Source organism: Aeromonas sp. ASNIH4 (genome assembly GCF_002934425.1).
Classification (GTDB): Bacteria; Pseudomonadota; Gammaproteobacteria; order Enterobacterales; family Aeromonadaceae; genus Aeromonas; species Aeromonas hydrophila.
Genome location: NZ_CP026217.1, coordinates 3,124,441 through 3,181,056 on the forward strand (window position 1 = coordinate 3,124,441; position 56,616 = coordinate 3,181,056).

The window sequence follows — 56,616 nt, forward strand, 5'->3', positions numbered from 1 at the left end:
GTGTGGGATCAGCAAGATGGCACCCCTGCTCACCATCCCACACATCAGACGGCCAGACAGCTGGACACCCTGAATTGCCGACAATCCCCCCAAGCTGGTTATTTTGTGATACGATAGTGGCCGTTTTTTGACATCTGCACCCACGTTGGCGCCCTGATCCGGCGAGATCGCGACCCAATCCGTCGATCACAACCATCACGGGCATGCAGAAAAACCGTGGCCTGATGGCCCCGTCTGGCACAAAGCCTGGCGGCGGTCAGCAAGACACACGAGATAAGGAGATCGGGCAATGAAACAATATCAAAGCTGGCTGGGACAATATCTGATGAGTCGCCGCGATGGGGATCACGCCATGGCATCCGAACTCGCCAGCTCCATCTGCGAGTTCTGGCAGGCCCAGGGAGACGAGGCCGAGTTCAGCAAGTGGCAGCAGATCTACCAGCAGCACGTGGAAAAGACCACCTGACCCATTGGGTGCCCCCATCGGCACCCGCCCATCACCCATAAAAAAAGGTTCTTCGCGGGATCTTGGGGAAGTGGAAGTTGACAGACAGGGTGCTGGTAAACTGGCTGTCTCCAAACACACCACCACCATCACCCTGCTGTCGCCGTGCATCATATTGATATTGCCTCCTTCTGGCCAGGTTATACCGTCATCGCCCAAGCGCTTTCTGCCAACCATCACACCCTGTTTACCCTTGAGCCTCGCGCCGACTTCTTGCCCCGTTGTCGCCGATGCCTGCAACCCACGCCATTGATCCACGACCAACGTATCCGCCGGGTGCGTGAGCGAGACCTATTTGACCGACAAGTCTGGTTACAACTGCCTGTTCGCCGCGTCGACTGTCTGCGCTGTGGTCGCGTCAGTGAACATATCGACTGGCTCCCCTCTGGCTCCCGCCTCACCCGGCGCATGCAGTGCTGGATTGAAGCGCTCGTTCAGTACCTCCCCATCCGCCATGTCAGCCAGCTCACCGGGGTCGGTTGGCACACCATCAAGGAGATCGACAAGCGCCGTTTGCAGACCAGTGTGGGCACCATCGAACTTGGGGAGGTGCGGCGGCTGGTGATGGATGAGTTTGCCCTGCACAAGGGACACCGCTATGCCACCGTGATCATGGATGCCGAGCGAACCCGCGTCCTGTGGGTGGGGCACGGCAACAGCCGGGCCGCTATCCGTCCCTTCTTCGAGCAGCTCGGCGAGCGATGCCAGCAGATTGAAGCGGTGGCGATGGACATGAACACGGCGTTCGACCTGGAGGTGAAGCAACACTGCCCGCAGGCGGAGGTGGTCTACGACCTGTTCCACGTGGTGGCTCGCTATGGCCGAGAGGTGGTGGACCGGGTGCGAGTGGAGCAGGCGAATGCACTGAAAAGCGATAAACCGGCGCGAAAAGTGGTCAAAAGTGCGCGTTGGTTGCTGCTACGTAATCGGGCGAAGTTGAGTGAAAAACAGGATGTGAAGTTGCAGGAGCTGTTGGCGGCGAATCAACCGCTGGCGATGGTGTACGTGCTGAAAGAGGGGTTGAAGGGCATCTGGTATGCGCCGAGCGTGTGGGAAGGATGGCGACGATGGCGGAGCTGGATGCGGCAGGTGAAGGAAAGCGGGCTAGCGCCGCTGCAACGATTTGGTCGAAATTTATCGAAATATATGCGGGGGATCCTGGCGAGTGCAAACTACCCGATGCACACGAGTGTGCTGGAAGGGGTGAACAACAAGATCAAAGTGATAAAGCGTATGGCATATGGATTTAGGGACTCAGAATACTTTTTTCTGAAAATCAAGGCGGCCTTCCCCGGAAAGCCGCGATGAACCTAAAAAAACCGGCGCTCATGGCGCCGGTTTTGCATTTCAGGGACCAAATTACATCTGGTCGACCATGTCCTGGGCGAACTGGGAGCAGGAGCGCAGGGTGGCGCCTTCCATCAGACGCTCGAAGTCATAGGTGACGGTCTTGTTGCGGATCGCCGCTTCCATCCCCTTGATGATGAGGTCGGCCGCTTCGGTCCAGCCCATGTGGCGCAACATCATCTCGGCAGAGAGGATGAGGGAGCCCGGGTTGACCTTGTCCTGACCGGCGTATTTCGGTGCGGTGCCGTGGGTTGCTTCGAACAGTGCCACACCGTCGCCGATGTTGGCACCCGGTGCGATGCCGATGCCGCCCACCTGGGCCGCCAGCGCGTCGGAGATGTAGTCGCCGTTCAAGTTCATGCAGGCGATGACGTCATACTCGGCCGGGCGCAGCAGGATCTGTTGCAGGAAGGCATCGGCGATGACGTCCTTGACCACGATGGTCTTGCCGGTTTTCGGGTTCTTGAAGGAGCACCAGGGGCCGCCGTCGATGAGCTGGGCATCGTACTCTTTCTGGGCCAGGGCGTAGCCCCAATCCTTGAAGGCACCTTCGGTGAACTTCATGATGTTGCCCTTGTGCACCAGGGTCACGGAGTCGCGATCGTTGTCGATGGCATACTCGATGGCGGCACGGACCAGACGCTCGGTACCGGCCTTGGACATGGGCTTGATGCCAATGCCGCAGGTCTCGGGGAAGCGAATTTTCTTCACGCCCATCTCGTTTTGCAGGAAGGCGATCACCTTCTTGGCTTCGTCGCTGTCGGCTTTCCACTCGATGCCGGCATAGATGTCTTCGGCGTTCTCGCGGAAGATCACCATGTCGGTCAGATCAGGACGCTTGACCGGGCTCGGGGTACCCTCGTAATAACGGACCGGACGCAGGCAGATGTAGAGATCCAGCTCCTGGCGCAGGGCCACGTTGAGGGAGCGAATACCGCCGCCGACCGGGGTGGTCAGCGGGCCCTTGATGGCCACACAGTATTCACGGATGAAATCCAGGGTTTCGGCCGGCAGCCAGGCACCTTCGCCATAGACATGAGTCGACTTCTCGCCGGTGTAGATCTCCATCCAGGCGATCTTGCGCTCGCCTTTGTAGGCTTTCTCGACCGCGGCATTGACCACATTCAACATGGCTGGAGTCACGTCCACACCGATGCCATCCCCTTCAATAAACGGAATGATCGGATGGTTGGGAACCTGCAGCTTGCCGTTGGCATCGACTGTGATTTTCTGGCCCTGGGTCGGGATAACTACTTTGCTTTCCATCGGCATCTCCTAACTTCCGTTTGTTATCAATCTGTAAGTTGCGCGCGGCCATCTTAAGCCCATCCATTTGCAGAATCAAATGGCGAGCACGCATGTCAGACCATAGTCGCGCACTGGATCACAATGCGTCCCTTCTGCCTGCTCCGGATCCGAAGCAGCCCCGCCGGCGCCTGACTCGGACAGGCTCCAGCAGCATCCCTGCTTATCCCGTCAGCCCCTCGGCCTGCCCCTGCGGCTGGCTGAGTGCCCGGTACTGGGAGGGGGTCAGCCCGGTCTTCTGCTTGAACACCCGGCAAAAATAGTTCACATCGCTGTAACCACAGCGGCTGGCCACCTCTTCGAGGCGAAAGCGGTATTTCTTGAGCATGAACTTGGCCCGATCGATGCGCACCCAGCTGATGTAATCGGCCAGGCGCATGTGCCCCTGCTCGCGAAACAGATGCGACAGGTGGCTGACCGAGACGTTGAAGCGATGGGCGATCGAATCCCGGCTGATGGGGCGGTGAAAGTTCTCCTGGATATAGATGCAGATCCCGTGAAACAGCTCAGCCCCCCGCGGCCGCTCGAAGGTGGACTCGGCCAGCAGCTGGCGCACGCTGGTGAGCAGCGCCTGCAGCAGGTGATTGTCGGTGGGGGAGCGAGCGGGATCCTCGGTCAGTACGTTGAGCGCCGCCAGTATGTGTTCATTCACATGGCCGGCGCGGGCCATGATGCTGTGCTTTTGCACGTCGAAAAAATCGGGGTCTTCCCGCCGCTTGCTCACCAGGCTGAAACCCAGCTGGCGCTTGCCAAACAGCAGGCTCAGCACCGAGCAGTCGGTAGTCCAGAGCGGCTTGTTCCAGCCGTTGGGGGGGATGTAGAGCGCCTGCCCCGGGGCGATGCAGATCTCCTGGCAGCCCTGCTCCCTGTCCCAGATCTGGTTGCGATACTCGCCGCTGAACACCAGCTCGAGGCGGGGAAAGTTGACCTGATAACTGAAACCGGGCGGCACCCCCTGATCCTGGGCAAACCAGATCTGGTCGAAGGGGGCCTGCTCGTGGAGGGCGCCATCGAGCAATTGGCTGAAGACAAGAGACATGCTGATCCTGATCAAGAGAGAGGCAAGCGGTTGCGGTGCCCGCGACCGCCCATGTTATAGTCCGGTCCACGGCAGCAATGCCACCCTTTTCTGCACCCGATTTTCTGCACACCAAATGAGGCATCCCTTATGAGCAGTCGCGATCTGCCCTCTTTTTTGTCAATGCAAAATCCGATTCAAGGCTACGACTGGGGCAGCCATGACGCCCTCACCACCCTGTTCAGCATCCCCAATCCGGCAGGCAAGCCCCAAGCCGAACTGTGGATGGGTGCCCACCCCAATGGCTGCTCCGAGGTAGTGCTGGCCGGGCAGGCACAAAAGCTCTCGACACTGATAGAGCACGCCCCCGTCGCCGTGCTGGGAGAGGCCACCCAGGCCCGCTTCGGCAGCCTGCCGTTCCTGTTCAAGGTGCTGTGCGCCGAGAAGGCCCTCTCCATTCAGGTGCACCCGAGCAAGGCGCAGGCCGAAGCCGGCTTTGCCAAGGAAGAGGCCGCCGGCATCTCGCCCAAGGCCGCCAATCGCAACTACAAAGATCCCAACCACAAGCCAGAGCTGGTGTTTGCCCTCACCCCCTATCAGGCGATGAACGGCTTTCGCGCCATCCCGGCCATCCTGGCGCTGTTCGAGCGGGTCAAGCTGTCCGCCCTTGCCGAGCTGGTTGCCGCCCTCGCCGCCAGCCAGAATGAAGCGGGTCTGCAGCACTTCTTCCACCAGCTGCTGGTGCTGGAAGGGGCGCGCAAGGAGGAGGCACTGGCGGGCTTGCTGGCCTTTGCCGCCGCCCATCAGGATGAAGAGACCTTCGCTCTCGTCACCAGCCTGGCCGCCCAGTACCCGGGAGATGTGGGGCTGTTCTCGCCGCTCTTGCTCAACGTGGTGACCCTGCAGCCCGGTCAGGCGATGTATCTGGACGCCTGCACCCCGCACGCCTATGTACGCGGCACTGGCCTCGAGATCATGGCCAACTCCGACAACGTGCTGCGCGCCGGACTCACTCCCAAGTACATAGACGTGGCCGAGCTGTTGGCCTGCACCCGCTGCTTGCCTAAGCCGGACGATCAGATCCTGCTTGCCCCCCGCGTGGAAGGGGCGGTGCAGCACTTCGAGGTGCCGGTGCCGGACTTCACCTTCAGCGTCTACCCGGCGGGCGAGCACCAGCTCACCACCACCAGCGCCGAGATCCTGTTTGCCATCGACGAGGCCGTGATCCTCAAGCGCGGTGACGACACCCTGCGCCTCGAGAAGGGTCAGTCCACCTTCATCCCGGCCGCCACCGGCCGCTACCAGCTGCTGGCCGAGGGCCGGGTCGCCCGCGCCGGCAACCGCTGATAAACCGGTCTGCATCGACCCATGACCACAAGGGCCATCTAGGATGGCCCTTGTTTTTTGGCGGTCTCAGCCACCGCGCGCCCTCCCCTTTACCGACAAATTTCTTGATGTGCGGCATAAATTCATCAGATCCTGCTGTCGTCCTCTGCCGGGTTGGCTATCATGCCCGTCTGGCTATCACTGTGCCTTGACCCTCGCCGAGGCCACCACAGTCACCCGGCACCCGTTCAGGAAGAACATCATGAAAGGCTACTGCGGACTATCCGTTTTATTGCTGGCGCTGCTGGGCAGCCCGATACATGCCGCCTGTAACAAGGGGGTGGCGCTCAGGCTGGCCAAGGCGTTCTGGAACGAGCACAAGGATTTCTATTACGCCGACCCGGCGCCGCTCAAGGCACTGCTCACCCCCGACTTTTTCGCCGTGCTGAGCAGCGAGGCCGCCTGCAACGCCGACGGCGAGGTGTGCGCCATCGATGCCGATCCCTGGATCAACTCCCAGGATGGCGAGGTGAGCGAACCCGTCAGCTTCACCCTGGCCAACCAGCAAGAGCAAGGGGTAACGGTCAGGATGCAGTATCTGTTCGCCCTCTCCGACACCCAGAAAGAGCCGCAGACGGTCAACCTCCACTTTCAAAAGAGCGGCGACAACCGCTGCTACCTGATGGATGACTTCATCCCGCCCGGCGACGGCTCGCTCAAGCAGCGCCTGCGCCAGTGGCAGAGTCACAACGCCATCGAACCGCAATAAAAAACCCCCGCCGTGCTGGCGGGGGTTTTGCATTCTGCCGGGCCGCGTGCGCCTCAGCGCCGGGCTGGCCACGGGGTCACTCCTCCACGGCCTCCGGCTGAGGCTCTTCAGCGCGGATCTGCTGCAGCTCTTCGACCCTGGCCTGCCATTTGTCGTGGGCCTGTTTGCGCTCCTGTTGCTTGAACTCTTCGCGCATGGTGTCGATCTCTTGGACCAGTTTTTCCATCGGGATGTCTCCTTACATCTGGGTGAACATGACAAGTAAAACGGGTTGACGGCACACTCCGCATCAAGGGCGTTGGCCTGTCGGTTCATCAGGTTTGACTTCCGGTTTGCCAAAACTGTCCAACTAAATAAACGATTGGATATGCAAAAAGCAATCTAAAAAATGATTAAACGTCTCCATCCAGGCCATCAAAAGGATGGTCAAAACCACCTCTTTCTGCTCCGACCAAGAAAATACAATATATTAATTATCAAATAGTTAAATCCACACCACTACAAATCCGCATACCCTTTTCAATCGGCTAATTATGCACTGATTTTTCACACCCCCTTCTTGCGTTTCCTGCCACCCCGCCACAGTGAGCATCCCCCAAAGCCAGGCCACCGCTTTTGCCGACCGGCTCACAATTTTCCCGCCAGCTCGAGCGCACAAATCTCCATACCGCCGCCTGCCGACAGCATTCAGGCTCACCACTTATTGGTCATCAGCTGTACGAAGATTAAAAATAACCATCTGTTTTAAAATACATTTTTATAAAAACCAGTTCACCCACATAGGCAGGACAAAATGCGAGCAGGGTCACAGGCAGGCGCCATCAACACAAAAATCCAGTAAAGGGCACATATCTCCGATTTCGGCCGAGGCACTAGGGAGAAACAATAGGCAGGTCAACCCGTTGCACCACCGTTTTCAACAGGACCACTTCCATTCGGACGGCACCAGCCAGGAGAGAACCATGCTCACCACCCTGATAGATGAAGGATTGATCTGCCTCGACCTTGCAGCCCGCGACAAACAGGCGCTGTTTGTCGAACTGGCCGCCAGGCTTAAGGCCAGCGGCAAGATAGCCAGTCAGGAGCAGTTTGTCCGCGACCTCTGGGCGCGAGAGGAGCTCGACAACACCGGCTTCGAGCAGGGGGTCGCCCTGCCCCACGCCAAGAGCGAGGCGGTGCGAGAGCCGGCCATCGTGGTCGGTATCAGCCGCCAGGGCATCGACTACGGCGCCGAAGATGGCGAACCCTCCAAGCTGTTCTTCATGATTGCCTCCCCGGCGGGCGGCGCCAACCACCATATCGAAGTGCTGGCCGAGCTCTCCACCAAGCTGCTGGAACCCGGTTTCATCGCCAGCATGCAGGCTGCCAACAGCCGCGCCGAGGTACTCGCCTTGCTGGCCGCACCAGGGCCGTCCGCTGCCCCTGTCGCCCCCGCCCGGGCGCAACCCGCCCAGCCGGCGGAGCCGCAGGAGCGCGGCATCAAGGCCCAGCTCAACACCCTCAAGCAGCATTTGCTGTTCGGTACCTCCCACATGATCCCCTTCATCGTCGCGGGGGGCGTGCTGCTCTCGCTGTCGGTGATGATCAGCGGCAAGGGCGCCGTACCCGAGGCGGGCGTGCTCAAGGACATGGCCGACATGGGGATTGCCGGGCTCACCCTGTTTACCGCCGTGCTGGGCGGCTACATCGCCTACTCCATGGCGGACAAACCGGGCCTGGCCCCTGGCATGATCGGCTCCTGGATTGCAGTGCAGCAGTTTCACACCGGTTTTCTCGGCGCCATCCTGGTGGGCTTTATCGCCGGCCTTATCGTCAACCAGCTCAAACGCATAAAACTACCGGACTCCATGAGTTCGCTCGGCTCCATCTTCATCTATCCGCTCATCGGCACCTTCCTGGTGTGCGGCATCGTCATGTGGGTCATCGGGGCGCCCATTGCCGCCATGATGGAAGGGATGAACCACTGGCTCTCCGGCATGGCGGGCTCGGGCAAGGTGATGCTGGGGGCCATCCTCGGTGGCATGACCGCCTTTGACATGGGCGGCCCCATCAACAAGGTGGCTACCCTGTTCGCCCAGACCCAGGTCAACACCCAGCCCTGGCTGATGGGCGGGGTCGGCATCGCCATCTGCGTGCCGCCGCTCGGCATGGCGCTGGCCACCCTGCTCTCGCCCAAGCGTTATAAGAAAGAGGAGCGTGAAGCGGGCAAGGCAGCCGCCATCATGGGCATGATCGGCATCAGCGAGGGGGCCATTCCGTTTGCCGCCGCCGACCCGGTGCGCGTCATCCCGGCCATCGTCGCAGGCGGCATCGTCGGCAACATCACCGGTTTCATGATGCACAGCATCAACCACGCCCCCTGGGGCGGCTGGATCGTGTTGCCGGTGGTGGAGGGCAAGATGGGCTATATCCTCGGCACCCTGCTCGGCGCCCTCACCACGGCCCTTATCGTCAACCTGCTGAAAAAGCCGGTCAGCGACATCGAGGAGAGCAACGAGCACCAGGAGGAGTACCAGATCATCGAGGCGGAAGGAGAAGCCGAAGTGCTGGCCATCACCGCCTGCCCCTCCGGCGTGGCCCACACCTTCCTGGCCGCCAAGAGCCTGCAAAAAGCGGCCACCAAGGCTGGCATCAAGCTGAAAGTGGAAACCCAGGGCGCCAACGGCATCATCAACCGTATCAGCGCCAAGGACGTGGCCAACGCCCGCTGCGTGATCTTTGCCCACGATGTGGCCATCAAGAACAAGGAGCGCTTCGCTAATATCGAGGTCATCGACGTCAAGACCCGGGAGGCCATCCATAACCCGGAAGGGCTGCTGGCCCGCACCCAGCCGGGGCGCCAGGTGGCCTGATAACGGAATTGAGAGTACCTACGACAGAGGGGGCCAAGGGCCCCTTCTTTTATCCCGGTATCAGGCAACAGCAAACCCTGCTCGTCAGCCGCCCGAACGGGGATAGCGCCCTCCCCCTCAGGATCGATAAGATAGGAGCCATATTGTGCCTTCGCCTGCCAGCCGGCCTGGCGACCGCACCTGGACGGAGCCTTGCAAAACATGGAATTGACGGACGTACTGCTCACCCTGGCGGGTCTGGTGACCGCCGGCATCATTCTCAAGAACCGCGCGGTGACCCAACCCGACTGGGACAAACTACCCACCCTGCCCGAGTACCTCGCCCGCCATCCCGAATGCGCCACCGACGATAGTGAAAACGCCAGTTGCTGTGCCTGCGGTTCGCACAAGGTGCTGTTCAGCCCGCTGACCGGCGCCGGCGATTACCGCCTACGCCACACCTGCCTGGCCTGCGGCAAGGTGCTGTTTCGCAGCCGCGCCATTCTCTGACAGATTCATATATCAACTAGATGAGTGAAGGGACGCCCAGTGAGTGACCGAACAGCCGCCGCCCGTTGGCGCTGGCTTCGCCAACATATAAAAACATTGCGCAATTCTGAGCTGGAACCCGAAGAAAAGGGGACGACTTGGCAATTTGCTGGATTGGTCGTGGCGGCCATTCCAGCCCTGACAGCAGCGACCTACCTCCTGGGGATGGCCTATCACTATGGCTATACCCTGGCGTTTAACCTCGACTATGCCGAATTTTCTCCACCGGCGGATTATCTGCTGGCCCTTGGCCTTCTCACGACTCTCAATATGCTCAAACCCTGGATGTGGCCTGTATTGGGTAGCATATTCACGATTTTTTCAGTGGCGTTCACCCTAATCATCTGCGCTCGCTGGCGAATTCATCTCACATGGCTGTGGCAAAGCTCAATGTTCTATCGTTGGCTGATCAAAAGAGCGAAAAAGATTGGACGCTACCCCGCCCCCTCTCTTTTCAGAGCATTTGTTTGGATGGGGAATAACTATTACAAATTTGCCTTCTTGTCGTTATCCGTATTGATCCCCGTCATGGGTGCGCTCTGGTTCTTTGTGAAAGGTGTTGAAGAGGCACAAACACAGATCACCCGCCTCGAGCAAGACAAGTGGCCGCAGAGAGAGGCCCATAGTCAGTCGCTCCTGCTGGGGGATGAGCCCCATATTCGCATCGCCTGCAACGCTTCCCACTGCGCCTATCGCCTCAAGGGGGGTGATACCCTGATCCTGCGCTTCGATCAGATAGAAGAGACCCGCTATAGGCCTGACAAGGCCGCCTCAAAATAGCAACCGCCGCCCTCAGGCGGCGGTGCGCTATCTGGCCAGCAGCTCTTGCAGCGCACTGATCAAGGCATCGAGGCCTTTATCTACTTTCGAGCGAGGGCAGCCGACGTTGAGGCGAAGATAGCCTGTGCCTTCGGGGCCATAGGTGTCGCCGCGCATGATGGCGACCCGGTATTTTTCCACCAGCAAGGTTTGCAGCGCATCCATCCGTTCGGTGTTGTCGATGCCAAGGCCGCTCAAGTCAATCCAGGCGAGATAGGTCCCCTCGGGCACCTGATAGTCGATGGCGGGAAAGGCGGCGTTGAGCCGCACCGCCACCTGGGTGAGGTTGCCGTGCAGATAGCTTTTCAGGGCATCGAGCCAGGCACCGCCGTCCCGATAGGCGCTGATATGGGCCAGCACCCCGAGAATGGGGGGCGATGAGAGGCCGTGGGCCGCCTTGAGCCGCTGCAGATAGCCGGCCCGCGCCTCGGCGTTGGCAATAAAGGCGTAGGCGCCGCCAAGGGCCGGAATATTGAAGGATTTGGAGCCAGAGCTCACCAGCGCCCAGCTCTCGTCCTCTGCCACCTCGCTCCACGGCAGGTAGCGGGCAAAGCTCACATCCATATGGATGTCGTCCGAGATGACCTTGACCCCGTAGCGCTGGCAGATGGCGGCCATCCGGCCCAGTTCATCCCGCGTCCAGACCCGGCCGGTGGGGTTGTGGGGGCTGCACAGCAGCAAAATCCGGCAATCGGGGCGGGCCGCCTGTTGCTCGAAGCAGGCCCAGTCGATGTGATAGCTCCCCTCCCCCTTTATCAGCGGGCAAGGCAGCAGCACCCTGTCGTTGGCGGCCAGCATATTGCCGAAGGCGTCGTAGGCGGGGGTATGCACCAGCACGCCTTCGCCCGGCGCTGACCAGAGGCTCACCAGCTGGGCGATGATGTAGATGACCGAAGGGCCATAGACCAGGGTGTCAGGGTCAAGTTGCGCCCCGTAACGGCAGGCAAACCAGTCGCTCACCGCCCCCTTGAAGTCGTCGTGATTCCAGCGGCTGTAGCCAAAGACCCCGTGCTCAAGGCGCTTGGCCAGGGCCGCGCGAATGCAGGGGGCTGTCTCGACATCCATGTCGGAGATGGTAAAGGGGAGCAGGTCGGCGTGGCCGAAGCGGTCGGCCACATAGTCCCACTGGGTGCAGTAGGTGCCTTGGCGATCGACCAGGCGATCAAAATCAAAGGATTCGGTATTGGGCATCTCTTTCTCACCAGTAAAACAGCAATGAACAAGGGGGCATGGCGCCCCCCGAGGTAGGGTAACAGAGGGCCGACTCAGGCCCCCATCAGGCTCTGCAGCTGGTTTTTCACCAGATGCACCTGGGGCCCGATCACCACCTGCAGGTTGTGTTCGTCGAGCTTGATCACCCCGATGGCGCCGTTCGCCTTCAATACCTTGTCATCGACCCGGCTCATGTCCTGCACCGACATCCGCAGGCGAGTGATGCAGTTATCGAGCGCCAGGATATTGTCGGCGCCGCCCAAGGCGTTCAGGATCACCTCGCCGTTGTAACCGCTGTTGCCTGCCTTCTTGCCCGCGGGCTGGGCAGCCTCGCTGGCCTCAATCTCGCGGCTCTCTTTTTCACGGCCAGGGGTTTTGAGGTTGAAGCGCACGATGGCGAAGCGAAACACCCCGTAGTAGATGGCAAACCAGATGGCCGCCGCCACCGGCACCAGATACCACTTGGTGGCGGTGCCCTGCAGCACGCCAAACACCAGAAAATCGATGAGGTTGCCGTCGGTGTTGCCGATGGTGACGCCGAGCAGCCCCATGGTCATAAAGCCGAGCCCGGTCAGGATGGCGTGAATGACGTAGAGCACCGGCGCCACGAACAGGAACAGGAACTCCAGCGGCTCTGTGATGCCACCGATGACGCAGGCGACCACACCGGAGACCAGCAGCGCCTTGATCTTGCCGCGATTTTCCGGGCGAGCGCAGTGATACATGGCGAGCGCCGCTCCCGGCAGGCCACCGAGGAAGGCCGGCATCTTGCCCTGAGAGAGGAAGGAGGTGGCCGACACCGAGAACTGGGTGGTGTCGGCGCAGGAGAGCTCGGCGTAGAAGATGTTGAGCGCGCCGCTCACCTCGTTGCCGCACACCAGCGATGTGCCGCCCGCCTCGGTAAAGCGGATCAGCGCCACCAGAATGTGGTGCAGGCCGAGCGGCAGCAGCAGCCGCTCGCCGGTACCGAACAGGAAGGGACCGAAGGGACCGGCGTGGGAGATCAGCGTCCCGATGCCGTTGATGCCGGCGGCAAACCAGGGCCAGACCAGAGGCACCACCAGACCGACCACCCCCAGCACGATGGCGGTAATGATGGGCACGAAGCGGGCGCCGCCGAAGAAGGCGAGTGCATCGGGCATCTGGCAGGTGTAGAAACGGGCATGCAGCTTGGCGACGATCACCCCGACGATGATGGCCCCCAGAATGCCGGTGTCGATGGAGCTGATGCCGAGGATGGATTTCACCCCGTAGGCCTTCTCCGCTGTCGCGTCACCAATGACGTTGACCACCGTGAGGTAGAAGTTGATGGAGAGGTTGAGCGCCGCATAGCCGACGAAACCGGCAAAGGCCGCCACCCCCTTCTCTTCGCGCGCCAGCCCCAGCGGAATGGCCACCGCGAACATCACCGGCAGGTAGATAAAGGCCACCAGCCCCACCTTGGTCATCCAGAGGAACAACAGTTGCAGCACGGTATTGTCGAGAAAGGGCATGCTCTGCTTGACCGCATCGCTGGTGAGCGAGCTGCCGACACCGAGCAGGATGCCCGAGAAGGCCAGCAGGGCGACCGGCAACATAAAGGTCTTGCCGAGGCTCTGCAGGAACTCCCATACGGTGGATTTGGCGGGGGACTTGGCCATGTGTCAGATCCTTGTGAGGTGAGGGTCATTCGATACGCCTGCCCGGTACCGTTCCTGACGGATGGCGACGGTGAGCCGTATCTGGTTTTGCTGGATGATAAAACGTTTTATCAACTCACAAGTGCCGACAGGATCACAGTTCAACCGCCCTGCTGGCCGCTGTTCCTCAAATTTGTGAGGCAGATCCATGGGTGCGGGATGTAACGTTTCACTCGGCAACCCAAGCGGGTATGCTGTGCACCTCCTCTCTTCGCCTTGATCGCCACCGCCTGCCTATGTCGCCCAAACCGCTGCTCGCCAACAACCCCAAGATCACCGACGTGGCCCGGCTGGCCGGGGTCTCGGTCACCACCGTCTCCATGGTGCTGCGCGGCAAGGGGCGCATCTCGCCGGCCACCGCCGAGCGGGTGCAGCAGGCGATAAAAGAGCTCGACTACGTGCCCAACAGCGCCGCCGCCAACCTGCGCAGCCAACAGTCCAACCTGGTGGGGCTGATCCTGCGCGACATCACCGACCCCTTCTATACCGAGGTGACCGCCGGGGTGAGCGAGGTGCTGGAGCAGCAGGGCTATCTGCTGTTTCTGACCCAGTGCGGCCACAGCCCGGAGCGGTTGCAGCAGAGCATCCAGTCCCTGTCGCGCCAGGGGGTGGCGGGCATCATCTTCAACCCGGTGCGCGGCGCCGCCGCCAAGCCGCTGGAGAATCTGCTTGGCTCGGCGCTGCCGCTGGTGTGCGCCGCCCGCTCCTACTATCGGGACGACATGGACTTTATCGGCCCGGACAACACCCACGCAGCCCAGCAGGCCACCACCTATCTCATCGAGCAGGGCCACCGCCATATCGCCTACGTCGGCGGGCGGGCCGATTCCCTCACCCGCGCCGAGCGCATCGGCGGCTACTGTGCCAGCCTGCTGCAATACGGGCTGCCCTTCAAACCGGAGTGGGTACTGGAGTGCGAGCGCACCCAGCGCAGCGCCGCCGACACCATCGCCCAACTGCTGCACCGACACCCCAAGGTGACCGCCGTGCTTTGCCACTACCCGGAGGTAGCCCTCGGCGCCATCTACGGCGTCGAGGCGAGCGGGCGCAGCGTGGGCAAGGACAACTACGTCGGCCAGCAGGTGGCCCTGCTCGGCTTTGACGACGTGGCGGAGGCCGAACTCACCTTCCCCGCCCTCACTTTCGTCAGCTCGCCGGCCCGCGACATCGGCCGCCAGGCCGCCCTGCGCCTGCTGACCCGATTGCAGCAACCCGAGCTCGCCCCCACCCGCCATCTCATCATCCCCAGCCTACAAAAGCGGGCATCGGCCTGAGTTGGCAAGGCTGGCCCGTCTGCAGCAGACCGAATTTGCCCCACCCGCCACCACATCACCGCTCACCAGCAAACCGTAAAAGCGGGTATCAGTCTGAGACGCTCGGTTGCGGCGCTAGGCAAGGGGTTGTTGTGCTCAAGCAGAAAAGCGCGAGCGCAAAAATGTGAGCCTGCTCACTGCGTTGGCAAGGAGAGATTGAGAGCCAAGTGGAGAGGAATATGATGGGCGCCCACTCTCTTCACGAGCCCCTTGATGAGCAACCCGCACGACCAGAATCCACCGAGTGAAATCCATCGCTGTGACAAATGCAGGGAGCGCACCCGCCATATCGTGGTGCTGGTCGCCCGCGATCACACTCAGGACATCATGCCCAAGGATCCGCGCAAAGCCTTCTGGCAAGCCTTTACTTCCAGCAGCATCACCAACTGGGCGTTTGGTGAAACATTGGCTTACCAGACCACCCATGTAAAGCACCTGATCTGCGAGCGCTGCGGGGAGAAGTTTCTGGAATATTGAGGCCCAGAGGGCGGCACGCCCCGGGCAGTGACAGTGAGATAAAAGAGAAATAAAGATGAAATTTGTCGATATGGATCCCGGTCAACTGCCGCTGGCGCTGCTGCTGGAGGCAGATCCCGCAGAGCAGCGCATTGCCGCCTATCTGACCGGCGCCTGGGGCTTTGCCGCCCTGGCGGGCAACGAGGTAGTGGGCGCCTGTGTGGCCGGTCTGGTGGGGGAGCAAACGGCCGAGATCTTCAATATCGCCGTTGCCCCCAACCGCCAGCAGCAAGGCATCGGCTCCGGCCTGCTGCGCTTCGTACTGACCAGCCTGGCCGGGAAAGGGGTACACCGCGTCGAACTCGGTACCGGCAGCTTCGGCCACCAGCTCACCTACTACCTGCGCCACGGCTTTCGCGTGGATGACGTCATCAAGGATCACTTCCTTATCCACTACCCGGAGCCCCTGATGGAGCACGGCATCCAGCACAAGGACATGCTGCGACTCTACCTTGAGCTGGGCTAGGCTATCCCTACCCTCAGCAGCCTGTAGCGCCCTGGGGATAAATGGTGGGGGGATCAATTCAGCGTCGCCACATCTCATCGAAAGCAACGAGAGCCATATCGATCGCCATGACACTGGTAAAGGGATGAATGCAGGATGCAGACAAGAAAAGCCAGCCCAGATGAACTGAATGCCATCTTCTGGATGGGCTTTGATGCTTGGGGCGAAGGACTGTCACCGACTGAATATCTGGCGAGCTGCCACGCCAGTCAAAAATACCACTCCGGTGTGTGGTATGTCCTTATTGTGGACAATCAGCCTGTCTCTTCCCTCATCGTCTATCGGGACCGATTTGGCCTTGGCCAGGGCTGTTTTGGCATAGGTTCACTGGCAACGATACCTGCGATGAGGGGGCAAGGATTTGGCACTCATCTGCTGCGTGGGGTGACAGGCATGCTGCTGGATAGTCCCGATGCCGTCGCCACCTTCCTCCATGCAGATATCGACCATCACTTCTACGAGAGGCTGGGGTCTAGGCGCATTCCGGGGGGTGATTGCATGCATTTTTCTCATAGGCGGCCACGCTATGTCGGCGAACCGCCAACCTACTTTTAATCCACTCTCAGCGTCATCACCTCTACTTGTCAGCCTCCAGATATATGTTCCAGAAAAGAGCACTCATAGATGAAACGTATTCTGATTATTGGCAACTCGGGATCGGGCAAGAGCTGGTTGGCGGCTCGATTGGCTGAACAGTTAACTATCCGCGAGGTCAATCTGGACCCCATTGTCTGGCAGCCGGGCTGCTTTAACCAAAAACGGCCCCAGCATAAGATTGACCAGGCCATTCAAACACTTGCTCAAGAGCCCTCATGGGTGGTCGAAGGGGTATTTGGTGCCCTAGCCGAGCAACTGCTTGATGCCGCCGATACCCTGCTCTTTCTGGATCTCGACTGGTCTGTATGCCGTGATTCACTGCTATCGTGTGGATCACAAAGCGCCAGACAACGGGATGCCGTGGCAGCCGAAGAGAGCTTTCAACAACTGCTGGTGTGGGCATCGGAATATGGGCAGCGAGCCAGCAAAAGCTCCCGCCAATACCATCGCGAGCTGTTTGATCGACTCCCAAACGCCAAGCACCGTTTCACGACTCGGGCAGAGGTAAATCTCTATCTTAACCAACTAGTAACTAACCATTAGAGTGTGAGCGCTAGTCACAACTACAGTGATTAGTCTCTGTCGGGGGAAAATATGGGACACAGAACAGAGTTAATATGTGTAGCATCAGGAATTATCAATTCTTTTGCCAGTAGAAACAATGATATAGATGGATACTGGGGATTAGGGAAGCTGTACAAATCCCTTGAATCTGAAGAGTCAAAAATCGTTACTATAGAGTTGACCACCAAGGTCGTAACTCCAGATATATATGAATTGAAGATCATGTCTCTATCATATTCAGAAATGCTTACTAAATTAGTATACAATAAGAAAATACCTATCAACTGGATAATGTCTGCCACAATAACATCTGAATTTGAGGCAAAATATCAACACCACCATTTCTGGCGTCGTGACCTTGGTAAGCCTTGTAATTTGACTTGCACTATTGTTGATGATATGGGTAATATTCATACGGCTAAGGCATATGTTAATTGCTTGCCACACAATCCACATAAAGAGCTGAGAAGTACAAGAGCTGAATGAATTTTAAAAACTTAGTGTAAATAAAAATTTAAAAACAAAGACAAATTATTATGAAAATATGTGTTATTTACTTCTTATCCTTCCTCGGACTATCCAGCCAAAGCACATTTGGTAGCGAAGCTGGATCTCAAGTGTCACCTCGGGCAGAGGACTATCCGGCACCACCTGTATATAAAGGTAAACCAGCCAAACTTTCACTAGACTCTGAATTGGCCAGAACATTCCGTACCCGACTTACCGCAGCATTGTCGCAAAAGCCAGTATATGCTGGTGAATATGTACTAACAGGTTGGGGATGCGGTTCATCAGGTTGTTATAATCAGGTCCTTGTCAACAAGCGCACGGGTCAGGTACTGGATACGGTATTTAATGCGTATAGCTCATATGATGTAAGTGATGATGCTGATACCCGTGTGGGAGAATGGATAGAGTCTCCCAAATTTGATAGCAACCTTCTTACTACAACCAAAGTGGAAAGTAGCCAAGATGGAGAGTCATTTATTTATTACACCAATTACTATATCGTTGAGAAAAACAAGCTTACGCTTATAAAAACTGTCCAAGACAGTAAATAAGCTACAAAGCAACACCTTACAAAAACTCACGCAGAAAAATACATCATCATGAAATATATTGTCATCATTACATCTTTATTGTTGTGTTTCTCCATCTCTGCAGAGACAAACTCATCTTATGTTATTGACGGATTAAAAATTGAAATACAAAAAGAGAATGCCTGTTATTATCTGTTGGCGATAGGGAAAGAGAAAGAAAAGCTGATATGTGTAGATGATGAACTGCAATCTGACATTATCATAAAGGATTTCAACTTTGATGGTTATAAGGACATTGCCATTACCAATTATCTTGGAATGGTAAACAATGCTTTTTATGTATTCTTATATGACCATGTAAACACAGCATTTAAAGAGCTAAAAATTGCAGACTCGAAGACGCCAACATCTGCCTGTGGCGATCTCTACAACCTTGCAGTTAAATTAGATTCTCTTTCTTTAGTTAGCTCTTGCCGTTCTGGCCCCGTCTGGTATTACGACTCTTACCGATATAACGCCCAAGGTGAACTCTGGCTATATAAAACAACAGAGTATCAGATCCAAAACTCCGAAATTGATACCTTCCCTCTTTACGAGCACACATTTAATCAGAAGGGAGAGAAACTGGACACCGTTGCGATTGATTTTGATGGCAAGAAAATTCTCTGGTCAGTCACATCCGAGAAAGCCTTTCTCTACTCATCACCTGAAAAAAAATCAAAGACCAAAGCCTATCTTATTCATAACGACAAAGTAGAAATTCTCGAGCAGAAAGATGACTGGATTAAGATCCGATTTGCCTCCAGAAAAGGCCCCCTTGTCCGTTGGCTCTATCTTCCAGAAGCAATAGCCAAAAGTTAACCTAGAACTTTTAATACCCAAGCGTACTTAGACATTCACGTCATCAATTCGGTAGGGTGCAATAAGAGCAGCGCATTGCACCTCTACCTTTTCTGCCTCCAAACAAACGGTGCAATTCACTTCGTTCATTGCACCCTACGGGGCCAATGCCTGTGCTTTCACTCGCGCGTTGTGGTGGGCTGTCTGGCTCCCATGGCTCAACCCATTTCTCCACCTTTCCCCTCGCCGGCCTCCCCTTACCAAGCGCCCCGTCACCGCCATTTATGTGCACCAGCTCACACCCCGCCCGCTCTTTTCACCTCACAAATTTACAGTTCCTCACCGATTCTAGGCCGGATAATATCACTCTCCATCATAAAAATATGTTGAAAGAATCAACATCAAGATGCTGATTTTTAAAAATAAAAAATAACTTATCGATTCAATCCAGACCCATTTTGTCAGCTGGTCTGCTATGCGATAAGGATCACACTCAAGGTCATATCGCACAAAAATCCAGTATTTCGCAGTTTTGTCCGATAGGTGCGCGGCCCTGCGGGCGGGATAATAGTGGGGTCACTTTTGTCTGTATCTCCTGGGCGGTAGCCCAGGAAAAGATGCCAACAGGCTCCGGCCAGGAGCAGGGAGAACGCCATGATCACCACCCTTATCAACGAGCAGCTGATCGCGCTCGATTTAAAGGCCACGCGCAAGGAGGAGGTCTTCACCGAGATGACCCGTCTGCTCGCGGCGCAAGGCAAGGTCAGCGACGAGCAGCAGTTCATCAAGGACTTGTGGGCTCGGGAAGAGCTGGACAACACCGGCTTTGAAGAAGGCGTCGCCCTGCCCCACGCCAAGAGTGCGGCAGTGAGCATCCCGGCGGTGGCCATCGGCATCAGCCGCGCCGGTATCGAGTACGGCGCCGAGGATGGCAAGCCGTCCCGGCTGTTTTTCATGATTGCCTCCCCGGCCGGTGGCGCCAACCACCATATCGAGGTGCTGGCCGAGCTCTCCGCCAAGCTGATTGAAGAGGGCTTTATCGATGCCCTGCTGGCAGCCAAGACGCCTACCGATGCGCTGGCGCTGCTGCTCGAAAAGAAAGAGCTGCAAGTGGCTACCCCGGCCGCCGACAAGGGGCTGATCATCGGCGTCACCGGCTGCCCGGCCGGCATCGCCCACACCTATCTGGCGGCGGAATCCCTGGAGCGCGCCGCCAAGGAGCTGGGCTTTGAGGTGAAGGTGGAGACCAACGGCTCCATCGGCGTCAAGAACAGCCCGACTGCGGCCGAGATCGCCCGCGCCAGCGCCATCGTGGTGGCCTGCGACAAGCAGGTGGACATGGCCCGCTTCAACGGCAAGCCGCTCATCAAGACCGGCGTGAAGGCCCCCATCAAGGATGGCAAGGGTCTGATCGAGCAGGCGCTGAAGGCCCCCGCCTACGTGGCGGACAAGGATGATCGCAAAAGCGAGGAGAAGAGCTCAGGCGGCAGCTCGGATCTCTACCGTTATCTGATGAACGGCGTCTCCCACATGATCCCGTTTGTGGTCACGGGGGGTCTGCTGATCGCCCTGGCACTGGCCATCGGCGGTGATCCGACCCCAAGCGGCATGCAGATCCCGGCAGGGAGCATGTGGAACCAGATCCTCAATGTGGGCGTGGCCGCCTTCACCCTGATGATCCCCATACTGGCAGGCTACATCGCCTACGCCATCGGTGACAGACCGGCCCTGGCGCCGGGCTTTATCGGCGGCTGGATTGCCAACAACGGCAGCTTCTACGGCGCCGACGCCGGTACCGGCTTTATCGGTGCCATCATCGCAGGCCTCTTGGTCGGTTATCTGGTGCGCTGGATAGCGACCCGCCAGTACCACAAGATGGTGCAACCGCTGGTGCCGATCCTGATCGCCCCCATCGTCGGGTCGCTCTTTATCGCTGCGGTCTTCATCTTCATCATCGGCGCCCCGATTGCCGACATGATGACGGGTCTAAACGCCATGCTGCTCTCCATGAGCGGCGGCAGTCTGGTACTGCTGGGTATCGTCCTGGGCGGCATGGCCGGCTTTGACATGGGCGGCCCGGTCAACAAGGTGGCCTTCCTGTTCTCGGTGGGCATGATCGCCTCCGGCCAGACCCAGTTCATGGGTGCCATGGCCTGCGCCATCCCGGCCGCCCCCCTTGGCATGTCGCTGGCCACCGTGCTCGGTCGCAAGCTCGGCATCTTCGACGCCACCGAAATTGAAGCGGGCAAGGCTGCCGGTGCCATGGGTCTGGTGGGGATCTCCGAGGGCGCCATCCCGTTCGCCGCCCGTGACCCGCTCGCCGTCATCCCGGCCAACGTGCTGGGCAGCATGACTGCCGCGGTGATGGCCTTCCTGTTTGGCATCACCAACAGCGTCGCCCACGGTGGTCCCATCGTGGCCCTGCTCGGCGCCGTCAACAAGCCGCTGCTGGCCCTGCTCTGCATGATCTGCGGCGCCATCGTCACCGGCGTGGTAGCGGTTGCCCTGAAAAAGCTGCGGGTCAAGAAGAGTGACGAGGTGACCCTGGCCAAGGCCGCCTGAACGACCCAACCGCATTGATACGGCAAAGGAACAAGAGAGGCCCCATGGCCTCTCTTGTTGTTTCTCGACTTATTGTCTGCAATCAGCACCGCTTTGAACAACAACCATTTTCTACAAATTGAACACCGTTTAGTGACGGAGCACCTGCCGTCATCTTCATAGAATCCCCTCCATACACTCGCTCGGAGGTCCAATGCAGATCCACGCTCTACAATCACTCGTCAATCAGCAGATCAATCAGCTCGGCCATGCCGATCAGGCAGGCCGCCTCGGCAACCAGGGCCATACCAATACAGGGGCGGGCATCTCCTCCCAGGAACGGACATTTGCCCAGACGGTCCTCGAACAGGTGCGCAACATCTCCCTCAATCAGCAGGAGGTGGCGGGCTTGCTGCCCCATATCGCCAACTTCAAGCTGCAACAAGAGACGGGCGGCAATGCCGTTCTCGCCGGGCTGCGTTCAGACCAGCTCTCCCTCGCCGATGCCAAACTGCTGCTGGATGCCGCCGCTCGTCAGCTGCCGCCACCAGTGCCGGATCGGGCCGCCAAGCCTGCTCCGGCTATCCCGGCACGCACCCAGAACAACACAGTGGATCTGTGTCACCACTTCGCGGGACAGGATGTGCAGGTATTGGCCAACAAACCCGCTCCAGGCACCAATACAGTCGCCATCTGGCCCAGTGCCAGCAAACCTGGGCAATTTGGCATCTTTCTTCCCGGCGAGGGGATGAAACATGCACCGACCCTGGCCGATGCCAAGAGTCAGCTGAGTGCCTACAACGCCAGCCAGCTCACCAAACAGCTGGAAGCGCGTTGGGGCGGTGCCGTCAGCGTGCTCGCTGAAAAGCCGGCGGCCAGCTTTGACCGTCCGGCGATCTGGCCAAGTGCCAGCAAACCAGGCAGTTACGGTATCCACCTGCCGGGCAAGAGTGCCATGCGGGCAGAAGATCTTGCCAAGGCCGACAGCCTGTTTGCCAAAAATGGTGTTGCCGTTCGCCTGAGCGATGGCCAACACATCAAGGTCAATGGTACCAATCTGCCTGAAGCAGCACGTGTTTCCCTTGAGCGGCAACATCAGATCGCCATCACCCCCATCACCATCAATGGCAAGGAGATCGCCTATCTGTTCAGCGGTCAACAGCAGCTCAACCGGAATGTGCTGTTCTCCTCCCACGGCAGTGGCGTCAATGAGGGCACCTTTACCAAGCCGGAGGGGATCGAATTTGACTTTGCCTCGACCCGCAACAATGTGCTGGTCTCCAACACCATGGCCTTCGCCGAGAAGCTCAAAGACGGGCTGGTAGCATTCAAGGAAGAGAGCCAGATCTACGACACCCTTAGCCGGGAGGCAACCAACTACCGGCTGGATGGCGGCATTCGCACCCAGCCGGAGCAGGCGGCCGAGCTGATCGGCAGAATGAATCGCAACGGCGCCGATCAGCCTTTTGACTTCGTGCTGCTCAACCGTGAGGCCAAGGGCGTTCACTTTGCCGACCTGCTACAAGGGTTCAAGGACACGCTGGGGTGGCTGCCCGATCAGCTGGTCTGCCACTTCTGCCGCCCGCAGGATGAGAACAAGGGCCGCTTCAACGTCAGCAACAACTATCTGGGATGAGTCACGCCATGAACCTTTATACCACTCGACTCGGCGAACTGGCGGCACACCTCGACATCGGGGCCATAGAGCAGGATGAAACGGGCCATGCCTGTCTGACACAGGACAAGCTCTGGGCCATCCATCTGGCCCCGCTCGGTGAGGAGAGCATGGTCATGTTCCTGCGCGCTGGCACCCTTGCTGGCGAGGTGCAGGCCCGGGCGCTGCTGCGAGGCAACCTCTTCAGTGCCGAGCACGCCATCATACGGGTGGCTCTGGGGCAGGACGATCACCTGATCCTCTGGTCTCAACAACGCCTCGAGTCGACCAATGCCGAGCAGCTCCATCAGGCCTTGGGGCAACTGGTGGCACGTGCGGTGGCGCTAACCGGAGAAATGGATGCCCCCTCGTCTACCAGCATCCCGCCAAGTCTGAGGGTATGACCAGTCGCCAAGGTGGCACGGGTGCCTTGCCCTGTGACTAGCAAGCCCGGTGATGGTGTCCGCTTGCCAGCACCAAAAGCTGCCACCCGCCATCCCCCGTGGGGCGGCGACCTAACCGGACGAGGCCACCTGCGGGTGGCCTCGTCTTTTGTCGGGTTCGAGAGAGCCCGTTCACCTCTGCTGTACGACGCCGGCTTGTGATCCTCTTCACGCTTCGCGGCCGGATCCCGCCAAACTAGGAAATTTTCCTACCCCCCCTAGGGATGGCTCTCACGCCATTTGCAGCGCGCCTCATTAAAGTCACGCTACCTGATGTCGTTACCCGACCCGCGCCATGGCGCAAGGGACGGGCATGGGTTCAATCGACAGGGGCTCGCCGCGCACCGCGCCCGCTTCCTGTTGTTCTTTCCGTGGCGTGACCTCCAACTCCAATCAAAAAGGGAGGAACGCGGCGGAAACAGCGTCTATCTCGCAGAGGATGAACGAAGATGTTTAAACTGCTCGAACAGGTCCGGGTCCCCACCCTGAACCTGCCGGTCGAAGCCCGGCGCAAGCTCTGGTTCAAACCGTTTATGCAATCCTATCTGGTTGTGTTCATCGGTTACCTGACCATGTATCTGATCCGCAAGAACTTCAACATTGCGCAGAACGACATGATCCAGGAGTACGGTCTCTCCATGACCGAGCTCGGCATGATCGGCCTTGGCTTCTCCATCACCTACGGGGTGGGCAAGACCATCGTCTCCTACTATGCCGATGGCAAGAACACCAAGCAGTTCCTGCCGCTGATGCTGATCCTCTCCTCCCTCTGCATGCTGGGCTTCAGTGCCAGCATGGGCGGCACGGGTTTCAGCCTCTACCTGATGATCTTCTTCTACGCGGCCAGCGGTTTCTTCCAGAGCTGTGGCGGCTCCTGCAGCTACTCCACCATCACCAAGTGGACGCCCCGCAACAAGCGCGGCACCTACCTCGGCATGTGGAACCTCTCCCACAACGTGGGCGGGGCCGGTGCGGCCGGGGTGGCGCTGTTCGGTGCCAACTACCTGTTCGATGGCAACGTGCTCGGCATGTTCATCTTCCCCTCCATCATCGCGCTGATCGTCGGCTTCATCGGCCTGCGCTTTGGTAGCGATTCGCCGGAAGCCTATGGTCTGGGCAAGGTGGAAGAGCTGTTTGACGAAGTGGCCAGCGAAGAGGATATCGCCACCGAAGAGCAGCAGCTGACCAAGTGGCAGATCTTCGTCAAGTACGTGCTGATGAACAAGGTGATCTGGCTGCTCTGCTTTGCCAACATCTTCCTCTACGTGGTGCGCATCGGTATCGACCAGTGGTCCACCGTCTATGCCCACCAGGAGCTCGGTTTCTCCAAGGAAGTAGCCATCCAGGGCTTTACCTTCTTCGAAGTGGGCGCCCTGGTCGGTACCCTGATGTGGGGTTACCTCTCTGACCTGGCCAACGGTCGCCGTGGTCTGGTGGCCTGCGTGGCACTGGCACTGATCATCGCCACCCTGGGGCTCTATCAGCACGCCACCACCCAGTTCATGTTCCTGGGCTCCCTGTTCCTGCTGGGCTTCCTGGTGTTCGGTCCGCAGCTGCTGATCGGCGTGGCTGCCGTGGGCTTCGTGCCCAAGCAGGGCATCAGCGTGGCCGATGGCGTCAAGGGCACCTTCGCCTACCTCATCGGTGACAGCTTCGCCAAACTGGGTCTGGGCATGATTGCCGACGGCACCCCCATCTTCGGCCTGACCGGCTGGACCGGTACCTTCGCGGCGCTGGACATGGCCGCCGCCGCCTGTCTGGTGCTGATGGCCTGCGTCGCGGTTGCCGAAGAGCGCAAGATCCGCCGAATCAAGCGGGAGCTGAAAGCTGCCACACTGGCCACCCAGTCCGCCTGATCCAGCGCAAACTGAAAGCCGCCACCCTGGCGACCCAGTCCGCCTGAGCCCCGGCATCCGCCCGGTCGCACGGTTTCACTCCGTAGTGTGCATTCGGCCCGCCCTCTGGCGGGCCGTTTTTTATCCCCTCTTTTCCCCACTTGTCCCTTTTGGGGCCGTGAAAATGCTCACCCCTTGCCCATCCCTTCAGCAGAGCGCAGTCGGGATCCCATTTTTGCCTCCGCCCCTTTGGCAAGGCCGCCCCTTGGCGCTATCTTGTTGCCCCACCCGAACTTGCCGTGAGAGCCCATGAAGATCCTCGCCGTCACCGCCTGCCCCACCGGCATCGCCCATACCTACATGGCCGCCGAGGCGCTGCAAAAAGCCGCCGACAAGCTGGGGCTCAAGATCAAGGTCGAAACCCAGGGGGCCATGGGGCTGGAGAACATCCTCACCGCCCGCGACATCGCCGGCGCCGATCTGGTGCTGATCGCCTCCGATATCGAGATTGAGCAGAAAGATCGCTTCCTCGGCTGCCCCATCCACCAGGTCAAGCTGGAGGCGGTGCTGCTCGATGCGGTGGCCGTGCTCAAAGCCGCCGCCCCCGGCGTCTGAATGCTGATCCGCGAGATCTCCTTTCACTGCCGGCTGGGGCTCACCATCACCCAGGCCAAGCAGTTGAGTCGGCTGGCCGGGCTGTTCAAGTCCCATATCCAGTTCATCAACGTCACCCGCCGTCAGGCGGTAGAGGCGACCAACCAGCTCTCCCTGCTCACCCTGGCCACCCAGCCCGGCGATCTCTGTCTGCTGCTGATCGAGGGGCTGGATGCCGAGCTCGCCCACATGGCCTTCACCTGCTGGTGCGTGGAGCTGGGCCAGCCGCTGGGGCGCCCCGGCAGCGCCGCCCTGGCCGAGCAGCGCCTGGGCCAGGCCCTGCCCGACTATTGCTTCACCCTGGCCCAGCTTGGCCATGCCACGGCGCCCCTCGACAAGGCCCAGGCACTGGCGGTGCTGGTGGATCTGCTGCCCGCCGCGCTGATAAGCGACAGGCCAGCGCTGGAGCAGGCCATCGCCGCCCGCGAGCAGCTGGCCGCCACCATCATCTGGCCCGGACTCGCCATGCCCCATGTCATCTGCCCCGCCATCCGCCGCCCCGCGCTCTCGCTGCTCAGCAGCAGCGAGCCCATCGAGTGGGGCTCCGCACTCGGGCCGGTGCAAACCCTGATTTTGCTGGCGGTGCCCACCGGTCTGGCTCCCGAACAGTTGCGCCCCCTCACCCGGCTGGCCCGCGCACTGATGGACGAGCAGGTGGGCACCGCATTGCTGCACGCGAGCTCCCCCCCCGCCCGTCAGGCCATCGTCATCGACGGCCTGCTCGGCTGAGCGGCTGGCCTCCCGTCCCCGTCGTTCATGCCCGCGACAGCCCCCTGTGGTACACTCGCCCTTCCTCTGTTTTTGGTATGCATGCGATGAAATCAGCCCGCCCCCGTCTCTCCCTCTCCGCCCGTCCCGACGCAGGCCGCACGGCCAAAGGGCCCGCCACTGCACGCCCATCCCAACGCCGGAAAGCGCAACACGTCATGAGAGACAAGGAGGGCGAGCGCAAACCGGCCCCCACCCCGGCCGATCGCAAGCTGCTGCTGTTGAACAAGCCCTACATGGTGCTCTGTCAGTTCACCGACGAGGCAGGCCGCGAGACCCTCAAGGATTACATCACCGAGCCCGACATCTATGCCGCGGGCCGGCTCGACCGCGACAGCGAGGGGCTGTTGCTGCTCACCAACGACGGCAAGCTGCAGGCGCGCCTCACCCAGCCCGGAGAGAAGACCCCCAAGACCTACTGGGTGCAGGTGGAAGGAGTGCCGAGCGAGGAGAAACTGGCGGCCCTGCGTGCCGGCGTGGAGCTCAACGACGGCATGACCCTGCCCGCCGGGGCGCGCATCATGGAGGAACCGGCCGTGTGGCCGCGCAACCCGCCCATACGGATGCGCAAGGAGATCCCCGCCTGCTGGCTGGAGATCAAGATAGTGGAGGGGCGCAACCGCCAGGTGCGGCGGATGACCGCCCACATCGGTCACCCCACCTTACGCCTTATCCGCTACGCCATCGGCGAGTGGACCCTCGATGGGCTGGCACCGGGGGAGAGCCGCGCCCTGCCCGCCCCCGAACTGGCCCCGGCGCCACGGCCAACTGCCACACAAGGGAAAGCGCGGACATCCGCCAAGCCGCAAGGGACAGGCAGCCACAGCGCACCGCGAGCGGCTCGCCGCCCCCAGCATCAGGGCCAAGAGCAGGCACCCGGCCAAGGGCGGGGCAACCGTGAGGCCGAGCCGCGCCCCGGCCATCGCAGCGGCGGGCGCACCACCGCCCGTCGCCCGGCCCGCAGCAAGCCGTCGGAATAACACGAGTAAGCCATTTGGCCAGCATGCCGTCACCTGAACAGCACACTTGAATACAGCGCCCCGCCGGGGCACAGCCAACCAGACAAGGAGTCCCTATGAGCGATCACCCGCCGCTGCCCACCCGCCTCACCGTGGCCGCCCTGGTCCACTGGCAGGGCCGCTTCCTGCTGGTGGAAGAGGAGATCAAGGGCCAGCGCCGCTTCAACCAGCCCGCCGGCCATGTGGAGCCGGGGGAAGATCTCATCCAGGCGGCCTGCCGCGAGCTGAAGGAGGAGACCGGGCTCACCGCCGCTCCCACCGCCTGGCTCGGGGTCTATCTCTACAAGCCGGCGGACAGCGAGGCCACCTTTGTGCGCACCGCCGTCATCTTCGACCTTGAAAAGGCGCCGGGTCAGCACCATCCAGAGGATCCTGACGGCGACGTGCTGGCCTGCCACTGGCTCACCCTGGCGGAGATCGCCGAGTGCAAACCAGCCCTGCGCAGCCCCCTGGTGTGGCAGTGCATTCAGGACTATCTGGCCGGCACCCGCTTGCCGCTGTCGGCCCTCAAGGCCTTTATATAAGAGCCGTTGGAAGCTCTTTTTGACGCGTTCGGGCCGAGATAAGAAAAACGATTTCCTGCTGCCGGGTTCCTGATGGGAACGGCGGCATGGATATGTGACCGGGGGCGCGAAATTCTGGTAGAATACGCCCCGTTTAAACGAACTGGTAACTTCGACTAATGACAGACAACAGCCAAATCAAGGTGATCGTCGGCATGTCCGGCGGCGTGGATTCTTCCGTCTCGGCCTACCTGCTCCAGCAGCAGGGCTATCAGGTCGAAGGCTTGTTCATGAAGAACTGGGAAGAAGACGACACGGACGAGTACTGCTCTGCCGCCCAGGATTTGGCTGATGCCAAGGCCGTCTGCGACAAGCTGGGGATGAAACTCCACACTATAAACTTCGCCGCCGAGTACTGGGATAACGTGTTCGAGCACTTCCTCGAAGAGTACAAGGCTGGCCGTACGCCGAACCCCGATATCCTGTGCAACAAGGAGATCAAGTTCAAGGCGTTCCTGGAGTTTGCCGCCGAAGAGCTGGGGGCCACCTACATCGCCACCGGCCACTATGTGCGCCGTGACGACAGCACAGGCCGCCCGCGCCTGCTGCGCGGTCTCGATACCAACAAGGATCAGAGCTACTTCCTCTACACCTTGAGCGAAGCTCAGGTGGGTCAGAGCCTGTTCCCGGTCGGCGATCTTGAAAAACCCGAGGTGCGCCGCATCGCCGAGCAGCTCGATCTCATCACCGCCAAGAAGAAAGACTCTACCGGCATCTGCTTTATCGGTGAGCGCAAATTCAAGGACTTCCTGGCCAAGTTCCTGCCCGCCCAGCCCGGCCCCATCGAAACCGTCGATGGCAAGGTGATCGGCGAGCATCAGGGCCTGATGTACCACACCCTGGGCCAGCGCAAGGGGCTTGGCATCGGTGGTCGCAAAGATGCCACCGAGGAGGCCTGGTACGTGGTCGACAAAGAGGTGGAACGCAACACCCTGGTGGTGGCGCAGGGCGAACATCCCCGTCTCTACTCCGATGGCCTGATCGCCAGCCAGCTGCACTGGGTGGATCGCACCCCCATTCGCGCGCCGCGCCGCTGCACCGTCAAGACCCGCTATCGGCAGGAAGATATCCCCTGCCTGATCCAGCCCATCGACGATGAGACCATCCGGGTCATCTTCGGCGAGAAACAGGCTGCGGTCACCCCGGGTCAGTCCGCCGTCTTCTACGACGGGGAAGTGTGTCTGGGCGGCGGCATCATCGAACAACGTTTCAGCCATCCGGTCTAAGGGCTGGGGCGCTCACGAGCGTCTGCGCTGAACTCCCTTCTCCCCTCGAGGGAGAAGGGTTGGGGATGAGGGGGTAACCACCCTCACCCTGACCCTCTCCCTGAGGGAGAGGGGACAAAGATAAAACAGCACAAGGCAGCGATACATGATTGGCAACTTCCAGGCCGGATCATGGCGTCGGCCGGTGAATGAACAGAACAGGGCTGTGAAGATATGAGCGACAAATTCCAAGACAGAACCATGGCCTTTGCCGGCATCTGCCAGGCCGCCTATCTGGTGCAGAAGGTGGCCCGTGACGGCAGCTGCGACGAAGCGGCCCTGCGCGAGAGCCTCTCCAGCATTCTGGTGACCAACCCGAGCCAGCCGCTCGAGGTGTTCAACAACACCCACCTGGCCATTCGCGACGGCTACCGCGCGCTGGTCGAGCAGCTGGGTGCCGACGGCAGCCAGAAGAATGCCGAGCTGACCCGCTACGTGGTGAGCCTGATCGCGCTGGAGCGCAAGCTGGCCAAGCGCAAGGACATCCTCAACATGCTGGGTGAGCGGATCAGCCAGATTGGCCGCCAGCAACAGCACTTCGATCTGCTCGACGAGCAGATCCTGGCCAACATGGCGAGCATCTACAGCGACCTCATCAGCCCGATCGGGCCCAGAATCCAGGTGGCGGGTACCCCGCTGTTCCTGCAGCAGCCGTTGGTGCAGCACAAGGTGCGCGCCCTGCTGCTGGCCGGCATCCGGGCCTGCGTGCTGTGGCGTCAGCTCGGCGGCAGCCGCACCCAGATCATCTTCGCTCGCAAGAAGATGGTGGAGCTGGCCAAACGTTACTAAATAATCGGCTCGCGCGCGGGCCGAGGGACGACAGCAAGGCGGTCAGCCGCATATCCCCTTGCTGACACCCAGGGCCCACGCGTGAGTGGATACGGATCCCCCACACCAATCATCAGGAGTTCACCCCATGGAGCTGTCCGCGCTGACTGCTGTTTCCCCGATTGACGGTCGTTATGGCGACAAGGCCGATGCCCTGCGCCCTATCTTCTCCGAATTCGGCCTGCTGCGTTTTCGCGTCGAAGTCGAGGTGCGCTGGTTGCAAAAACTGGCCAGCCACGCCGGGATCCCGGAAGTCCCAGCCCTGAGCGCGGCCGCCAGTGCCCTGCTCGACGGCATAGTACAGAGCTTCAACGAGCAGGATGCCGCCCGCATCAAACAGATCGAGCGCACCACCAACCATGATGTGAAAGCGGTGGAGTACTTCCTGAAAGAAAAAGTCGAAGTGAACCCGGAGCTGGCCGCCATCGCTGAGTTCATCCACTTCGCCTGCACCTCGGAAGACATCAACAACAACTCCCACGGCCTGATGCTGAAAACCGCCCGCGAAGAGGTCATCAAGCCTTACTGCGAGAAGCTGATTTCCGAACTCAAGCGTCTGGCCGTTGAGTACCGCGACATGCCGCTGCTGTCCCGTACCCACGGTCAGCCGGCGACCCCGAGCACCATGGGCAAGGAGATGGCCAACGTCGCCTACCGTCTGGAGCGCCAGTACAAGCAGATCATGGCGGTGGAGATCCTCGGCAAGATCAACGGCGCGGTCGGCAACTACAACGCCCACATCAGCGCCTACCCGGATGTGGACTGGCACCAGTTCTCCGAGGAATTCGTCACTTCCCTCGGCCTTTCCTGGAACCCCTACACCACCCAGATCGAGCCGCACGACTACATCGCCGAGCTGTTCGACGCCATGGCCCGCTTCAACACCATCCTGATCGACTTCGACCGCGACGTATGGGGCTACATCTCCCTGGGCCACTTCAAGCAGCGCACCATCGCCGGCGAAATCGGCTCCTCCACCATGCCGCACAAGGTCAACCCCATCGACTTCGAGAACTCCGAAGGCAATCTGGGTCTGGCCAACGCTGTGTTCCAGCATCTGGCCTCCAAGCTGCCCATCTCCCGCTGGCAGCGTGATCTGACCGACTCGACCGTGCTGCGCAACCTGGGTGTGGCGGTGGGTTACTCCCTGATTGCCTATCAGGCGACCCTCAAGGGTATCTCCAAGCTGGAAGCCAACGACGCCGCCATGGCTGCCGATCTGGATGCCAACTGGGAAGTGCTGGCCGAGCCGATCCAGACCGTGATGCGCCGTTACGGCATCGAGAAGCCCTACGAGAAGCTCAAAGAGCTGACTCGTGGTCGCCGCGTCGATGCCGAAGGGATGCGTACCTTTATCGACACCCTGGCGTTGCCGGAAGCGGTCAAGGTTGAGCTGAAGAAGCTGACCCCGGCCAACTATATCGGCGACGCCCAGCGTCTGGTCGATCTACTGAAATAAACGGATAAATGACACCACCGGGGCCCTGTGCATGATCTGCAACAGGGCCCCGGTTATTTTATGTGGCACCCTATACACCCTTTGCAAGAGGTCTTGCCCGAGGCCAGCCACCGCTTCCGGCAAGACCTCTCTTGACCTTTGTCGAACCCTTTGACGAGAAGATCTATGTACCAACTCAATCTGGATATCGCTCACTTCCTCGAGCACTACTGGCAGAAGCGCCCACTGCTCATCAAGGGCGGCTTCACCGACTTTCAGGATCCCATCAGCCCGGACGAGCTGGCGGGTCTTGCCATGGAAGAGGTGATTGAATCGCGCCTGGTCACCCGCTTCAACAACAAGTGGGAGGCGGCTCACGGCCCCTTCGAATCCTACGATCACCTGGGTGAAGAGAACTGGACCGTGCTGGTGCAGGCCTGCAACCACTGGGCCCCCGAGGTGAACGAACTGGCGCTGCCGTTCCAGTTCATCCCCGGCTGGCGCTTTGACGATGTGATGGTGAGCTTCTCCACCCCTCACGGCGGGGTCGGTCCCCACATCGACAACTACGACGTCTTCATTACCCAGGGCCAGGGCAAGCGCCACTGGCGCGTCGGCGATGCCAAGCCCTTGAACGAGTTCGCCGCCCACGCGGCCCTGCTGCACTGCGAGCCGTTCGAGGCGATCATCGACGTCATCATGGAGCCGGGCGATATCCTCTACATCCCGCCTGGATTCCCCCACGAGGGCTACGCCATCGAGCCGTCCCTGAACTTCTCGGTGGGCTTCCGCGCACCGGATGCCAAGGCGCTTATCTCCTCCTTTGCCGATCACCTGATCGACAACGAGGTGCGCACCGAGCGTTACGGCGATGCCGACCTCAAGCCCCGTGCCCGCCACGGCGAGATCCAGCCCCACGAGCTGCACCGTCTGCGCGAGCTGATGCAGCAGGCCCTCGATGACGAGACCCTGTTCAAGGAGTGGTTCGGCACCATGATCTCCGAGGCCAAGCACGATCTGGACGTTAATCCGGTGGAGCCGGACTACAGCGCCGAGGAAGTGGCCGATCTGCTGACCCAGGGCGAGCCCGCCATCAAGGTGCCGGGCCTGCGCACCGTCTGGTTCAGCGGCGAGAGCCAGCAGTGCTACATCGACGGCGAAGCCTGGACGCTGCAGAGCGAAGATGCGGCAGCCATTTCGCTCTTATGCGACAAGGACATGGTCACCCAGGCCGACATGGTGGAGCTTGCCGATCAGGCCGGCTTCCTGCAACTGTTGACCCGGCTGGTCAACCGCGGCTACTGGTTCTTCAGCTGAGCTGACGGACAGAGGTAAAAAAGGCGCCCGAGGGCGCCTTTTTTGTTATTTGCAACCGATTTGGATACATCTGGTTTTCGTACATGGGCCGGTTCAATAGTGACGACTCATGGCCAAGCGATGGACAAGGGAGTCACCTCCGCTATTTCGGAATAAACGCATTCTTGTAGAAGGATCGGAATCCATTGTCCGGTACCTGAAACTCAACCCCGTTGTACAATGACAATGAGGCATCATCAGTCTTGTTCATAATTGCGCCATAGCGGGCATAACCACTTTTGCCATCGTGATACATAAAGTCCATCCGCGAAACCAGATCGCTGGTTTTCTTGAACAACCTGCCAACAATCGGCGAGTCTGAGGACAGGGGATTATTGATGGTCCGCAGTAATTTCATACGGGTATAGTCACCATTGTCATCCCGGGTCAGCAGATAATGGTAGCGGGTCTCGGGAGCCTGCAGACCATTTAACCGATAGATCAAATTCACGTTGGTACCGAGTGCCAGTGCATTCAGGCCATAGGTTATCGGTGCATCACGCTGACCGACAAAGTCAGAGATTATCCTGCGCGCTACACCAGCTTTCACTTGATAGATATGTCGGGTAGTGAAGATAAGGAACATGGTCTCATCAAGGCCATTGATGGCAACCACATCCAGCGGATATTCTTGCCACTCCAGATTTAATTGACTCGTCAGCTCATTGCTGTTTGTCGGGGCATCTTCCAGATGAGACGTCAAGAAAGCGCGTGAAAAGCTTGAGTTGTTTCCCAGTGCCACAAATATAGCAGAGCGACTATTATTGCTTGCCTGACTCTCAACGGCATGCAAGCAGGTCTGCAAATCACTCCCTGGCCGCCAGTTACTGATCGGTGTGGTGGCTCCCGCAGTGAAGAAATTCGATATATTTCCGTAACCTGGCTTCTGAATATTGGCAAAGTTATAAATCCTGCCATTTCTCGGCGAGGTTACCAGAGCCCCTGGCTGAGTATAAATCGGATTATCATGATCAGCGATACTTGGGACATAATCCCAATCGGTATTCATGGTCCTTGCATCGAATGCGCACACCAGAGTACGCTTCCAGTAACTGGACACCCGGCAAATATATGCACCAAGATCTTCATACTCAAGCCCTCGTGGCTTAATATATTCGTTGGTATATCTCGCGATCGGGGTAGGTTTGACCTCTTCTTTTTTGAGTAAGGTGTAGATCCACTGGGCAATGGCCACCACTATGCCTATCACCGCGACAATGATGCCCAAGGGGCCGGCAATGGCAAACCCCATAAAAGAGGCAATGGCGACACCCAACGCCACCGTGGCGACCAACATATTGATTGCCGCAAATATAATATCCCCAATATCGCCGCCCTCAACAGCCTGATACAGGTTATACGCGGCCAGGGCCGCCCCCAGTGCCGCCAAGCCAACAAAACATATATTGATAACCCGAGTGATATTTTGCGTGGCGAGAAACATCTTGCTGGCGATCTGCCGCTCCAGCACATTCGTGAGATGCTGGCCTTTGGCGGTAAGGTTGCTCAAGAATTGACTGAATTTTCCCATATTGATGGCAATGCTATTGATGATGCCTTCACCATTGCCATAAATAAACATGGTCACTTTATCAAGGAACCGACCGAGCTGGATCAGATTCAAGGTCACATCAAACAGGGCTGCCCCCAACTCCATCAAAGGAACAGGGTTGCTCCATTCCTCCCGATCGGTGGCCGTCAACCAGGTAAAATTGCCCACCCCCAGCAACAAGGTGAACACGGAAAGGAATGAATCTATGGGGAAGGCCGCGGGAGCCACACCGGAGAAGGCTGTGGGAGCCATACTGCCCGCCGTCCCTGCCAGAGCAGGATATCGTTGAAGAATACGCTGCCGAGCCCCCTCATCCTGCAAGGTGCTCGTTCTCAGGTTCAGATTATTCAGTTCATGCCAGAAGCTATCCGGACTATTCTGGTTGAAGAAATTGTTCCAGAAGATGCGCTGCGTACCGCTTTCATTTCTCAGCAAGGTCACCACATCATCGAAATTCCTCCTGTTGGCCAGGACTGTGTATTTCTCGCTTTGCTGACCCCAGCTCATGTTCATGGCAAACCCGCTGTAAACAGATCCCGCCATGGTACGTTCAAATTTTTTCAGCTCATCTTCGGTGATGCGACGACCGGATGAAATATTGAGCGCTCTTACTTTATTGATGGTGTTGTACACTTGCCACATCGCCTTTTCAAACGATGAGCCTGACCCCAGATACTCCTGAACTTTAAAAGAACTGATAAGTTCGTCTAATACCTCATTCTTGGAGTAGTGTTCGATAAGTTGACGAGCCCAGCTTTCCCCCCCTGCTTTGTAGGCGGTTAACTTTCCATTTTGACAATAATGGGTGGCAACAGAGTATAGCTGATCGATAATCTCCTTAAACTGCGCCCCCTTTTCTGCTTGCTTGATATTCGCATTTACCTTCACCATATCCCAAGAGTTATACAGCTTCCGGTCAGCTACTGTGACATTGGTTTGCTTGCTATATGAGTTCTGTAACAGGCCACTCACGTACTCAACCATATTATCGGTAAAATAGCGTCGATTGCTGCTGTAAATAGCATTGACCGAGCTGATGCCATCACTCATTGTCAGCACATTATTATTAGGCTTCATGCCAGGGCCCAATGCTTCGCTTAATGAGCTGTTCTGATACTGGAATTCGTACTTCATCAACTCTTGAAACATCACCTGGGCAAGATATTGCGCTTCATCGGTTTCTTGTACAAAGTTGACCCGATTTGAATCAACGGCGGGCTGGTTAGACGCCATCACGTAAAAATTGATCGCATCCAGCTCAGCAAAATTGCCACTATTCAAAACAGCAATGGCAGCCTTCACCGGGGCAGGAAAAACGCTGCCAGCTGCCAGACCAATCAGCGACATGGAGGAAAACGTCAGAAAATCACGACGTCCTTGTGAAACCTCACGATGGATTATTGCTGAAAGTTTTTTCATATAATATATCCCTATCAGTGCTCAATTTCTTCCAGATTGCCCGATATTTTCAGACAATAGCTGGGCAGGCCATATCATCATGACCGAGCATATGGTGGTTGTTCTTGGGTGTAAGATGAAGACAGGTTACCGCGTCAGCATTATTGATATGCAAACGAGAGCAACGCTATCGATATATAAGACAAGGGCGGGCATGAATAATTAAAGCCATGGCAATCGCACCTGGCCCCCTTGTTTATATATTCAACAACCTACCTTTACATCCTCATTTGAGTCAAGCATCAATAATGAGGTCAAACCAAAAAATGTTACCCGTTAGACAAAAGCAGATCTTTCCGATAAAAAAAATTGTAACAAGACATTGCAACAATATACCTCCGGAAAAAGTAACGGCCAGCCCTCAGGCAGCAGACCCCATATTCAGAGAATATGGTGGCGCGCTCCATATATCCCGACACGGATTCAAGAGGTGTTTGCTCAATGGCATGGGCGTGGATACTGCCCAGGATGATGGAGCGGAGGAGCACAACGACTCATCGCTTATTCAAGGGGAAAGGCGCAGCACCTAATGCTCATGCAGATAACAAAACGGCAGCCCGCAGGCTGCCGTTTGCGTTGCTCATTGTTCTTCGGGAAGCTCGTCAAACAGCGGGTGGTAGAGCACTTCGCCCTGCATCCCGCTCAGGCCGCCTTCCTGCAGCTCCATCGCCATGAAGCAGTCGGCGGGCACCTCGTAGATGCAGTGCAGGCCGAACTCGCTGGCGGGGCGAAAACCGAAGCGGCTGTAATAGGTCGGGTCACCCAGCACCACCACCGCCTTCCAGTCCATCTCCAGCGCCGTATCCAGCCCCTCGCGTACCAGATCCGACCCTATGCCCTGCCCCTGCCAATCGGGATGGACCGCCACGGGCGCAAGACCGAGCCAGGGCCCTTCCATGCCGTTAATGGTGATCGGGCTCAGCATCAGGTGCCCCATGAACTCGTACTCCTCCTCCTCGACCATGGTCACCACGGCGGCGCCACATTCGCGCAGGCGGTTGACCAATTCGGCCTCGTCGGAACGGCCAAAGGCGGCGCTCACCAGGTCATAGACCGGCAGCATGTCGCCGGGGCGCTCGGTTCTCAGCATACAGCGTTACTCCTCGTACAGCAGAGCGGGCATTATTCCACAAACTGACCGCCGCCCTGAGCACCTTTGTCGAGAAATGGGAGGGTGGACTCAGGAAACCGCACGGTCAGCAGGCGCAGCAGTGCTTGCAGATCGCTCGGTTGCAGGGTGGTGATGGCCGCCCGATAGGCCGCAAACAGCTCGGCATCCCCCAGCTCCAGCCAGCTCAGCGTCTGGTCTGGTCCGCGATGCCAACGTCCAGCCAACTCGTCGATGAGGGCGGGCAACTCCACCAGCAGCCAGAGCTGGTGATAACGGCGACTGACAGCCTCCCCCTGTGTGTTCTCGCCGCTCGCCCGGCGGGCCAAGGTGCCCAGCCAGTCGAGCCGCTGACGCCGCTCCACCAGCGTGAGCGGTGCCGGCCCCTGACGCTGCAGGCTGGCCAACTGCTGCAGATAGGCCAACCCTTGCTCTTCACAGTCCTTGAGCAGCAACCCCCGGTACAGATAGAGCTGGTCCGGCTCGGCCTGCGCCAGCGCCGCCTGATCGTGATACTCCACCGCCAGCGGCCCATCACTCTCCTGCTCGGGCAGGGTGTCGACAGCCAGTTCACTTTCTGGCTCCGACTGCGCCAGGAAGAGGGCCAGCCGCCTCGGCTCACTCTCCTCGGCGCCTGCTTGCAGGATGGCCGCCACCACCCGTTCGTCGGCCAGCAAGGGGGCCAACTGCCGTATCAGCGGCGCCGCGAGCGTCTGGCTTCGCTCCAGTTGCCAGTAGCTCACCTCGCACGGCGGCTGACCACTCAGCTCGCGCCGACCGCAATAGCGCATGCCCAGCTTGGCCATCACCCGGCCGGAGGCCAGATTGCCTGGCATATGGCGGGCGGTCAGCACCGGCAGTTGCAGCCGCTCGAACGTAAAGGCCTTGACCAGCCGGGCGGCCCGGGTCGCCAGCCCGCGATTTTGCCAGGGCACGCCCACCCACCAGGCGAGCTCGCCGTTCCAGTGCAGCGAGATCACCCCCACCAGCGGCGTCTGGCCCTCCCCCGCCGGCAGGGTCAGCGCCCAGCTCCAGCCCAGCCCGAGCGCCGCCTTGCGCCAGCAGCCGGCCAGCCAGTCGCGAGCCGCCTCCGGCGGGTAGGGATGGGGGATGTTGAGGGTGTAGCGGGCGAGCGCCGCATCGCTGCAATAGCGCACTACATCGGCCTCATCGCGCGCCAGCAGGGGACGCAGTTGCAGGGCAGGCCCCGACTGCGAGGCGAGCTCGGCCAGCACCGGCACCGTCAGGCGGCGGGCTAGCAGGCGGTTGAGCACGGCGCCCAGATCGTCTTGCGCCGTCAACGTCAGATCGGCGCCCTGTGGCCCCAGCGTCAGCAGCCCCTCCTCCCGGGCCAGGGTCAGCAGGGAGGCCGAGCCGCTGATGAGGATCTGGCGGCTCGGATCCCTCGCGGGCTGGGCAGGCAAGTCACCATCCAGCCAGGCGGCCAGCAGCGAGCTGGCCGAACGCACGCCATCGGGCGGACAACAGGACCAGAGTCCGCCGGTATCGCTCGGCAAACACTCATCGGCCTTGCTCTGCAGCAGCAGCCAGCGCCCCCCCTGCCGTTGCCAGGCCTGCAGCACCGGCGCCCAGTGGGGCTGCCACAGGGCCCGCTCGATCAGCAGCTCCATCAGCCGGCCTGGCAGGCAGCCGGCAGGCTCAGGTGACGGGGATGGGCTTCGATACGGGCGATCCAGTCGCGAATTGCTGGCCAGCCCTGCAGCGAGAAGATCCCCTCCTCCGCCACATGGGTGTAAGCGTAAAGCGTGATGTCGGCGATGGTCAGGGAGTCACCGCACAGGTAGGGACTCTGTTTGAGCTGCTGCTCCAGCACCGCCAGCGCCTTCTCGCCGCCGGCTTTGAGCCCGTCGAGGCGCGCCTCTTGGGACTCCGGCCGCCCCAGATAGTGCACGATGAAACGGGCTACCGCGATATAGGGCTCATGGCTGTACTGCTCGAAGAACAGCCACTTGAGCACTTCAGCCTGCTGACGCGGCTCGGTCGGCCACAGGGGCGAGCCCTGCGCCAGATAGAAGAGGATGGCGTTGGATTCCGCCAGGGTATCGCCGTGGGCCAGCTCCAGCACCGGGATCTTGCCGTTGGGGTTGATGGCCAGAAAATCGGGAGTACGAGTCTCCCCCGCCAGCACATCCACCGGCACCCAGTCGAGGGGCAGTTCAAGCCAGCGAGCCAGCAACCAGGGCTTGTAGCAGTTGCCGGACTTCAGATCGCCATACAGACGCATACAGACTCCTTGTCAGCGGCAGCGGGCACTCAGGGCGCCAGCCGCTCGATGTGCCAGCCTTCCCCCTCACGGGTGTAGTAGAAACGGTCGTGCAGGCGATGCTCGCCCCCCTGCCAGAATTCGACCGTGTCGATCCGCACCCGAAAACCGCCCCAGAAGCTTGGCAGCGGCACTTCGCCATTGGCAAACTTCTGCTTGAGCTCGAGGAATTTGGCCTCCAGCACGCCGCGCGCCGAGATCCGGGTCGACTGCTGGGAAACCCAGGCGGCGATCTGGCTGTCCTTGGGGCGGCTGTGGAAGTACTTCATCACCTCGAAGGTGCTCATTTTCTCCACCCGGCCGGTCACATGCACTTGTCTATCCAGCGTGTGCCAGGGAAACAGCAGGCTGATGCGGGGGTTGCCCTCCAGCTGATGCGCCTTGCGGCTGCCCATGTTGGTGTAGAACACCATGCCCTCGGCATCGTAGTGCTTGAGCAGCACGGTGCGCTGCCAGGGCTGACCGTCGGCATCGACGGTGCCCACCACCATGGCGGTGGGATCGGTCAGCTTGGCCTCGCACGCCTGCGCCAACCACTTCTCGAACAGGGCGAGGGGCTCGGCCGGCAGATCGGCCCGGTGCAATCCACCCCGGGTGTATTCGCGGCGCAGATCGGCTACATCCATCATCTTGATTTTCCTTCTCTCTTTGCCGCCCATGCGGCCATGCGTGCTGGCATTGTGCGACGAGCACGCCATGGGTACAAGCCTTGTGACCGGCAAATGGCGGCTGCAAAAAAGAGGGAGGCTCACGCCTCCCTCCCTTGGTATACCCTTCGCACGCTCTTGGTACGCGCAGGCTTATTGCTTGCCAGAGGCAGCAGGACAATGCGCCAGCATGCGCCGGTTGTAATCGGCCGCGTAGGCCGCCAGCTTGGCTTGGGCCTCTTCCTGCCCGGGCTTGATGACATCCCCCAATCCATCGAGGTAGCGCACGCCACAGCGGGTCTTGGCCGAGGCCTGCTGCTCCGGTGCGATGCCGGGCGCCACCTCGCCGCGCCCGGCCCGCACGATCAACCGGTAATCCTGCTTGGCCAGACTGGCGCTGACCGCCTGCTCCAGGGTATCCGCATCGGCCTGACAGCCGCCAAGCAGGGACACCAGCACCAGCCAGCCAGCCCTCATCCGCGCCTCCGTTGCCAACCCAGCAGGGCCAGCGCCAGAGTCCAGAGACCGAGGGCGCCACCACCACCGCCGCCACCACCCGAACTGCCACCACTTTGGACGACCGGCAGCTTGGCCGGACTGATGGCGAAGAAGATGTTGTCGCTGCAGGCCACCTTCAGGCGGGCGGCGCTGGCCAGATCCGCCGGCAGGGTGACGGTGGCTGCGCCGCTGTTGGGCTGACTGACCGCCAGATTGCTCCAGCTGGTCCCCTCGTTCTGGGTGATGAACAGATCCACCTTGCTGCAGCTGATCGGCGCCAGCGTGGTGCCGGCCACATCCCAGCCGACCACCTGGCTTGCCCCCGGCGTCAACGCCACCCCAAGCGGGGCGGTCAGCCGGAAGGCGCTGCCGGTGTTGACCACCTGAACCTTCATGTCGTCGCTGGCGACACCGCCCTTGCCATCACGCACCGTCAACCGGAAGTTGAGATCCCGGTTGGTGGTGGGCCAGGCCTCGCCCTTGGCGAGCGTGCCCGAGAGCAGAGAGGGCAGGCTCGGCAGGATCCGCTCCGGCGAGCTGATGGGGGACACGAAACGGAACAGCGGCCGGCTGCCATCGTCCACCATGGTGGCCGGGCTGCTCGACTCCGTGCCCAAATCAATCTGCTCCCAGGTGTAGGTCAGGGGATCCCCGTCCAGATCGGCGCCGGCCCCCTTGAGCACGAACGGCGTGTTGGCCGGAATGATGCGGCTGGCCCCGGCCGCCGCCTGGGGCGCATTGTTGACGAGGTTGAGGGTAGTGCCGCAGGCCGGCACGGTCGCCATGTGCGCTCGCATCTGCTCGATGGACTTGCTGTGGAAATAGGGGTCGCTGTGGGGCTGGATGTTTTCGTCCCCGCAGATCCCGGCATAGGCCATGATGGAGGTGCCGCTGCCCGGCTCCCAGGCTTGGGTCGCCTCCCGATTGCCGCTGCCACAACTGTTGGTGGTACCGTTGAAGGTGTGGTCGGCGCCGAACTGGTGGCCAATCTCATGGGCCACGTAGTCGATAAAGAAGGCATCCCCCACCGGGGTGGCCGAGCCGGTCATGCCCTGCGAACGGGTGGCGGTACAGAGCGCACCGAGATTGGCCAGCCCGCCGCCCCCGGTATTGACCACATGGCCGATGTCGAACTGTCCAAGCGGCGCACTGGGCAGGGTCTGGGCATTGGCCTGCACCACGCTGTTGATGTCGACGTCGGCATCACCATTGGTGAAGGGATCGCTGGCCGGATCGATAAAGATGATGTTGTCGTTGCCGCTGGCCAGCTGAAACTCGGCCCCTACGTCGCGCTGGTACACCTCGTTGACCCGGTTGAGCAGGGTGGCGATAGCCGCGGTGGCCAGCACCTTGGAGCCCCCGTGGAACTGGGTGTACTCCCCCGCCGCCGAGATGGCGATGACGTAACGCTTGCGCACGTTGCCATCCACCTGCACCTTGTGCGCCAGCGCCCTGCTGGCCTCGCTGCCGATAACCTTGTCCGCGTCCTCCTCCAGCCGGCTGTAGGCATCCTGCTGGTAATAGACGGCATAACCGTCGGCATTGCGCAGCGGGTCGACGAACACCGTCTTGCCCTGATGGGTGAACATGGCGTGAAAGCCCAGCGGCCCCAGGTCAAAACGTCCCGTCTCTACCGGTGCTGCCGGGTTATGGCCCTTGAAGGTCAGGATCTCGGGGAATTTGGCCGCCTGATCGGCCGGCAGCAGATCATAGGCTTGCAGGGTGAAGGTCACCTCTCCCCCGTCGGGCAACGGCAGGGTCAGCGAACGGGCCCCGGCCTGCAGGCCGGCAAAATAATCGATGGGCACCTTGGCGACCCGAAACTGGTTGGCCCGCACTTCATAGCCGTCGGCGGCGCTGGCGCGCGCCGCCACCGTGTCCCACTCCTTGGCCGCGAGGCCACCCGAGCTCATCAGGCTGGCTACCACCAGCGCCAAGGGAGAAAATTTCATCAACTGCATCTTTTTAGTCCTTTTAAATGCACTCACCCAAACTGCAACTGGCATCATTCGCCTGCCGCCCTGCTTAGTCCAGCACCACCTGGCGGATATTCCCCGAATGGGGAGTGTTGCACCAACCCTGTCTAGCCCCTATCATTGCGCGGATTTATCAGTTTTTGAGCCGCGTCACCATGACGACGGTTCGTCTTTATCTGACCAAGGTTAATCTCATGCTCAAATCCCCACTGTTGCCCCGTTTCGGGGACCTGGTCGTTGCCATTGTTGACGATGTGCTGGGCCAGGGTCTCACCCTGGACCGCGCCTATGCCCGTCACTTCTCCGGCATCGAACTCAAACCGCAAGAACAGGCAAGGATTGCCCTGGTCACCGGCGATCTGCTGCGTCGCCTCAGCCTCTATTGCGCCCTGACCGGCATCCAGGTCCGTCAGGCCGAGAAGAACGTCTGGCCGCTGCTGCACAGCTGGCACGCTTTTCACAAGATAGCCCAACCCAACCATCCGACGCTGGATCGCTTCAATGAAGAGGCGTTTCGTCGTCGTCTGACCGAAGCCAAGAAGAACCCGGTGCTGATGGATGGTTGCCCGACCTGGCTGGAAAAACTCGGCAGCGAGCAACTGGGCGAAGCCTGGCCTGCCGAGCGTGCCGCGCTGGCCTGGATGCCCAAGCGTTATCTGCGGGTCAACAGCCTCAAGTGCACCCGTGAAGAGCTGCAGGCCGCACTGGCCAAAGAACAGGTCACCACCATTCCAGTGGAAGGGGTCGACTCAGCCCTGCAAGTGACCTCGGATGCCGCCCTGTTTCGTACCAAGGCCTTTGCCGATGGCTGGTTCGAGCAGCAGGATGCCGGCTCCCAGCAGGTTGCGGCCGCGCTGGAAGTGAGCCCCGGCATGCGCGTCATCGATGCCTGCGCCGGTGCCGGTGGCAAGACCCTGCATCTGGCCGCCATGATGGAGGGCAAGGGCCGCCTGCTGGCGATGGATGTGGAAGAGTGGAAGCTCGAAAACCTCAAGCAGCGCGCCCGCCGCGCCGGGGCCCACAACGTGGAGACCCGGGTGATCACCAGCAGCAAAACCGTCAAGCGCCTCAAAGAGAGTGCGGATCGCGTGCTGCTGGACGTGCCCTGCTCCGGCCTCGGCGTGCTCAAGCGCAATCCGGATGCCAAGTGGCGCGACACCGCCGAGCGGTTGCCGGTACTGGTTGCCTTGCAGGCGGAGATCCTGCAGCGCTACAGCCAGATGGTGAAGGTGGGTGGTCTGCTGGTCTATGCAACCTGTTCCATCCTGCCGGAAGAGAACCGTCAGCAGGTGGACAAGTTCCTCGCCGCCAATGAAAACTACCGCCTGCGGGATGACCACACCGTCAGCCCGGCCGCCACCGGCTTCGATGGCTTCTACATGGCACGCATCGAACGCATCGCCTGATGCTTGTCGTGACATAAAGTTGTGAAATAAAAAAGGGGAGCCAGTGGCTCCCCTTTTTGCATGATGCAGCTGCTGCCTTATTCGGCGGCGGCGTCATCCTGCTTGTGTTTGGCGGCAGTTTCCTTGATCAGGGTCTGCAGCTCGCCGGCCTGGAACATCTCGATCATGATGTCGCAGCCACCGACCAGCTCACCTTCCACCCACAGCTGGGGGAAGGTCGGCCAGTTGGCAAACTTCGGCAATTCGGCGCGGATATCCGGGTTTTGCAGGATGTCGACGTAAGCAAACGGCTCGCCACAGGACATCAGGGCCTGGGAGGCCTGGGCAGAGAAACCGCAGCTGGGTAGCTTGGGGGAGCCCTTCATGTACAGGATGATGGGGTTTTCAGCCAGCTGCTGTTTGATCTTTTCAATAGTTTCCATAGGTGCCTCACTAGAGCGATTTCGGCGGCCATTCTACTGCAATCCGGGCAGACCACAAACTGGCAAACCACCTCGGATGCAAGAAGTGATGAATCAATACGCCGCAGCTTGATCCGGATCATGGCGAGAATCAAGAGTTGTTAGCCCATCTTTGATGCTGGTACAATCGATGGGCTTTGGGCCATCTGGCCCCCTTATTTCAAGAACAATTCTTTTCAAGATAGAAAAGAGTACGCAATGTCTTGCAACCGTCGCCTTCGCACGGCCAGCCAATGGAGAGTAGAAAATGGCATTCGAACTTCCCGCTCTGCCCTATGCAATCAATGCTCTGGAACCGCACATCTCCCAGGAAACTCTGGAATACCACCACGGCAAGCACCACAACACCTATGTGGTCAACCTGAACAACCTGGTGCCGGGTACCGAGTTTGAAGGCAAGTCTCTGGAAGAGATCATCAAGACCTCCACTGGCGGCATCTTCAACAACGCCGCCCAGATCTGGAACCACACCTTCTACTGGCACTGCCTCTCCCCGAACGGCGGTGGCGAGCCCACTGGCGCCCTGGCTGATGCCATCACCAAGGCGTTCGGCTCCTTCGCCGAGTTCAAGGATGCGTTCACCAAGTCTGCCATCGGCAACTTCGGTTCCAGCTGGACCTGGCTGGTGAAAAAGGCTGACGGCTCCCTGGCCATCGTCAACACCTCCAACGCCGGTTGCCCGCTGACCGAAGCCGGTACCACTCCGCTGCTGACCGTCGACCTGTGGGAACACGCCTACTACATCGATTTCCGCAACCTGCGTCCGAAGTACATGGAAACCTTCTGGACCCTGGTCAACTGGGAATTCGTGGCCAAGAATCTGGCTGCCTGATAGCCCCCGTTCTTGCCAAAACGCCCCGCTCTTGCGGGGCGTTTTTTATGCCTGTGCAACAGCAGAGACGAAAAAGGCGCCCGCAGGCGCCTTTGCTACGTTACTCGAGCAGGATGCGCTGGCATCACTGGTCGATTTCATCCAGATAGTCGTCCAGATTGCTGTCGTCTTGCTTCTCCTGCTGCTCTTGCTTGAGCTCGGTCTGACGACCGGTCACCTTGTTCTGGTTGTACTGCAGATAAAAGTCCTTGGTCAGGGCGTAAGGATCGAGCGCGTTGTCGATGATCCGCTCCTGATCGATCAGCTTGGAACGGGTACCCAGACCATCCAGCGCCCAGTGGGTGATGCGCAGGGGCAGGGTCAGCAAGGCATAGGGGAAGTAGATGGTATCGATGGTATCCCCCACCAGCTTGCGGGTGGTGGTCGGGCCGTAGACCGGCACCATCAGATAGGCGCCATCGCCGATATCGGCGCGACCCAGCACGGTATTGAGCTCCAGCTTGTTGCGCGCCAGACCGGCATGCTTGGCCACGTCGAAGATCCCCAGCAGACCCACGGTGGTGTTGAGGGTGAAGCGACCCAGGTTGGTACCCGCCCCCTTCAAATCGCCGGTGATGAGATGGTTGACCATGCTGCTCGGCTCGTTGAAGTTTTCCACCAGATTTTCGATGCCGTCCTTCATTCCCTGCGGGATATAACGGGCATAGCCGTGCACCACGGGACGGGCCACATAGGGCTCCAGCACATCATAGTTGACGGCCCACATGGCCCGGTTGGCGCCCTGGAACGGGTCACGCCCATCGCTGGCCGTGCTAGTCGCACCGGGCCGGCTCGGTGTCTCCTTGAGGTCAAGGCTCTCGGGCCCCTGCTTGGGCGGGCCGCCAGCACAGCCGCCCAGCAACAAGGCCACCATCAATGCCCCTACACGCACATACATATGGAAGTCCTAGCTTTTTATTGTGATTAATCTGAATTATAGGCAGCCCGGCCCCATCGAGGGGCCGGGCCAAAGGCGTATTAGAGGGCGTGATCGATGCGGATGTCAATCGGCGCTGAAGGAATCGAACCGGTGGCGACCGGAACGGAGACACCTTCAAACGCCCCTTCCTTGTTCATGACGTTGCCGCCACGGGAGAGGCGCGCCTTGAACTGCAGCTCGGGGTAGGCAGCCAGCTTATTGCCTTCCATCATGGCGTCACCGTCACCCAGCGACAGGGTCAGCGGGAAGTGCGGCCCCGGGATACGCTTGACCGCGATGGGCATGGGCGGTCCGTTGGGGATCACCGCAAACACGAACAAATGGGCATCTTCCGGCAATGCAATGCCATCGGCCAGCGTCACCTTGAGCGGGAACTCGCCAGCCTTCACCTCCAGCACCTGGTCAGAGGCCGCGTTCTGCCCGCTCGCCTCAGCCGGCCCGGTCGCACTGGCCATGCCGCGTTTCTTCAACTGCTGCTCGGCATAGTCGATGGAGCGCTCCACCATGGTGTAACGGGTCGAGCCCTTCTCCATCAGCGGCAGCATCTCGCGCCAGCGTTGCAGAGCGGTCTTGAAGTCCTCTTTTTGCAGCGCCATGAAGGCGTAGACGGAGCGCGCCTCGATATTGGCAGGATCCTGGGCAATGGCCACCCGCAGCAGCTGATCGGCCTGCGCGTCATCCCCTGTCATCATCAGCGCCTGGGCGTAGGGCACCGCCACCATCGCCTTCTGCGGGGCCAGTCCGTAGGCCCGCTCCAGCGCCTCGCGGGCCATCTCGGGATCATTGCCATCCAGTGACAGCCGCCCCAGCAGCAGCCAGCCGCGATAATCGTTCGGCTCGTCCTTCAGGCGGGTACGCAGGCCTAAGGTGAAGTCCAGCAGATCCTGCTCGGTGACCTCGGCGTCCCGCTCCACCAGGATGCGGTTGCTGAGCTCGCCCAGCCGGCTATTGGCATCCTGCCAGCGGCTGACCTCCTGCCAGGAGCCGAGCTTGTAGTAGAGCCCCAGGCTCACCACCAGCAGCACCAGCACACCCGGGATCCAGATCATGCTCTTGCCGCCGCGGGCGGTCTGCTCCACGTCGGGGATGTCGTCCAGCAGGCTGCGTTGCAGCTCGATCAGGGAGTCCTGTTCTTCTGCCAGCACCCCTTGCTCGCGCTCTTCCCCGATCTCCAGCAGACGCTGGCGATAGAGCTGTTTGTTGAGGGCCGAGCGGCTGATGCTCTGCTTGCCCTCACCCCGCCACAACGGCAGCACCAGTGCCAGACTCACCAGCACCAGCAGGGCCGCGATCACTATCCAAAATGCGGTCATTGTTTCTCTTCCTCTTTGAGCAGGGCAGCCAGACGACGCTGCTCCTCCGCGCTCAGGGCGCTATCCGCCGGCGTGGCAGCCGCGGGACGACGGCGACTGCGCACCACCACCATGACGACACCGATGACGATCACCAGCAGGGGCCCGAGCCAGAGGATCAGGGTCGACGCCATCAGCGGCGGGTTGTACAGGATGAAGTTGCCGTAGCGGGCGACCATGTAATCCACCACTTCCTGCTTGTCCTTGCCCTCGCGCACCATCTGGTAGGTCTTGTCCCGCAAGTCCTTGGCCAGGCCCGCGTTGGAGTCGGCGATATCCTGGTTCTGGCACTTGGGACAGCGCAGCTCCTTGGTCAGCTCGCGAAAGGTCTGCTCCTGGGCGTCGCTGTCGAAGGTGTAGACATCGATGGCGGCCAGCGCCTGGCCCGCCCCGCCCAGTCCTGCCAGCAGCAGCAGGGACGCAATAAACATTCTCATCAGGCTCTCCCTCACTTCATGGCGTCATAGATGGGTTTGAGGGTGCTGGCCCACACCTCGGGGTTGACGTCCCCCACGTGGCGATAGCGAATGATGCCCTGACTGTCGATGAAGAAGGTCTCCGGCGCGCCGTAGACCCCCAGATCCAGCCCCAACATGCCGTCGGGATCATAAAGATTGATCTGGTAGGGATTGCCGAGCTCCGCCAGCCAGTTGATGGCCTTGGCCCGCTCATCCTTGTAGTTCATGCCGACGATGTAGATCCCCTGCCCCGCCAGCTGCTTGAGGTAGGTGTGCTCCCCATAGCAGGTCGGGCACCAGGTGGCCCAGACGTTGAGCAGCATGGGGCGCCCCTTGAGGATGCTCCTGTCATGCTGCTTATTGAGGTCGTAGATGTCCTGCAGGGTGAACACGGGCACTTCCTTGCCCACCATCACGGACTCGAGCTTGGTGGGATCGGAGTAGAGCCCCTTGAACAAAAACACGGCCCCCAGCAGAAACACGATGAAGGGGATCAGAAACAACCAGGTCTTCTTGCTCATGCCTTGGCCTCCTCGTCACGGCGACCGAAACGGTAGCGCTTGTCCAGCATCGCCAGCACGCCGCCGATGGCCATGAAGACGCCGCCGAACCAGATCCAGCGCACGAAGGGTTTGTAGTAGATCCGCACCGCCCAGGCGCCGCTGTCGAGCTGCTCGCCGAGCGCCGCGTAGAGATCCCGGGTGAAGCCGGCATCGATGGCCGCCTCGGTCATCGGCATCCGGGTCACCTTGTACATGCGTTTCTCCGGCTTGAGCAGGGCGACCTGCTTGCCGTCCTTGTGCACTTCCAGCACGCCCTTGAAGCCGTCGTAGTTGGGGCCGTTCTTCTCCTTGATACCGGTGAAGACAAACTCGTAGTCGGCAAACTGGACCCGATCGCCGGCCTGCATCCGCAGATCCTTCTCGATGCTGTAGTTCTGGGTACAGGCGATGCCGATGATGCTCACCGCAAGGCCCACGTGACCCAGGATCATCGCCCAGTGGCTGTTGCCAAGGCGGCGCACGCCGACGGCGAAGCTGTGCTTGTGGGTGGCACGCACCCAGGTCTCCTGCACGCTGGTCACTATGATCCAGGCACCAAGCCCGATACCGAGCGCAGCCCAGGGCTTGAACTCCTCGGCCAGCAGCAGCGGCAGCAAGATGGCGGCGGCCAGGCTCAATACCAGCGCCAGCACCACCTTGCCCTTGAGCTCGCCCAGCTCCTGGCGGCGCCAGCGAAACAGCGGGCCGACCCCCAGCAACAGGGCGAACGGAATGATCAGCCAGCTGTAGATGTGGTTGAAGAAGGGAGTACCGATGGAGATGCTGCCCAGCCCCAGCTCCTTGTGCACCAGCGGCAGCAGGGTGCCGAGCAGCACGGTCAGCAGACCCGCCACCAGCATGATGTTGTTGCACAGCAGCAGGGTCTCGCGGCTCCACAACTCGTGCTTGCCGTGGCTTCTCACCTGGGAGCCCTTGAAGGCAAACAGCAGCAAGGATGAACCGATTACCGCCAGCAGGAAGCCCAGAATGAACAGACCGCGGGTCGGGTCGGAGGCAAACGCATGCACCGACACCAGCACGCCGGAGCGCACCAGGAAGGTACCCAGCAGGCTCAGGGAGAAGGCGGAGAGCGCCAGCAGCACGGTCCAGGCCTTGAAGGTGGCACGTTTTTCACTCACCGCCAGCGAGTGCAGCAGGGCGGTACCCGCCAGCCAGGGCATGAAGGAGGCGTTTTCTACCGGATCCCAGAACCACCAGCCGCCCCAGCCGAGCTCGTAATAAGCCCACCAGGAGCCCAGCACGATACCCAGGGTGAGGAAGACCCAGGCCGCCATGGTCCAGGGACGCGACCAGCGCGCCCAGGTGGCATCGAGCCGACCGGTCATCAAGGACGCGATGGCAAAGGCAAAGGCCACCGAGAAGCCCACATAGCCCATGTAGAGCATCGGCGGGTGGAAAATGAGGCCGGGATCCTGCAACAGCGGGTTGAGGTCGCGCCCATCCACCGGGAAGTAGGGCAAGGTGCGGATGAAGGGGTCGGAGGTAAACAGCACGAAGGCGGTAAAACCGACCGAGATGAGGCCGAGCACGCCGAGCACCCGCGCCACCGCGTCGAGCGGCAGGCGACGGCTGAACATGGCGACGGCCGCAGTCCAGCCTCCCAGGGTCAGCACCCACAGCAGCAGGGAACCCTCGTGGGCGCCCCACACCGCGGAGATGCGATAGGCCAGCGGCAGCAGGCTGTTGGAGTTGGTGGCCACGTACTGCACGGTAAAGTCGTTGTCGATAAAGGCCCAGGTCAGGCACAGGAACGACAGCAACAGCAGCAGGAACTGGGCATAGGCCAGCGGGCGGGCCGCCGACATCATGCCAAGGCGCCCCCATTTGGCCCCGAGCAGCGGATAGCTGCCCAGCAGCAGGGCGGTGGCAAAGGCCAGGATCAGTGAAAACTGTCCCAATTCAGGGATCATGGCTGAACTCCTTTCAAATGAGCCGCAGCACGAACCTGTAAACCGGCTTGAAAAGGTGAAAACAGTGCGAATGCTGCCGGGATCATTGCTTGCTCCCCTTCAGCTGCGCCTCGGTATATTCCGGCTTGAAGTGCATGCCGTTGGTGGCATCGGCCACTTCCGGCGGCATGTAGTTCTCATCGTGCTTGGCCAGCACCTCGAAGGCGGCGACCGTGGTGGCATCCTTGAGGGTGCCCTGGGCGACGATGCCCTGCCCCTCGCGGAACAGGTCCGGCAGGATGCCGTCAAACTCGACGGTCACCAGATGCCCGCCGTTGTCCACCAGCTTGAAGGCCACCTTGAGGCTCTGGGGATCCCGCTGTACCGAGCCAGGTACCACCAGACCGCCGATACGCAGGCGCTGTCCTTCTTCCGGCTTGATCTTGTCCGGGCCCTTGCCCTCCACCAGCTCGCTCGGGGTGTAGAAGAGATCGATGTTCTGGCTGAGGGCATAGAGCACCAGGCCGATCACCGCGGCAAGCCCGGCACTGATCGCCAGGATGATGGTGAGGCGTTTCTTGCGTCTCGGGTTCATAGGGTGTTCTCCATCTGCTGGGCCGCCTTGCGGCGGGCCTCGCGCGCCTGCTTGTTGCGTAGTTCACCGAGCAGGGCGCGGGTTTTCATACGGGTGGAAATGACGATGCCGACCAGGCAGAGCAGGGTCAGACCGAAAGAGAGCCAGACGTAGAAGGCGTAACCGCCCATCGCCAGAAAGTCACTGAATGAGGCAAAGTGCATGCTTACTTCTCCTGCTCGGCTATCTCTTTGACCCAGGGGCGGTGCCACTCCCGCATCAAGAGCTCGTTTCGAAAACGCATCAGGGAGAGGGCCCCGAGGAAAGCGGCAAAGGCCAGGATCATGATGAGCAGCGGCCACAGCATCTCGGGGGAGATGGAAGGCTTGTCAAACTTGGTGATGCTGGCGCCCTGGTGCAGGGTGTTCCACCACTCCACTGAGTAATGGATGATGGGCAGGTTGATCACCCCCACCAGCGCCAGGATGCCGGCGGCGCGACCGGCCAGCACCTTGTCGCTGAAGGCGTTGTAGAGAGCGATGACACCGAGGTAGAGGAACAGCAGGATCAGCTCGGACGTGAGCCGCGCATCCCACACCCACCAGGTGCCCCACATGGGTTTGCCCCAGGCGGCGCCGGTAAACAGTGCGATGAAGGTGAACACGGCGCCGACCGGCGCGACCGCGGCCACCGTCATGTCCGCCATCCGCAACTGCCACACCAGACCGATGAAGGCAGCCACCGCCATGGTGGAGTAGGCCCCCATGGAGAGAATGGCGGCCGGAACATGGATGTAGATGATCCGGAAGGAGTCGCCCTGCTGATAATCCGCAGGTGCAAAGGCCAGCCCCCAGAGGGTGCCGATGATGAATGCCAGCAGGCTTGTCACGGCAAACCAGGGCAGCAGGGTCCCTGCCAGCTGGTACGCGCGCTCGGGTTTAGCGTAAGGGTGCAACCATTTCCACATAGCTCACAAAACCTTTCTGTTATTAATATCGTGGCGAGGCCTACCATACCCACTGCCGGAAAACATCACATCCCCCGAAAGCAATAAGCAGCCATCCTCTTGATCTATCTCAATTATATTTTTTATAACGGCCCTTCCATGGCCACTTTTTCAGACGCTTTCGTCAATTCACGCTGACTCGCAGCGCCGCCGAGACCGCCAGCGGGGTCAGGGTCAACGCACCGGCCAGCATGGCCCCCAGAATCGCCAGCTGCCCCGAATAGGGCAGCCCCATCCCCGCCGCATCGATGGCAGAGGTGGCAAAAATCAGTACCGGAATATAGAGCGGCAGGATCAGCAGGCTGAGCAGTACCCCCCCCTTGCGCAAACCGACCGTCAGGGCAACGCCGACCGCCCCGAGCAAGCTCAGCACGGGCGTTCCCAGCGCCAAGGTGGCGACCACCGCCAGATAGGTGTTCATGTCCAGTGACAGCAGAATGGCGAGCAGCGGGGAGATGAGCAGCAGCGGCAGCCCGGTCAGCAACCAGTGAGCGATCACTTTGGCCAGCGCCAGCAAGCCCAGCGGATGGGGCATCAACATCATCTGCTCCAGCGCACCGTCGCCAAAATCGTCGCGAAACAGCCGCTCCAGCGACAGCATGGCCGCCAGCAGGGCAGCAACCCAGATGATGCCGGGAGCGATGCGGGCCAGCAGCTTGGGCTCGGGGCCGATCCCTAACGGAAACAAAGTGATGACGATGAGGAAAAACCAGAGCGGATTGAGGATGTCGGAGCGCTGGCGCAAGGCCATCAACAACTCGCGGTGGATCAGGTGCATTACGGCGCGCAACATCAGAACTACTCCTGCAGCAAGGGTGTGAGAGAGAGGGTCTTCAACCGTCCCTGCATCAGGGTCATGTCCTGATGGGTGGTGAGGATCACCATGCCCCCTCGTTCGGCGTGGGTCAGGAACAGCCGCTCCAGCACCTTCACCCCCTGCTTGTCGATGGCGGTAAACGGCTCATCCAAGATCCAGAGCGCCGGCTTGTCGCTGAGCCACAGGCGGGCCAGCGCGACACGGCGCTGCTGGCCGGCAGAGAGCTGGCCGGTTAGGTTGTCTTCAAACCCGGCCAGACCGACCTGGGCCAGTACCCGCCACAGATCCACGCTGGTATCGGCCGCATGATGCAGTTTCTGGTAGAAAGCGAGGTTTTCGAGCGGTGTCAGGGCAGCCTTGACGCCAGGCTGATGACCGAGATAGAGCAGATTGGCGTGATATTCATCGCGGCAACTGCGGATATTTTCGCCATTCCAGCACACTTCACCGGCGAATGGTTGGGACAAGCCGGTCAGCAAGCGCAGCAGGCTGGTCTTCCCTACCCCGTTGGGGCCTTCAATTTGCACCAGATCACCGGGAGCCACCGCAAAGGAGAGATGTTCAAACAGAGTGCGATCTTCACGCACGCAGCTCAGATTGTGAATTTGAAGCAGCATGAGGATGTAATCAGTGAAAAGAAGCGGCCTGCATATTAACACAGTATCGGGAAGCGTCTTTTCAAAGATGCCAATTATCAGCAGGATTTGTGGGGGAGATCCCGCCTTGAAGAGAGGGGAGGAAAATCAGGAAGGCGGATGCCTTCCCGAGCATTCATGAGCGGCCTTTTCGCAATGAAATCAACAATTCAGCCTCGGCCTTAGGCAATTCACATTCGTTCATGACCTCATCGAGGTCGGCACCGAGTTCCACCATCTTGGCGGCGCGGCTGTACAAGCGACGTTCCGGATCCTGCAGGGTCAGCTCCTGCTGGCGATCGTTGATCTGCTGCATAGCCCCTTCGACGGACTGCAGACGCTGGCCCATGCCGATGGCCCCGGTATGCAGCTCCATCATCTGCTTGCGCAGGCTCTCGAGCTGCCCTTGCAGCGTCTCCACCCTGGCCTCGGACTCTCGCTGGCCACGTCGGCTGCCGATCACCCCATACAGGGCCAGCACCAACGCCAGCAAGGACAACCCCAAGGCGGCAATTTCAATCATCAACACATTATCTTCCTATCAGAGGGAACCGATATCTTCCCACTCTTCATCGGAGAGCAGCTTGTTCAGATCGACCAGGATCAACAGCTGACCATCGCGGTTGCTGACACCCTGAATGAACTTGGCACTCTCTTCGGTACCCACCGCCGGAGCCGCGTCGATCTCGGAGGAGCGCAGATAAACCACCTCGGCCACGCTGTCGACCATGATGCCGATCACCTGCTTCTCCGCCTCGATGATGACGATACGCGAGTTCTCACTCACATCGCCGGAGGGCAGGCCGAAACGGGAACGGGTATCGATGACGGTCACCACATTGCCGCGCAGGTTGATGATGCCCAGTACATACTCGGGTGCACCGGGCACAGGGGCGATCTCGGTGTAGCGCAGCACCTCCTGCACCTGCATCACGTTGATGCCGTAGGTTTCATTTTCCAGCTGGAAGGTGACCCATTGCAGCACTTCATCTTCGGCCAGATTCTGTGCAATATTGCGCTTTTCTGTCATGTTTTTATTCCTTTTATGAAAACGTCTACTGGTAAAACTAGCAATAAAACAGCCCGAGTGCAGAAGTTATCAGCGACCTTCTATGTTGACCCCGCGCTCCAGCAACAGGAGCAATTCCTTCACGTGCAGCAGGGCACACATCTTCTCCTTGACCATGCCCGCCAGCCAGGGGCGTTTGCCCTCCTGATGGCGCCATTTGACCTGGTCACGATGCAATAACTCCGTTCCCTTAAGATGATGGCAGGCAAGTCCCCAGGGAGATTCACCCAACATGATCAAATACTTATAATCAGGCACTTCCAGATGCTGGCCGGGCATGACCCACTGCGCCGTGTCCACCACGTTCATCTTCTGTTCGCGGGAAGTCATGATCCCCTTGTACCAGCCTGGCTGACCAAACAGGGTGCTCACCTCTCCCAGTTGATGAATGCCGCCAAGCTCGGTCAACGGCACCGCAAAGGTGACACCGGCAACCTCAAAGAACAGCGCCTGGAACTCCTTGCCGGTATCGATATTCTCCCAGGTGGAGGGGGCAACCTCCTCCTGTGGCGCAAATGCAACTTCGGTCTCCGTCACCACCAGCGTGGCAGGATCCGCAGCTGCGGGCTCGGGCATCACCTCGGGCCAGACTGGCTCGACGGGCAGCAGGGCATCTTCTGCCTCAATCTGGAGCGGCTCGCTGACGACCTCTTCATGACTCAGCGCGTCGATTTCAAACTGCACCTGACCGACCTGAGCCAGCAATTCACTCAACTGCTCCAACCGTTGATCCGCTTCCAGATAAGGTTGCGCCACCTTATCGGCAACCGGCTGGGGCTGACGCTGCAATTGGATGACGGGGGCAGAGTCCGGCTCGTCAGACGAATCCAGCAACAGCGCATCATCCAGCAACAGGGAGTGGAAGTAATCATCCATGGCCCGAACTTGGGTGGTATCTCTCATGATGTCACCTCATGAGCACGCTGACGCTCTTGCGCATCAAGATAGTTGAGCAGGGTCTCATAGGCATAGGTGCCACGGCTGCTCGGCGAATAGATGGAGGGGGGAATGTGAAGCAAACTGGCATCCCGGAACTTGGTATCTATGGGTATGACGGCATTCCATACCGCATTGCCGTGCTGCTCCTTGATGGACTGCAGAGTCATCAACGAGGCACGGGTTCGCTTGTCAAACATGGTGGGAATGACGGTATAGCGGAACTTCTCCCGCTTGGAGCGCTGCATGATTTCAAACGTCTTCATCATCCGCTCCAGCCCTTTGAGCGCCAGAAACTCGGTCTGCACCGGCACCAGGATCCGGTCACACGCCGCCAGCGCATTGACCATCATGACCCCCAAGACGGGCGGGCAGTCGATCAGCACGTAATCGTACTGATCCTGAATGCGCAGCAACGCTCGTTTGAGCACCAGCCCCATCCCCTCACGGTTGCCCATTACCCGATCCAGGGTCGCCAAGGTGATTGACGCGGGCAGCAGATGAATGTTGTCAAACTTGGTGCGCAGCGTCAGTTTATTGACGAGCTCTGCCGTTGGTTTGACCGCCTGAAACAGCTCATAAAGAGTGCCATCCAGCCGGTCGGAATCAAAATCGAGATAAGAGGTCAGGGAGGCATGAGGGTCGGTGTCAATCAACAGCACCCGCTGGCCGCGCTGGGCCAGAATACCGGCCAGCGAGACCACTGTGGTGGTTTTACCGACCCCACCCTTTTGGTTGGCAACCGTCCAAACAATCACTGTATCAATCCTGCCTCGTTGTTATGCGTATGCCACCACCTGGCAGCGTGATCACCTTGACCTCTCCTGCCTCGACCGCCTGTTGCACTGCCGGCACTTGCGTCTCCGTTACAGGCTGCACCGGGGGAGTTGATACCGGAGCAGGTGGCACCCAGGCGAACTTGGAAATAGCGACCACCACCTTACGATTCTGTAAGCGCCCCTGCTCGGTACTGTTATCCGTGAAGGGAGAAAACTCCCCGTAAGCTTCATAGGCCAA

The 56,616-nt window shown here is 59.9% G+C and carries 57 protein-coding genes (1 of these 57 only partly in view); 29 read left to right on the top strand and 28 right to left on the bottom strand.

Translation table 11 applies throughout. The features are described from left to right. The first annotated feature begins 289 nt into the window (after positions 1-289). Both C2U40_RS14320 and C2U40_RS14325 read left to right on the top strand, forming a co-directional pair. A complete protein-coding gene (locus C2U40_RS14320; RefSeq protein WP_011705338.1) occupies positions 290-466 on the top strand; it encodes a hypothetical protein in 177 nt (58 codons plus the stop codon). A gap of 144 nt (positions 467-610) precedes the next feature. Continuing rightward, on the top strand, positions 611-1,813 hold the full coding sequence (locus tag C2U40_RS14325; RefSeq protein ID WP_081000878.1) for an ISL3-like element ISAeme19 family transposase: 1,203 nt from the start codon (positions 611-613) through the stop codon (positions 1,811-1,813). A gap of 51 nt (positions 1,814-1,864) precedes the next feature. Here the strand turns inward: C2U40_RS14325 and icd are convergent, their stop codons facing one another. Next, a complete protein-coding gene (gene icd / locus C2U40_RS14330) occupies positions 1,865-3,118 on the bottom strand; it encodes an NADP-dependent isocitrate dehydrogenase (RefSeq protein WP_011705337.1) in 1,254 nt (417 codons plus the stop codon). A 202-nt stretch (positions 3,119-3,320) separates the two neighbouring features. Further along, on the bottom strand, positions 3,321-4,196 hold the full coding sequence (locus tag C2U40_RS14335) for a helix-turn-helix transcriptional regulator (RefSeq protein ID WP_039214310.1): 876 nt from the start codon (positions 4,194-4,196) through the stop codon (positions 3,321-3,323). Between the two features lie 129 nt (positions 4,197-4,325). Between C2U40_RS14335 and manA the strand changes: the two genes are divergently transcribed. Both manA and C2U40_RS14345 read left to right on the top strand, forming a co-directional pair. Continuing rightward, a complete protein-coding gene (gene manA / locus C2U40_RS14340; protein ID WP_103827841.1) occupies positions 4,326-5,522 on the top strand; it encodes a mannose-6-phosphate isomerase, class I in 1,197 nt (398 codons plus the stop codon). Between the two features lie 241 nt (positions 5,523-5,763). Continuing rightward, entirely contained in the window at positions 5,764-6,270 is a 507-nt protein-coding gene (locus C2U40_RS14345) for a hypothetical protein (RefSeq protein WP_103827842.1), read from the top strand. A 76-nt stretch (positions 6,271-6,346) separates the two neighbouring features. On the opposite strand, the gene C2U40_RS14350 is transcribed toward C2U40_RS14345, so the two are convergent. Next, positions 6,347-6,496 carry a hypothetical protein gene (locus C2U40_RS14350; protein WP_011705333.1) on the bottom strand — a complete coding sequence of 50 codons (150 nt, stop codon included), beginning with the start codon at positions 6,494-6,496 and terminating at the stop codon, positions 6,347-6,349. A gap of 736 nt (positions 6,497-7,232) precedes the next feature. Between C2U40_RS14350 and C2U40_RS14355 the strand changes: the two genes are divergently transcribed. From C2U40_RS14355 to C2U40_RS14365, 3 genes are all read left to right on the top strand, one after another. Next, positions 7,233-9,122, top strand: a complete 1,890-nt coding sequence (locus C2U40_RS14355; protein ID WP_103827843.1) for a PTS fructose transporter subunit EIIC — start codon at positions 7,233-7,235, stop codon at positions 9,120-9,122. Positions 9,123-9,323: 201 nt separating this feature from the next. Continuing rightward, complete coding sequence (locus C2U40_RS14360; protein WP_017409991.1) at positions 9,324-9,611, top strand: hypothetical protein; 288 nt, start codon at positions 9,324-9,326, stop codon at positions 9,609-9,611. A gap of 39 nt (positions 9,612-9,650) precedes the next feature. After that, positions 9,651-10,430 (top strand): hypothetical protein, encoded by a 780-nt coding sequence (locus C2U40_RS14365; protein WP_233768778.1) that lies wholly within the window; start codon positions 9,651-9,653, stop codon positions 10,428-10,430. A 27-nt stretch (positions 10,431-10,457) separates the two neighbouring features. On the opposite strand, the gene C2U40_RS14370 is transcribed toward C2U40_RS14365, so the two are convergent. Next, positions 10,458-11,660: a MalY/PatB family protein gene (locus tag C2U40_RS14370; RefSeq protein WP_103827845.1), complete on the bottom strand. Its 1,203-nt coding sequence runs from the start codon at positions 11,658-11,660 to the stop codon at positions 10,458-10,460. Positions 11,661-11,734: 74 nt separating this feature from the next. Further along, positions 11,735-13,321 carry a maltose/glucose-specific PTS transporter subunit IIBC gene (gene malX, locus C2U40_RS14375; RefSeq protein WP_103827846.1) on the bottom strand — a complete coding sequence of 529 codons (1,587 nt, stop codon included), beginning with the start codon at positions 13,319-13,321 and terminating at the stop codon, positions 11,735-11,737. Between the two features lie 275 nt (positions 13,322-13,596). Between malX and C2U40_RS14380 the strand changes: the two genes are divergently transcribed. The 20 genes from C2U40_RS14380 (at position 13,597) to C2U40_RS14470 (ending at position 33,060) form a co-directional block, all read left to right on the top strand. Then, entirely contained in the window at positions 13,597-14,634 is a 1,038-nt protein-coding gene (locus tag C2U40_RS14380) for a Mal regulon transcriptional regulator MalI (RefSeq protein ID WP_103827847.1), read from the top strand. 252 nt (positions 14,635-14,886) lie between these two features. Further along, positions 14,887-15,150: a hypothetical protein gene (locus tag C2U40_RS14385; protein ID WP_041217726.1), complete on the top strand. Its 264-nt coding sequence runs from the start codon at positions 14,887-14,889 to the stop codon at positions 15,148-15,150. Positions 15,151-15,205: 55 nt separating this feature from the next. Next, entirely contained in the window at positions 15,206-15,655 is a 450-nt protein-coding gene (locus tag C2U40_RS14390) for a GNAT family N-acetyltransferase (RefSeq protein WP_103827848.1), read from the top strand. A gap of 135 nt (positions 15,656-15,790) precedes the next feature. After that, positions 15,791-16,249, top strand: a complete 459-nt coding sequence (locus tag C2U40_RS14395; protein ID WP_103827849.1) for a GNAT family N-acetyltransferase — start codon at positions 15,791-15,793, stop codon at positions 16,247-16,249. Between the two features lie 69 nt (positions 16,250-16,318). Continuing rightward, on the top strand, positions 16,319-16,834 hold the full coding sequence (locus C2U40_RS14400; protein ID WP_103827850.1) for an AAA family ATPase: 516 nt from the start codon (positions 16,319-16,321) through the stop codon (positions 16,832-16,834). A 51-nt stretch (positions 16,835-16,885) separates the two neighbouring features. Further along, positions 16,886-17,341, top strand: a complete 456-nt coding sequence (locus C2U40_RS14405; RefSeq protein WP_080706220.1) for a hypothetical protein — start codon at positions 16,886-16,888, stop codon at positions 17,339-17,341. 50 nt (positions 17,342-17,391) lie between these two features. Further along, positions 17,392-17,916 (top strand): hypothetical protein, encoded by a 525-nt coding sequence (locus tag C2U40_RS26125; RefSeq protein ID WP_146054372.1) that lies wholly within the window; start codon positions 17,392-17,394, stop codon positions 17,914-17,916. A 48-nt stretch (positions 17,917-17,964) separates the two neighbouring features. Beyond that, the gene (locus C2U40_RS14410; protein ID WP_103827851.1) at positions 17,965-18,756 is read left to right on the top strand and encodes an XAC2610-related protein; all 792 of its coding nucleotides are present in this window, start codon (positions 17,965-17,967) and stop codon (positions 18,754-18,756) included. Between the two features lie 633 nt (positions 18,757-19,389). Continuing rightward, positions 19,390-21,297, top strand: coding sequence for a PTS fructose transporter subunit IIABC (locus C2U40_RS14415; protein WP_103827852.1), 1,908 nt, complete (start codon positions 19,390-19,392; stop codon positions 21,295-21,297). A gap of 193 nt (positions 21,298-21,490) precedes the next feature. Further along, positions 21,491-22,912, top strand: coding sequence for a hypothetical protein (locus C2U40_RS14420; RefSeq protein WP_103827853.1), 1,422 nt, complete (start codon positions 21,491-21,493; stop codon positions 22,910-22,912). An 8-nt stretch (positions 22,913-22,920) separates the two neighbouring features. Further along, entirely contained in the window at positions 22,921-23,334 is a 414-nt protein-coding gene (locus C2U40_RS14425) for a CesT family type III secretion system chaperone (RefSeq protein WP_158656444.1), read from the top strand. 488 nt (positions 23,335-23,822) lie between these two features. Next, entirely contained in the window at positions 23,823-25,229 is a 1,407-nt protein-coding gene (gene uhpT, locus C2U40_RS14430) for a hexose-6-phosphate:phosphate antiporter (protein ID WP_024943880.1), read from the top strand. 288 nt (positions 25,230-25,517) lie between these two features. Continuing rightward, positions 25,518-25,823, top strand: a complete 306-nt coding sequence (locus C2U40_RS14435) for a PTS fructose transporter subunit IIB (RefSeq protein WP_103827855.1) — start codon at positions 25,518-25,520, stop codon at positions 25,821-25,823. Beyond that, positions 25,824-26,591 carry a PTS sugar transporter subunit IIA gene (locus tag C2U40_RS14440; protein ID WP_103827856.1) on the top strand — a complete coding sequence of 256 codons (768 nt, stop codon included), beginning with the start codon at positions 25,824-25,826 and terminating at the stop codon, positions 26,589-26,591. It begins immediately after the preceding gene. A 77-nt stretch (positions 26,592-26,668) separates the two neighbouring features. After that, positions 26,669-27,610, top strand: coding sequence for a pseudouridine synthase (locus C2U40_RS14445; RefSeq protein WP_103827857.1), 942 nt, complete (start codon positions 26,669-26,671; stop codon positions 27,608-27,610). Positions 27,611-27,705: 95 nt separating this feature from the next. Beyond that, positions 27,706-28,173 carry an NUDIX hydrolase gene (locus C2U40_RS14450; protein ID WP_041217718.1) on the top strand — a complete coding sequence of 156 codons (468 nt, stop codon included), beginning with the start codon at positions 27,706-27,708 and terminating at the stop codon, positions 28,171-28,173. 158 nt (positions 28,174-28,331) lie between these two features. Continuing rightward, positions 28,332-29,438 (top strand): tRNA 2-thiouridine(34) synthase MnmA, encoded by a 1,107-nt coding sequence (gene mnmA, locus C2U40_RS14455; protein ID WP_103827858.1) that lies wholly within the window; start codon positions 28,332-28,334, stop codon positions 29,436-29,438. Positions 29,439-29,651: 213 nt separating this feature from the next. Continuing rightward, positions 29,652-30,266 carry a high frequency lysogenization protein HflD gene (gene hflD / locus C2U40_RS14460; RefSeq protein ID WP_005334622.1) on the top strand — a complete coding sequence of 205 codons (615 nt, stop codon included), beginning with the start codon at positions 29,652-29,654 and terminating at the stop codon, positions 30,264-30,266. Positions 30,267-30,393: 127 nt separating this feature from the next. Beyond that, entirely contained in the window at positions 30,394-31,764 is a 1,371-nt protein-coding gene (gene purB, locus C2U40_RS14465) for an adenylosuccinate lyase (protein WP_103827859.1), read from the top strand. A 165-nt stretch (positions 31,765-31,929) separates the two neighbouring features. Further along, entirely contained in the window at positions 31,930-33,060 is a 1,131-nt protein-coding gene (locus tag C2U40_RS14470) for a ribosomal protein uL16 3-hydroxylase (RefSeq protein WP_011705314.1), read from the top strand. Positions 33,061-33,202: 142 nt separating this feature from the next. On the opposite strand, the gene C2U40_RS14475 is transcribed toward C2U40_RS14470, so the two are convergent. The 7 genes from C2U40_RS14475 to C2U40_RS14505 form a co-directional block, all read right to left on the bottom strand. Then, a complete protein-coding gene (locus tag C2U40_RS14475) occupies positions 33,203-36,070 on the bottom strand; it encodes a hypothetical protein (protein WP_103827860.1) in 2,868 nt (955 codons plus the stop codon). A gap of 619 nt (positions 36,071-36,689) precedes the next feature. Then, positions 36,690-37,199 carry a GNAT family N-acetyltransferase gene (locus tag C2U40_RS14480; protein WP_017409969.1) on the bottom strand — a complete coding sequence of 170 codons (510 nt, stop codon included), beginning with the start codon at positions 37,197-37,199 and terminating at the stop codon, positions 36,690-36,692. Positions 37,200-37,231: 32 nt separating this feature from the next. Continuing rightward, positions 37,232-38,848, bottom strand: coding sequence for a GNAT family N-acetyltransferase (locus C2U40_RS14485; RefSeq protein WP_103827861.1), 1,617 nt, complete (start codon positions 38,846-38,848; stop codon positions 37,232-37,234). Then, positions 38,848-39,462: a glutathione S-transferase family protein gene (locus C2U40_RS14490; protein WP_103827862.1), complete on the bottom strand. Its 615-nt coding sequence runs from the start codon at positions 39,460-39,462 to the stop codon at positions 38,848-38,850. The genes C2U40_RS14485 and C2U40_RS14490 overlap by 1 nt, the downstream gene beginning before the upstream one ends. A 29-nt stretch (positions 39,463-39,491) precedes the next feature. Next, on the bottom strand, positions 39,492-40,130 hold the full coding sequence (pdxH, locus tag C2U40_RS14495) for a pyridoxamine 5'-phosphate oxidase (RefSeq protein ID WP_011705310.1): 639 nt from the start codon (positions 40,128-40,130) through the stop codon (positions 39,492-39,494). A 171-nt stretch (positions 40,131-40,301) separates the two neighbouring features. Continuing rightward, entirely contained in the window at positions 40,302-40,625 is a 324-nt protein-coding gene (locus tag C2U40_RS14500) for a hypothetical protein (RefSeq protein ID WP_044799532.1), read from the bottom strand. Next, complete coding sequence (locus C2U40_RS14505) at positions 40,622-42,607, bottom strand: reprolysin-like metallopeptidase (RefSeq protein WP_181014801.1); 1,986 nt, start codon at positions 42,605-42,607, stop codon at positions 40,622-40,624. The genes C2U40_RS14500 and C2U40_RS14505 overlap by 4 nt, the downstream gene beginning before the upstream one ends. A gap of 209 nt (positions 42,608-42,816) precedes the next feature. Here C2U40_RS14505 and C2U40_RS14510 point away from each other — a divergent pair, with 209 nt between their 5' ends. Then, on the top strand, positions 42,817-44,028 hold the full coding sequence (locus C2U40_RS14510) for an RsmB/NOP family class I SAM-dependent RNA methyltransferase (protein WP_029303566.1): 1,212 nt from the start codon (positions 42,817-42,819) through the stop codon (positions 44,026-44,028). A gap of 77 nt (positions 44,029-44,105) precedes the next feature. On the opposite strand, the gene C2U40_RS14515 is transcribed toward C2U40_RS14510, so the two are convergent. Then, positions 44,106-44,450: a Grx4 family monothiol glutaredoxin gene (locus C2U40_RS14515; protein WP_010673955.1), complete on the bottom strand. Its 345-nt coding sequence runs from the start codon at positions 44,448-44,450 to the stop codon at positions 44,106-44,108. A 286-nt stretch (positions 44,451-44,736) separates the two neighbouring features. Here C2U40_RS14515 and sodB point away from each other — a divergent pair, with 286 nt between their 5' ends. Next, entirely contained in the window at positions 44,737-45,321 is a 585-nt protein-coding gene (gene sodB, locus C2U40_RS14520; RefSeq protein WP_011705306.1) for a superoxide dismutase [Fe], read from the top strand. 124 nt (positions 45,322-45,445) lie between these two features. On the opposite strand, the gene C2U40_RS14525 is transcribed toward sodB, so the two are convergent. From C2U40_RS14525 to C2U40_RS14595, 15 genes are all read right to left on the bottom strand, one after another. After that, on the bottom strand, positions 45,446-46,258 hold the full coding sequence (locus C2U40_RS14525; protein WP_029301472.1) for an MlaA family lipoprotein: 813 nt from the start codon (positions 46,256-46,258) through the stop codon (positions 45,446-45,448). 80 nt (positions 46,259-46,338) lie between these two features. Beyond that, positions 46,339-47,613 (bottom strand): c-type cytochrome biogenesis protein CcmI, encoded by a 1,275-nt coding sequence (gene ccmI, locus C2U40_RS14530; RefSeq protein ID WP_103827864.1) that lies wholly within the window; start codon positions 47,611-47,613, stop codon positions 46,339-46,341. Further along, the gene (locus C2U40_RS14535) at positions 47,610-48,089 is read right to left on the bottom strand and encodes a cytochrome c-type biogenesis protein (protein WP_011705303.1); all 480 of its coding nucleotides are present in this window, start codon (positions 48,087-48,089) and stop codon (positions 47,610-47,612) included. The genes ccmI and C2U40_RS14535 overlap by 4 nt, the downstream gene beginning before the upstream one ends. A gap of 11 nt (positions 48,090-48,100) precedes the next feature. Continuing rightward, a complete protein-coding gene (locus C2U40_RS14540; RefSeq protein ID WP_005298853.1) occupies positions 48,101-48,631 on the bottom strand; it encodes a DsbE family thiol:disulfide interchange protein in 531 nt (176 codons plus the stop codon). Next, on the bottom strand, positions 48,628-50,583 hold the full coding sequence (locus tag C2U40_RS14545) for a heme lyase CcmF/NrfE family subunit (protein WP_011705302.1): 1,956 nt from the start codon (positions 50,581-50,583) through the stop codon (positions 48,628-48,630). Before C2U40_RS14545 ends, C2U40_RS14540 begins: the two co-directional genes overlap by 4 nt. Before the next feature lie 82 nt (positions 50,584-50,665). Continuing rightward, entirely contained in the window at positions 50,666-51,157 is a 492-nt protein-coding gene (gene ccmE, locus C2U40_RS14550; protein WP_011705301.1) for a cytochrome c maturation protein CcmE, read from the bottom strand. Further along, complete coding sequence (ccmD, locus tag C2U40_RS14555; RefSeq protein ID WP_011705300.1) at positions 51,154-51,360, bottom strand: heme exporter protein CcmD; 207 nt, start codon at positions 51,358-51,360, stop codon at positions 51,154-51,156. Before ccmD ends, ccmE begins: the two co-directional genes overlap by 4 nt. A gap of 2 nt (positions 51,361-51,362) precedes the next feature. Continuing rightward, a complete protein-coding gene (locus tag C2U40_RS14560; protein WP_011705299.1) occupies positions 51,363-52,103 on the bottom strand; it encodes a heme ABC transporter permease in 741 nt (246 codons plus the stop codon). Between the two features lie 163 nt (positions 52,104-52,266). Beyond that, positions 52,267-52,935 (bottom strand): heme exporter protein CcmB, encoded by a 669-nt coding sequence (gene ccmB / locus C2U40_RS14565; protein WP_011705298.1) that lies wholly within the window; start codon positions 52,933-52,935, stop codon positions 52,267-52,269. Between the two features lie 5 nt (positions 52,936-52,940). Further along, complete coding sequence (gene ccmA, locus C2U40_RS14570) at positions 52,941-53,576, bottom strand: cytochrome c biogenesis heme-transporting ATPase CcmA (protein ID WP_103827865.1); 636 nt, start codon at positions 53,574-53,576, stop codon at positions 52,941-52,943. Positions 53,577-53,730: 154 nt separating this feature from the next. Continuing rightward, complete coding sequence (locus C2U40_RS14575; protein WP_011705296.1) at positions 53,731-54,117, bottom strand: DUF2802 domain-containing protein; 387 nt, start codon at positions 54,115-54,117, stop codon at positions 53,731-53,733. Between the two features lie 18 nt (positions 54,118-54,135). Beyond that, positions 54,136-54,624 carry a chemotaxis protein CheW gene (locus C2U40_RS14580; RefSeq protein WP_005298836.1) on the bottom strand — a complete coding sequence of 163 codons (489 nt, stop codon included), beginning with the start codon at positions 54,622-54,624 and terminating at the stop codon, positions 54,136-54,138. 69 nt (positions 54,625-54,693) lie between these two features. Next, positions 54,694-55,566 (bottom strand): chemotaxis protein CheW, encoded by an 873-nt coding sequence (locus tag C2U40_RS14585; protein WP_103827866.1) that lies wholly within the window; start codon positions 55,564-55,566, stop codon positions 54,694-54,696. After that, positions 55,563-56,357, bottom strand: a complete 795-nt coding sequence (locus C2U40_RS14590; RefSeq protein ID WP_011705294.1) for a ParA family protein — start codon at positions 56,355-56,357, stop codon at positions 55,563-55,565. The genes C2U40_RS14585 and C2U40_RS14590 overlap by 4 nt, the downstream gene beginning before the upstream one ends. 4 nt (positions 56,358-56,361) lie before the next feature. Next, a protein-coding gene (locus tag C2U40_RS14595; RefSeq protein ID WP_103827867.1) for an OmpA family protein crosses the window boundary here: on the bottom strand, positions 56,362-56,616 show its final stretch. The gene runs 672 nt beyond the window's last position; 255 of the gene's 927 nt are visible here — the last part of the coding sequence; its start codon lies off the right edge, out of view — the gene reads right to left on this strand; the stop codon is at positions 56,362-56,364.

Excerpts from the sequence above, each read along its gene's own strand:
- C2U40_RS14475 (WP_103827860.1), bottom strand. The coding sequence starts at position 36,070 with ATGAAAAAACTTTCAGCAATAATCCATCGTGAGGTTTCACAAGGACGT.
- C2U40_RS14355 (WP_103827843.1), top strand. The coding sequence starts at position 7,233 with ATGCTCACCACCCTGATAGATGAAGGATTGATCTGCCTCGACCTTGCA.
- C2U40_RS14345 (WP_103827842.1), top strand. The coding sequence starts at position 5,764 with ATGAAAGGCTACTGCGGACTATCCGTTTTATTGCTGGCGCTGCTGGGC.
- C2U40_RS14440 (WP_103827856.1), top strand. The coding sequence starts at position 25,824 with ATGCTGATCCGCGAGATCTCCTTTCACTGCCGGCTGGGGCTCACCATC.
- C2U40_RS14395 (WP_103827849.1), top strand. The coding sequence starts at position 15,791 with ATGCAGACAAGAAAAGCCAGCCCAGATGAACTGAATGCCATCTTCTGG.
- C2U40_RS14535 (WP_011705303.1), bottom strand. The coding sequence starts at position 48,089 with ATGAGAATGTTTATTGCGTCCCTGCTGCTGCTGGCAGGACTGGGCGGG.
- C2U40_RS14470 (WP_011705314.1), top strand. The coding sequence starts at position 31,930 with ATGTACCAACTCAATCTGGATATCGCTCACTTCCTCGAGCACTACTGG.
- C2U40_RS14435 (WP_103827855.1), top strand. The coding sequence starts at position 25,518 with ATGAAGATCCTCGCCGTCACCGCCTGCCCCACCGGCATCGCCCATACC.
- C2U40_RS14485 (WP_103827861.1), bottom strand. The coding sequence starts at position 38,848 with ATGGAGCTGCTGATCGAGCGGGCCCTGTGGCAGCCCCACTGGGCGCCG.
- C2U40_RS14480 (WP_017409969.1), bottom strand. The coding sequence starts at position 37,199 with ATGCTGAGAACCGAGCGCCCCGGCGACATGCTGCCGGTCTATGACCTG.
- C2U40_RS14490 (WP_103827862.1), bottom strand. The coding sequence starts at position 39,462 with ATGCGTCTGTATGGCGATCTGAAGTCCGGCAACTGCTACAAGCCCTGG.
- C2U40_RS14410 (WP_103827851.1), top strand. The coding sequence starts at position 17,965 with ATGAAATATATTGTCATCATTACATCTTTATTGTTGTGTTTCTCCATC.
- C2U40_RS14580 (WP_005298836.1), bottom strand. The coding sequence starts at position 54,624 with ATGACAGAAAAGCGCAATATTGCACAGAATCTGGCCGAAGATGAAGTG.
- hflD (WP_005334622.1), top strand. The coding sequence starts at position 29,652 with ATGAGCGACAAATTCCAAGACAGAACCATGGCCTTTGCCGGCATCTGC.
- C2U40_RS14400 (WP_103827850.1), top strand. The coding sequence starts at position 16,319 with ATGAAACGTATTCTGATTATTGGCAACTCGGGATCGGGCAAGAGCTGG.
- C2U40_RS14575 (WP_011705296.1), bottom strand. The coding sequence starts at position 54,117 with ATGATTGAAATTGCCGCCTTGGGGTTGTCCTTGCTGGCGTTGGTGCTG.
- C2U40_RS14505 (WP_181014801.1), bottom strand. The coding sequence starts at position 42,607 with ATGCAGTTGATGAAATTTTCTCCCTTGGCGCTGGTGGTAGCCAGCCTG.
- ccmI (WP_103827864.1), bottom strand. The coding sequence starts at position 47,613 with ATGACCGCATTTTGGATAGTGATCGCGGCCCTGCTGGTGCTGGTGAGT.
- malX (WP_103827846.1), bottom strand. The coding sequence starts at position 13,321 with ATGGCCAAGTCCCCCGCCAAATCCACCGTATGGGAGTTCCTGCAGAGC.
- C2U40_RS14425 (WP_158656444.1), top strand. The coding sequence starts at position 22,921 with ATGAACCTTTATACCACTCGACTCGGCGAACTGGCGGCACACCTCGAC.
- ccmA (WP_103827865.1), bottom strand. The coding sequence starts at position 53,576 with ATGCTGCTTCAAATTCACAATCTGAGCTGCGTGCGTGAAGATCGCACT.
- C2U40_RS14560 (WP_011705299.1), bottom strand. The coding sequence starts at position 52,103 with ATGTGGAAATGGTTGCACCCTTACGCTAAACCCGAGCGCGCGTACCAG.
- C2U40_RS14335 (WP_039214310.1), bottom strand. The coding sequence starts at position 4,196 with ATGTCTCTTGTCTTCAGCCAATTGCTCGATGGCGCCCTCCACGAGCAG.
- C2U40_RS14380 (WP_103827847.1), top strand. The coding sequence starts at position 13,597 with ATGTCGCCCAAACCGCTGCTCGCCAACAACCCCAAGATCACCGACGTG.
- C2U40_RS14320 (WP_011705338.1), top strand. The coding sequence starts at position 290 with ATGAAACAATATCAAAGCTGGCTGGGACAATATCTGATGAGTCGCCGC.
- C2U40_RS14515 (WP_010673955.1), bottom strand. The coding sequence starts at position 44,450 with ATGGAAACTATTGAAAAGATCAAACAGCAGCTGGCTGAAAACCCCATC.
- sodB (WP_011705306.1), top strand. The coding sequence starts at position 44,737 with ATGGCATTCGAACTTCCCGCTCTGCCCTATGCAATCAATGCTCTGGAA.
- manA (WP_103827841.1), top strand. The coding sequence starts at position 4,326 with ATGAGCAGTCGCGATCTGCCCTCTTTTTTGTCAATGCAAAATCCGATT.
- C2U40_RS26125 (WP_146054372.1), top strand. The coding sequence starts at position 17,392 with ATGAAAATATGTGTTATTTACTTCTTATCCTTCCTCGGACTATCCAGC.
- uhpT (WP_024943880.1), top strand. The coding sequence starts at position 23,823 with ATGTTTAAACTGCTCGAACAGGTCCGGGTCCCCACCCTGAACCTGCCG.
- icd (WP_011705337.1), bottom strand. The coding sequence starts at position 3,118 with ATGGAAAGCAAAGTAGTTATCCCGACCCAGGGCCAGAAAATCACAGTC.
- C2U40_RS14585 (WP_103827866.1), bottom strand. The coding sequence starts at position 55,566 with ATGAGAGATACCACCCAAGTTCGGGCCATGGATGATTACTTCCACTCC.
- C2U40_RS14545 (WP_011705302.1), bottom strand. The coding sequence starts at position 50,583 with ATGATCCCTGAATTGGGACAGTTTTCACTGATCCTGGCCTTTGCCACC.
- C2U40_RS14390 (WP_103827848.1), top strand. The coding sequence starts at position 15,206 with ATGAAATTTGTCGATATGGATCCCGGTCAACTGCCGCTGGCGCTGCTG.
- C2U40_RS14420 (WP_103827853.1), top strand. The coding sequence starts at position 21,491 with ATGCAGATCCACGCTCTACAATCACTCGTCAATCAGCAGATCAATCAG.
- C2U40_RS14370 (WP_103827845.1), bottom strand. The coding sequence starts at position 11,660 with ATGCCCAATACCGAATCCTTTGATTTTGATCGCCTGGTCGATCGCCAA.
- mnmA (WP_103827858.1), top strand. The coding sequence starts at position 28,332 with ATGACAGACAACAGCCAAATCAAGGTGATCGTCGGCATGTCCGGCGGC.
- C2U40_RS14445 (WP_103827857.1), top strand. The coding sequence starts at position 26,669 with ATGCATGCGATGAAATCAGCCCGCCCCCGTCTCTCCCTCTCCGCCCGT.
- ccmD (WP_011705300.1), bottom strand. The coding sequence starts at position 51,360 with ATGCACTTTGCCTCATTCAGTGACTTTCTGGCGATGGGCGGTTACGCC.
- C2U40_RS14385 (WP_041217726.1), top strand. The coding sequence starts at position 14,887 with ATGAGCAACCCGCACGACCAGAATCCACCGAGTGAAATCCATCGCTGT.
- C2U40_RS14350 (WP_011705333.1), bottom strand. The coding sequence starts at position 6,496 with ATGGAAAAACTGGTCCAAGAGATCGACACCATGCGCGAAGAGTTCAAG.
- C2U40_RS14450 (WP_041217718.1), top strand. The coding sequence starts at position 27,706 with ATGAGCGATCACCCGCCGCTGCCCACCCGCCTCACCGTGGCCGCCCTG.
- C2U40_RS14510 (WP_029303566.1), top strand. The coding sequence starts at position 42,817 with ATGCTCAAATCCCCACTGTTGCCCCGTTTCGGGGACCTGGTCGTTGCC.
- C2U40_RS14540 (WP_005298853.1), bottom strand. The coding sequence starts at position 48,631 with ATGAGCAAGAAGACCTGGTTGTTTCTGATCCCCTTCATCGTGTTTCTG.
- C2U40_RS14405 (WP_080706220.1), top strand. The coding sequence starts at position 16,886 with ATGGGACACAGAACAGAGTTAATATGTGTAGCATCAGGAATTATCAAT.
- purB (WP_103827859.1), top strand. The coding sequence starts at position 30,394 with ATGGAGCTGTCCGCGCTGACTGCTGTTTCCCCGATTGACGGTCGTTAT.
- C2U40_RS14360 (WP_017409991.1), top strand. The coding sequence starts at position 9,324 with ATGGAATTGACGGACGTACTGCTCACCCTGGCGGGTCTGGTGACCGCC.
- ccmB (WP_011705298.1), bottom strand. The coding sequence starts at position 52,935 with ATGTTGCGCGCCGTAATGCACCTGATCCACCGCGAGTTGTTGATGGCC.
- C2U40_RS14525 (WP_029301472.1), bottom strand. The coding sequence starts at position 46,258 with ATGTATGTGCGTGTAGGGGCATTGATGGTGGCCTTGTTGCTGGGCGGC.
- C2U40_RS14415 (WP_103827852.1), top strand. The coding sequence starts at position 19,390 with ATGATCACCACCCTTATCAACGAGCAGCTGATCGCGCTCGATTTAAAG.
- C2U40_RS14500 (WP_044799532.1), bottom strand. The coding sequence starts at position 40,625 with ATGAGGGCTGGCTGGCTGGTGCTGGTGTCCCTGCTTGGCGGCTGTCAG.
- pdxH (WP_011705310.1), bottom strand. The coding sequence starts at position 40,130 with ATGATGGATGTAGCCGATCTGCGCCGCGAATACACCCGGGGTGGATTG.
- ccmE (WP_011705301.1), bottom strand. The coding sequence starts at position 51,157 with ATGAACCCGAGACGCAAGAAACGCCTCACCATCATCCTGGCGATCAGT.